The sequence below is a fragment of the Roseibium sp. genome (genome assembly GCF_039982295.1).
GTDB lineage: Bacteria > Pseudomonadota > Alphaproteobacteria > Rhizobiales > Stappiaceae > Roseibium.
In genome coordinates, this window is record NZ_JBDWYP010000051.1 from 57,672 (window position 1) to 115,046 (window position 57,375).

A 57,375-nucleotide genomic window follows, 5' to 3' on the forward strand; every position below is an offset into this window, starting at 1 on the left:
CCGGATTCCCAGCGGCCCCGCCCTTGATTGCGTGATGAGATCATGACCGAAACTTCTGCTGCAATGACCGCTGTTGAGGCCCTCTCTGAAGAGGAGGCAAAAGCCGAGCTGCATCGGCTCGCAGTCGAAATTGCCGAGAACGACAAGCGCTACCACGGCGAGGATGCACCGGTCATTTCCGATGCCGAATACGATGCGCTGCGTCGACGCAATGGCGCGATCGAAGCACGGTTTCCCGGTCTTGTGCGAGAGGACAGTCCTTCGCGCACTGTGGGCGCCGAGCCGTCTGATGGCTTTGGCAAGATCACCCACAAGGTGCCGATGCTGTCGCTGGACAACGCCTTTGACGACGATGATGTTCGCGACTTCGTTGGCCGGGTGCGGCGGTTTTTGAAATTTGATCCGTTGATGGGCGTGCTCGCGGTCACCGCAGAGCCGAAGATCGACGGCCTGTCCCTGTCATTGCGCTACGAGAAGGGAAAGCTCGTTAGCGCCGCGACGCGCGGAGACGGCACGGTGGGAGAGAATGTCACCGCCAACGCGCGCACGATCGCCGACATTCCCAAAGAGCTTTCCGGCGACGTTCCGGATGTGGTCGAGGTCCGGGGCGAGGTCTATATGGCCCATGCGGATTTCACGGCGCTCAATGCGCGCATGGAGGCCAATGGCGGCAAGACCTTTGCCAATCCGCGCAACGCGGCGGCCGGCTCACTTCGTCAGCTCAACCCGGAAATCACCGCCTCGCGGCCCCTGCGCTTTTTTGCCTATGCCTGGGGCGACATGAGCGAGATGCCGGCAGACACCCAGATGGGCATGGTCGAAGCCTTTCGGGACTGGGGCTTTGTCATCAATGACCGGATGAAGCGGTGCGAGAGCGTCGAAGAGCTGGTCAAGGTCTATCACGGCATCGAGGAAGAACGGGCGACGCTTGGCTATGACATCGATGGCGTGGTCTACAAGGTGGACCGTCTCGATTTGCAAACGCGGCTTGGCTTTATCTCCCGTTCCCCCCGCTGGGCGATTGCGCACAAGTTTCCAGCCGAACAGGCCTTCACGCTGCTCAACGATATCGAGATCCAGGTCGGACGGACAGGGGCACTGACACCCGTCGCCAAGCTGGAGCCGGTGACCGTTGGCGGTGTGGTTGTCTCCAATGCGACCCTGCACAACGAGGATTACATCAAGGGCATCGGGCCTAACGGCGAGGCGATCCGCGAAGGCAAGGACCTTCGCGTTGGCGATACCGTGAAGATCCAGCGTGCGGGCGACGTCATCCCCCAGATCGTGGATGTGGACCTTGCCAAGCGCCCGGAAGGGGCGGAGCCTTTCGAATTTCCGACGGTTTGTCCCGCGTGCGGCAGTCATGCGGTGCGCGAGGAAAATGCCAAGACCGGCCGGCGTGATGCGATCCGGCGCTGTACCGGCGGTCTGATCTGTCCGGCCCAGGCGACGGAAAAGCTGAAACACTTCGTGTCGCGCAATGCCTTTGACATCGAGGGCTTCGGTGACAAGCAGGTCGATGCTTTTTATGCCGACGGTTTTGTGACCACCCCGGCGGAGATTTTTACCCTGGAAGCGCGCGACCGCCAGGCGCTGACCAAACTGCGCAACCGGGAGGGATGGGGCGCTGTTTCGGCGCGCAATCTGTTTGCGGCCATCAATGAACGCCGCTCCATCGATCTGCACCGTTTCATCTTTGCGCTCGGCATCCGCCATGTGGGCGAGGGCAACGCCAAGCTGCTGGCGCGGGCATACGGCTCCTGGGAGGCCTTTTCGCAGGCGATGGTGAAGGCTGGAGATCAGACCGGCGAAGCCTGGCGGGACCTCAATGACATTGATGGCATCGGCGGTATTGTCGCGGAAGCGCTGACGGAGTTCTTCGCGGAGGAACACAATCTGGCGCAGCTCGCTGCACTTCTGGAGGAAGTGACCCCGAAAGAGGCGGAAGTTGTCGATACCGGTAACAGCCCGGTCGCAGGCAAGACCGTTGTCTTTACCGGGTCCCTTGAGCGCATGACGCGGGATGAAGCGAAAGCCATGGCTGAACGGTTCGGTGCCAAGGTTTCAGGTTCGGTTTCAAAGAAAACGGATCTGATTGTGGCCGGTCCTGGCGCGGGATCCAAGTTGAAGAAAGCTGAAGAACTTGGTTTAGAAGTTATTAGCGAGGATGACTGGTTCAGCCTTGTGGGTGCCTGACTCTGACTATCCATGATCGATGTAATGGCCGAATTAAGCCATTTGTCAAAGAAGCTTCTGAAATCACGTGAAAAATCAGCCTTGCGCGAACCCTTGGTTGTATTGACAGGGGCTGAAATAAGCATTTCCACGTGGTTTTGAGCAGGCTCCCATTTTTCAGGGGGTGCGCAAAATTAAATTAATTCAAATGAAATAATTCTCGACAACTCTCCTAGGGGAATAAGCTTAACCCGACATGGAGGGGCCAAATGTTCGGAAGAATTAAAGTGCAAATAGTAGCACTGGCAATATTACCTATGGTCACTGTGACTATATTTGCAGGGGTCTCCGTTTACGAGAAGTATGTGGAGCTTCGGCATCATGATTTCATGGTGCCTCTTTCGCGCATTGCCGAAGATGCCGGCAACGTGATCCACGAAGTTCAGAAAGAGCGCGGCAAGTCCGCCAGCTGGATCAAGTCGGGCTATGACAGCAAGCTTTCGGCAGACGTCATGGCGCAACGTGCCAACGTTGATGCGGCCATCAAGATCTTCGATGATCACGTTGCAAGTTCCGACTTGCACAATGAGCATGTCGAAAAAGAGCTCGAGTATGTATCCGATGCCATTCACGAAATAACCGAACTTCGCATGCAGATCGATACGAAGTCCCTGAAGGTGGGCAAAGCGGTCGCGGGCTATTCAAAAGAAATCTCCGCCATGATTCACCTGATCGGTGTCGTGGTGGAATCGAGCCCATCCTCTGCCATCACCGCCGAGTTGTTGCCCTTCCTGGCTTTGACTGAAGCCATGGAGTCGGGCGGTCTCGAGCGTGCGAACGGTGCCAATTTCCTCGCCGTGTTCAGAGACACGGGTGAGATCGACAACGAGGCGTTTCTGGGCTTTATTTCCCGGTTCGGCGCCGAGCAGGCCTTCCTGAAGGAATTCGAAGCCATCGCTCTGGCTGAACAGAAGGATCTGTTCAAGAAAACGGTTGCAGGTCCTGCAGTCGCTGAAGCTGTTGCCATGCGCGAGACCTTGCAGAAACTGCCGCAGACCATGGATGCAGGTGATCTGCAGCCGGCCGTCTGGTTCGCGAAGGCTACAGAGCGTCTGAATCTCATCAAGCAGGTGTCCGATGATCTGATCCACCGGGCAGAATATGCTGCCGATGCAGACACCGGTAACCTGCAAACGCAGATTATGATGCTGTCCATCTTTGCTGTCGTGGCCTTGCTCGGCAGTGGTCTGTTCGTGTTCTGGCAGGTTCGCTCGATTTCCGGCCTGCTGGCCAGCCAGCGTGACACGATTTCCAACCTTGCTGAAGGTCATCTAGACGGCGAAATCCGGTTCACGGACCGTCCGGATGAGATCGGGGACATTGCGCGCGCTGCGGAAGTGCTCCGTGACAACTCGATTGCCCGGATCCAGCTCGAAGAAACTGCCCGCAAGGAGCAGGCCATCGAGATCGAGCGCAAGCGCCATATGGAAGGTGTCATCGAGATCTTCCGCACATCGGTTGGCTCGATCCAGGAAGTTCTGGGCAGCGAGACGAGTGCTGTTAGTGAGACGGCGCGTCAGCTTGTTCAGATCGCGGATGATGCAAGTGGTGCGGCGGACGCAGCTCACTCTGCAACAGGTGTTGCTTCGACCAATGTTCAGACCGTGGCTTCGGCCGCGACCGAACTGTCGGCCTCGATCCAGGAAATCTCTCGCCAGTCATCGACGGCGCTGAACATTGCGTCAGAAGCCTCGGAAGTTGCCAAGGCGACGGACCGCGATGTTGCGACACTGGCTGAAACCGCTGACAAGATCGGTGAAGTTGTCGGTATGATCCGCGCGATTGCCGAGCAGACCAACCTCCTGGCCCTGAATGCCACCATCGAAGCGGCACGTGCCGGTGAAGCCGGCAAGGGTTTCGCGGTTGTTGCGGCCGAAGTGAAGGAACTGTCTGACCAGACTGCAAAGGCGACGGATGAGATCGCCACGCAGATCACGGACATTCAGTCCTCGACCAAGAATGCGGTCGGTGCGATCCAGGCGATCGTTGAGCGTATTGGCGAAGTTCAGGATGTGACGACTGCCATTGCCGCCTCTGTCGAAGAGCAGGACGTGGCAACGAGCGAGATCACCAAGAGCATCAACCTGGCAGCGGAAGGCAGCTCGACGGCCGCCTCCAACGTCGACGGTGTTGCCGGTGCGATCGGTCAGACGAAGAACCAGTCTGCCGATGTGAACCAGTCTGCGGATCGTCTGGGCGCTGTCGCCACGGAGCTTTCCACTGCGGTTGACGCCTTCCTCAGCGAAGTTGCGACGGACGAAGGACCTAGCAGCCAGGCTGCCTGATCTCCTGGATCTTCAAAATCTGAAACGGCGGCAGGCCCCTCTGCCGCCGTTTCTGTTTCTTCTACCGGCCCGGGCCGCCCAGGTCTGCGCATCTTCCCCACCGAAAACTCCGTTTCGCGCCTCGCCCTTGCCGCTTTTGTTGCTATATTGTTCTTGACTGGACACTCTAGAATCGCAGCGCGGTGCATATGGCAGACCCGAACGGGTATCACGACGATATTGGCGACACATTTGTGGATGGCTTTGATGGGGACGGGTTTCCCGGAGATCGCCCCTCCCGGATGGCGTCTGTCGAGCCTGCCCCGCAGCCTGCTGGCGGCGGCATTGCGGCGCGCGCCATGGCAGCGCGGCAGTCTAATGCGCCCGATTATCTGGAGGGCCTCAATCCCGAGCAGAGACAGGCTGTCGAGACGCTGAATGGTCCGGTGCTGGTGCTGGCGGGTGCGGGAACCGGAAAGACCCGCGTTCTGACCACGCGCATCGCTCATATCCTGGCCACCGGTTCTGCCGGGCCAGCCGAGATCCTTGCGGTGACCTTCACCAACAAGGCCGCACGGGAGATGAAAGAGCGGATTGCGCGTTTCATCGGCGGCAATGTGGAAGGGATGGCCTGGCTCGGCACGTTCCACTCCATCTGCGTCAAGATCCTGCGCCGCCACGCCGAGCTGGTCGGGCTCAAGTCCGGCTTTTCGATCCTCGACACGGATGACCAGCTGCGCCTGCTCAAGCAGATCATCCAGGCCGAAGGGCTCGACGACAAGCGCTGGACCCCAAAGGCCTTCGCAGCCATGCTTGATGGCTGGAAAAACCGTGCCCTGACGCCAAACGAAGTGCCCGAAGGCGAAGCGCGGGCCTTTGCCAATGGCTGGGGCCGCAAGCTCTATGAGGAGTATCAGGACCGCCTGTCGATCCTCAACGCTTGTGATTTCGGTGACCTGCTGTTGCATGTCATCACGCTGTTCAAGACCAACCCGGATATTCTCGCCGACTATCAGCGCCGGTTCCGCTACATGCTGGTGGACGAGTATCAGGACACCAACATCGCCCAGTACCTGTGGTTACGGCTTTTGGCGCAGGGCAATCCGAATGTCTGCTGCGTGGGCGACGACGACCAGTCGATCTATGGCTGGCGCGGCGCCGAAGTGGACAACATCCTGCGGTTCGAGCACGATTTCCGCGGCGCGGTGGTGATCCGGCTGGAGCGGAATTACCGCTCGACCAGCCATATTCTGGCGGCTGCCTCTCATCTGATCTCCCACAACCAGGGCCGGCTGGGCAAGACGCTGTTCACGGATTTTGACGATCCGGACAATGATCTCGTGTCGGTGGCTTCCTGCTGGGATTCGGAGGAAGAAGCCCGGTCGATTGGCGATGAAATCGAAGCGCTGCAAGCCGATGGCCATGCGCTCAATGACATTGCCATTCTGGTGCGTGCATCCTTCCAGATGCGCTCGTTTGAAGACCGGTTCGTAACGCTGGGATTGAACTACCGTGTCATCGGCGGGCCACGCTTTTACGAGCGCATGGAGATCCGCGATGCCATGGCCTATTTCCGCTGCGTGGTGCAGCCGGCGGACGATCTTGCCTTTGAGCGCATCGTCAACACGCCCAAGCGGGGGCTTGGTGAGGCGACGCTGAAGCTGGTGCATGAACTGGCGCGGGCCGACCGCATTCCCTTGATGCAGGCCGCAAACCAACTGTGCCAGACCGAGGAGATCCGTCCCAAGGCGCGCAATGCCCTGAAAGAGGTTCTGGCGAATTTCGAGCGCTGGCGCGGGCAGGTGGACAGCCTGTCCCATACGGAGCTTGCCGAGATCATTCTGGATGAAAGCGGCTATACGGAAATGTGGCGGCTGGATCGTTCTGCCGAAGCGCCGGGACGCCTGGACAACCTGAAAGAACTCATCCGCTCCATGGAAGACTTTGAGTCCATGGCCGGGTTCCTGGAGCATGTGTCGCTGGTGATGGACCGGGACAGTGTCGAGGGAAATGACGCGGTGTCGATCATGACGCTGCATTCGGCCAAGGGTCTCGAATTCGACACGGTGTTCCTGCCGGGTTGGGAAGAGGGGTTGTTTCCGCACCAGCGGGCGCTGGATGAAAGCGGCCGGGCCGGGCTCGAAGAAGAGCGGCGTCTTGCCTATGTCGGTGTGACCCGGGCCAAGAAACGCGCCAAGATCTGGTTTGCATCCAACCGGCGCATCCACGGCCAATGGCAATCATCGATCCCCTCGCGGTTCCTTGACGAGCTGCCCGAAGAGCATGTGGAAATCGTCGAGCAGTCCTCCAACTATGGCGATTACGGCGGCGGTGGTTATGGCCGCAGCGGTGGCGGAGGCTCGCGTTTCGACAATCGCGACCCGTTCCAGAACACCTACTCGACCCCCGGTTGGCAGCGCGCTCAAAAGGCGCGGGCGGCCCAGGATGCTGTCTTCGAGCGCGGCGACTTCCGTTCGTCCCGGAGCAAGAAGCAGGGGCCCCTGACCATCGAGGGCGAGCTGGTAGCCAAATCGGTCAGTGAAGCCCCCTCGGAGTATTCCGTGGGCGAGCGGGTGTTCCACATCAAGTTCGGCTATGGCGCAATCATCGCGATCGAGGGCAACAAGCTGACGATCGACTTCGAAAAGGCCGGCCAGAAGAAGGTGCTCGACAGCTTCGTCGAGCGGCACTGAAGTTTCCCGGTTTCTGAGTGATACACAGGCCTGCGCGCCGCGTAGAGAGGAAAAGCCAGTCTCCAATGGGGAGAGCTTACTGCCATTTCTCTTGTCGGAGCGCTTTTCGTGTCTGTTCGCAATCTCATCCTCATTCTCGGTGACCAGCTGACGCCCGCCATCAGTTCGCTGCGCGGGGCCGAGAAAGATCAGGACCGGATCCTGATGGCGGAGGTTGCCGAGGAGGCGACCTATGTGCGTCACCACAAGAAGAAGATCGCCTTTGTCTTTTCCGCCATGCGCCACTTTGCTGAGGAGCTCGCCGATGCCGGTTGGACCGTCGATTATGTCCAGCTGGAAGATGCAGACAACTGTGGCAGCCTGAAAGGCGAAGTCGAGCGTGCGACCAAGCGCTTGAAGCCCAGCAGAGTAAGTATCACCGAACCCGGTGAATATCGTTTGCTCGCGGATTTCAAGGGTTGGGAGGCAGACCTTGGCGTGCCGGTCGACATTCGACCTGACGAGCGTTTCCTCTGCTCCAGGTCCGAGTTCGAGCGTTGGGCTGACGGCCGCAAACGGTTCCTTATGGAAGACTTCTACCGGCACATGCGTGTCAAGACCGGTCTCTTGATGGACGGTGACAAACCGGCGGGTGGCAAGTGGAATTTCGACAAGGACAATCGCAAGCCAGCGCGTCAGGACCTGTTCATGCCGCGTCCGAGGTGGTTCGAGCCGGATGAAATCACGCGGAATGTCCTTTCACTGGTCGGTGCGCGGTTTGCGGAGCATTTCGGCGGGCTTGATCCGTTCTGGTTTGCAGTGACCCGGCAGCAGGCGCGCCAGGCCTTCGACGATTTCCTCGACTGCGGCCTGCCACACTTCGGCGATTTCCAGGACGCGATGCTGCGCGGCGAGCCGTTTCTCTATCACTCCGTTGTCGCTCCCTACCTCAATGCCGGGTTGCTGGATCCCATGGAATTGTGCCAGGCGGTCGATCAGGCGTACCGGGAGGGCAAGGTGCCGATCAACTCCGCTGAAGGCTTCATTCGCCAGATCATCGGATGGCGGGAGTATGTCCGCGGCATCTATTGGCTGAGAATGCCCGACATGGCCGAAGAGAACTTCCTGAAAGCTACCAGAGACTTGCCGTCTTTCTATTGGAGCGCGGAAACGGATATGACGTGCCTGAAAGAGGCCATCACGCAAACCCGCGATGAAGCCTACGCCCATCATATCCAGCGGCTGATGATCACCGGCAACTTTGCCATGCTTGCAGGCATCGAACCCCGGCAGGTGCATGAGTGGTATCTGGCTGTCTATGCGGACGCTTACGAATGGGTCGAGATGCCCAACACGCTGGGCATGAGCCAGTTCGCTGACGGAGGGGTTTTGGCGTCAAAGCCCTATGCGTCTGGCGGGAACTATATTCGGAAGATGTCCGACTACTGCGAACACTGCCGCTATGACGTCGCCCAGAAGGTCGGTGAAGGCGCTTGTCCTTTCAATGCGCTTTACTGGGACTTTCTTGATCGCAACGCGGAGCGTCTCAGAGGTAATCGGCGGCTCGCAACAGCTTACAGTGCCTGGGAGCGCATGGGAGACGTAAAGCAGGAAAGCTATCGGCAAAGCGCGCGCGCTTTCCTTCGGGGGCTTTGACAGCGGCGGGGGGCAGCAGTTTCAAGATGTCTGGTCGCCGCAAAAAAAGAGCCGGTCACCTCGCGGGTGACCGGCCAAGCCTTGCAGGCCATCAGGGGACGCACCGGCAAGGAAGTATCAGGCGATGTAGTCAACCAGCAAGGAGGAGGTTGAGGTGGACGTGCTGTCGCCGGATTCCGAATAGCTGCTGCTCGAGGCCGTGAGCTCTTCGAGAAGCAACGCGACCAGATCTTCACCGGAACTGTCGGAGCCCGATGCCTCGCCGCCGGGGGGAGGGGGTGGCGGCGGACCCATTTCTCCGCTTTCGAACATGGCGGACAGTTCATCTGCCTGTTCCTGCGTCAACGTACCGGCGTCAACCTGCTCGCTCAGCAGACCTTCCATCTTCTCCTGCATTTCTTCCTTGCTCGGAGGCGTGGACGAAGGGCCGCCTTCGGGCGCCATATCGTCATGAATGGCCTCAAGAGCCGCCTGCATGGCGTCTGAATCTTCGGAGGTGATTTCGCCAGCTTCGACCTGTGCGGCCAGCTGTGTTTGCATGGTTTGTTGCGGTGGCGGTGGCGCCGATCCGATCGACATCATGAGTACGGTCCTCGCTCAAAGTAAAAGATGCGAGATTCACACTGTTTTCTTTATGTTAACATTAAATTAACGAAACATTTCAGCTAAATTGCCAATTGTTTCTTTTCTCTCTTTAGAAATATGTAGAAACAAATTGCTACAATTTTAGAGGTGAAAAGCAAAACGAAAGCTGCATATTGGCTCCATGACCCGCGTTGAACACATCCTCGTCGTTGAAGACGATTCCGAGATTGGTGGCCTGATTGACAGGCACCTTTCATCAAATGGCTGGAAGGTTAGCCTTGCCCGTGACGCTGCCGAGATGGATCGCGTGATCGCAAATGCGCGCATCGATCTGGTGGTTCTCGACCTGATGCTGCCCGGTGAAGACGGCTTGAGTATCTGTCGGCGATTGCGCGGGCAGGGCAACATCCCGATCATCATCGTTTCGGCCAAGTCTGACGACTTTGACCGCGTGGTCGGTCTCGAGGTCGGGGCCGATGACTACCTGGCAAAACCTTTCAACCCGCGAGAGCTGATCGCGCGTATTCGTGCCATGTTCAGGCGTGTGGACATGGGCATGGCCAGCGCAGCAGTGTCTGGCAAGGTTCTGGCGTTCGAAGGCTGGCGGTTGGACTGTGCCCAGCGGGACTTGCTCAATCCGGAGCAGGCCGAGGTTTCGCTCACCCCTGCCGAATTCGACCTCCTGCAGGTCATGGCGGAACGACCGGGACGGGTATTGAGCCGCGATCAGCTGAGTGACCTTGCGCACGGAAGCAACCCGACGGGGTCCGGTCGCAACATCGATATTCTGATCAGCCGTGTGCGCAGCAAACTCGAGGCCGGCGGCGCGGCCTACCAGTTCATTCGCACCGTCCGGTCGGGCGGTTACGAATTTGTCGCTGAGGTGAAGGCTCAGTGATGCACGTGATCCGCCAGTTGGGACCTCAGCGCATCGCGACGCAAATGCTGTTGATCATGCTGATCGGCAGCGCTGCAATGACGATGTTTCTTCTGGCTCTTTTGTGGATGATGCGTCCTGAGCCTGCGGATGATGCAGGGGCAACGGTCGGGCTTAAACACGCGATTGCGGTCGCCCGCCTGAATGACGCGGACGAAGACGAGCGCGCGGACCTTCTGGAACAGATGCTGGCTGACGATGCGTCGCTTGATCTGACGCTGGTTGACCAGGCGCCCGCTGCGGATCCCGGCCAGAAAGAACGATCACCATTCTGGCCATTTCAGGAAGGTGTGCTGGCGCCAGGCATCAGCCTCGTGGCGTCATGGCCGCTTCCAAATGGCGAAGGTGGCAAGCGCATTCCGAATTTGTATTTCCAGCTCGCAGATGGAAACTATGTACTTGCCAAGATGGCTGCGCGCAAACCGCCGCCCTTTCTCGGCAATCCTCTGATCCTGCTGTTTGTCACACTCGGTGCCAGCCTGCTGCTGCTGCTCGTTTGGGCGGCGCGCACGCTTGTCCGTCCGCTGTCCAACCTGTCGGCAGATGTGGCAAAGTTCGGGAAGGACACGGCACGGCCGGTGCCGGTCGCAGAGGCCGGGCCGCAGGAGGTCCAGCAGGTGGCCCAGGCCATCAATCGGATGCAGGGACGAATCGAGGGCCTGGTTGAGCGGCGCACCCGCATGCTGACAGCCGTTGGTCATGATCTTCGCACGCCCCTGACCCGTCTGCGGCTGCGTATCGAGCTGATGAAGGACGAGGACCACAAACAGCGGAATTTGGCCGATCTGGATCTCATGGAAACCCAGCTCAATGGTGCCCTGTCCTTTCTCAAGGAGGGGCGAACCGGAGAAGCCTGGAAACGGATCAATTTGCCAAGCCTGCTGCAGGGTCTCGTCGATCAATACGAGGACATGGGCGTTGAGCTGGCTTTGTCCTGTCCGCAAGGCGTCGTGGTTGAAGGGCGTTCCAGCGAGCTGACCAGGGCCTGTTCCAACCTGATCGACAATGCCCGGCGCTATGACGATCAATTGTCGCTGCATGTCAGTGTAGCTGGACCCGAAGTGCATCTTGATGTGGTCGACCATGGGCGTGGTATTCCCGCAGGCGATCAGGAACGGTTGATGGAGCCCTTCGAGCGTGGTGATGAGGCACGCCAGATCGACAACGGCACCAGTTTCGGATTGGGCCTTGCGACAACACGCGCAATAGCAGAAGCGCACGGCGGCCGGCTTGAGCTGAGGGACACGCCGGGGGGCGGGCTGACTGCACGTATCGTGTTGAACCTGGGTTAAACCAATCGAGGTTTTGCTCTCGCTGCACGTTTGGCGGCTGCGTCTTCGCTCTTCTGCGGCGGGCCTTGGGATACTGAAAAGCTCTTCGCAGGAGGGGCGGGAAACCACAGCCCATGTCTCTTGCGCACAATGTCCTGACGGTTGCTGGCCGGGTTGCCGCTAAATGCCTTCTGTCTCAATCCATGTGATCTACTCTTGAGTTTTGGCGCGCCAGGAGCGGGCCGACAGCCAGGAAGCGAGACATTGCAGGTCTGAAACGGGCGTGAATTGCGGTTGCCGCCAAAGCGGTCTATACGCCTTGCACCTATCCCCAAGCTTGAGGACATCATGCAGACCGTCAGGGTTCGGATTACCGCAGAAGAACTGGAAGCCAAGCGCATTGCCGATGTGCTGGAGCGCGCGTTCGAGGACGACGGCAATCCGGTGACCATCTATGAGGCATCTGCCGACGGCAAGACCTGGGCTGCCGAAATCCTGCTTTTCGAAATGGAGCCTGAGGAGGCCACTGAGGCTGTTCGTGATCGGGTCGGTTCGGATGCCTTTGCAGCGCCGATCGAGGCGGAGATCCTTCCCGACATCAACTGGGTCGAAAAGAGCCTTGAGGGACTGAAGCCGGTCAGTGCCGGGCGTTTCTTTGTTCACGGGTCTCACGATCGCGACAAGGTGCCAGGCGGCGGCATCGGCCTTGAAATCGAGGCTGCTTTGGCTTTTGGCACAGGGCACCATGGCACGACCGCAGGGTGCCTGGAGGAGATCGATCGCCTCTTTTCGATGCGCGAATATTACCGCGTCCTGGACTTGGGAACGGGAACTGGTGTCCTTGCAATCGCGATTTCCCGGATGACCCGGCAACACGTTCTGGCGACCGACATTGATCCGGTTGCGACCGAGACGGCGGCGAAGAATGCCAGGCTGAATGGTGTTGCACCGCTGATCAGCACCTTTACAGCCAACGGTATGGAAGATCGCCGCTTTGGCGAGTTCGGCCCGTTCGACCTTGTGGTCGCCAATATTCTGGCAAGGCCTCTGATGAAGATGGCGAAGTCCATCGCGGCGCGAATGACACCGACGGCGACCCTGGTGCTGTCAGGCCTGAGGGTCTCGGATGGTCCGAGGATCCTCTTTGCCTATGGTTGCCAAGGCTTCCATCTTGCCCGGCGGCAAGAGAAGGAAGGCTGGTTGACGCTGACGCTCGTGCGTGGCCGGAAGGTCGCCTAGCGCGGCTCTTTCATCCGGTTCTTCATTGAAGTAGACAAAAAAAGAGCGCGGAGGAGGTTCCACCGCGCTTCTTTTCTCATGATATTCCGCAGTAATCTTCTTAGAAGATCATGCCCGCAGAACCTTCGCGTTCCAGTTCGCTGCGCTCAAGGCCGTGTGCGGCAAGAGTGGCATCGTCAAGGGAAAGAAGGTAGCCGTTGACGTAGCGACGGGCCTGCTTTTCGCGGGCTTCAACCATACGGCCGAATGCGCGACGTACGAAGCTGTCGGAAGAGTGGCTGGTGCCGCCGATGGTGGTGGTGGTTGCTGTTGCCATGGTCTTAGAACTCCAATCAAGGGGTTGTCGGGGGCGCGTCCTCGCGGGCTGCTGCCTCTTTATTTGTCACGATCAATATGAGGTCATTCGCGTTTTTTGAGTAGAGACGATCTTGCATGACAGGCCTGCATTTCTCGCATGTGCGAAATCTATGCTGCGTCGCAAAAATGTAAAACTGATGCTGCCTAAAGAGCTCTGCGGAATAGTTTTCCGTCTTGAACGATTCGCCTGATCAACCTAGCTTCGGGCCATGTTTCAGACCTTCGATGATCTCAATGATCCTTCCTGCGGGGCGCCGCATGCAGCGCTGCTCAGGGCCGAACTCAAGCAGCTTTCCCTTGATGGGTTCCTTGTGCCGCGTGCAGACGCTCACCAGGGCGAATATGTGCCGCCCCATGACTGCCGGCTTCAGTGGCTGACAGGCTTTTCCGGCTCGGCCGGGACAGCTGCCGTGTTGATGGACGACGCTGCGATTTTCGTCGATGGCCGCTACACGATCCAGGTTCGCGAACAGGTGGACATGGATGTCTTTCCGGCTCAACACCTGATCAACGAACCGGTTACCGACTGGTTGGCTGCGCGCTTAAAATCTGGCCAGCGTATTGGCTATGACGCCATGCTCCACCCCGTTCGCGAAGTGCGCCGTCTCCAGAGTGTCTGTGACAAGGCTGGAGCTGAACTGGTCGCACTTGATCAAAATCCGATCGATGCGGTCTGGAAGGATCGTCCGGAAGCACCGGTTGGCGCGGTCGCTCTGCACAGCGAAAAACTTGCGGGGCGTTCGGCCAGCGAGAAGATCTCCGAGATTCAGGCCGCGATTGCTGCGAAGGACGCGGGGGCTTGCGTGCTTACCCAGCCCGATTCCATTGCCTGGCTGTTCAATATCCGCGGGTCTGACGTGACGCATAATCCGGTCCCGCTTTCCTTTGCCGTCGTTCCCGCGACTGGCAAGCCGAGCCTTTTCATCGATGGCCGCAAGCTGTCGAATTCGGTTCGAGAAACTCTGCATGTGCTTGTTGATGTCGAGGAGCCGCAAGCCTTCAAGGCGAAACTTGCCAGTTTGGGTCAGGCTGGCGCGTCCTTGATGATCGACCCGGCTCTTGCAGGGCAGGGGATTGCCGACGCGATCGTCAATGCCGGCGGCCAACTGATCGAGGCGGCTGATCCTGTGCTTCTGCCAAAGGCGATCAAGAATGGTGCAGAAATCGATGGTGCCCGCGCAGCGCATCTGCGTGACGCGGTCGCTTATGCGAAATTCCTGTGCTGGTTCGATGATATTGCCCCATCCGGTGAGCTGGACGAGATTGGCGCGGCGGAAAAGCTGGAACAATTCCGCCTTGAGACCGGGGTTCTGAAGGATATCTCATTCGATACGATTTCAGGTGCAGGCCCCAATGGCGCCATCTGTCATTATCGTGTGAGCCGCAAGAGCAATCGGATGATTCCGGTGGGGCGTCCTTTCCTGATCGACAGTGGCGCCCAATATGAAGATGGCACCACGGACATCACCCGTACCTTGGCGGTGGGAGAGCAGAGCGCAGAAATGAGCCGGCATTTCACGCTGGTGCTGAAGGGACATATTGCCATCTCGTCTGCGCGCTTTCCGCTTGGCACCACAGGTGCCCAGCTCGATACCCTCGCGCGCATCGATCTTTGGAAGGCGGGTCTGGATTTCGACCACGGGACGGGCCATGGTGTCGGTGCTTATCTGTCGGTTCACGAAGGGCCGCAGCGTATTGCCAAAACCGGCACGGTGCCCTTGAAGCCTGGCATGATCCTGTCGAATGAACCGGGATATTATCCGGCAGGTGAGTACGGAATCCGTCTGGAGAACCTGGAACTCGTAACAGAGCCGTCAGGGATCGAAGGCGGCGAGCGGCCGATGCTGGCGTTCGAGACTCTGACGCTTGCGCCCTTTGATCTTCGCCTTGTGGACAGGGATCTCCTGAGCGATGCTGAGCGCGATTGGCTCAATGCCTATCATGCCAAGGTTCTTGCCCAGCTTTCGCCTCTTCTGGACAACAAGACATTAACCTGGCTGGAAGAGGCTACAACGGCTATTTGATTGGGGTTGTTTCCACAGGCCTATGGTTTCAAGGCGGTGTTTTATGCGTGCGATTGATATCTTGAAGACGCCCTTGTGGGCAGCGGAATTGGCCAGTGGTGCCAAATCCTTTGCCGACAATCCGATCATCGGCAGTCGCCGGTTGAATGAGAAGGGCCTTCATGTGGCGCGTATGCGCCTGGCTGAGCGCATGAGCGACTGGCGCCGGGGCCGTCTCGCCAAACTGGTGAGTGAGGATGACCGCCGACAATATGCGGAGCAGGGCTTCATTTGCCGTCACGATGTGCTTAGTTCAGATGAGCTGGCGGGTTTGCGGCAGGAGGTGGAAGAGAACACCTTTCACGCCTATGACATGCGGCAGGGCAATGCGGTAACGCGTTTCGTCCCCCTTCCGCCGGAAGTCCTGAAGGGCAAACCCCACCTCAAGCGGTTCGTGAACGGCTCCTTGTTCCAGAACACTTTGCGCTATGTGGGGTCTGTCAATGCGGATCCGATTGTCTATCTGCACGTCGTCATGACCGAGCCGACAAAGGGCAAGGTAGATCCTCAGACGAGCTTCCATTCAGATACATTTCAGCCCACTGCAAAGTCCTGGTTCTTTTTATATGACGTGGCTCTGGAAGACGGGCCGTTCAACTATATTGCCGGGTCGCACAGGTTGACGCCAGAGCGGGCAGCCTGGGAGCAGGAGCAGAGTGTTCAGGCTGCTGAGGCTCGAAACAAGCTTCATGCACGTGGCTCCTTCCGCCTCACAGCCGAAGAGGCGAAGCAGATGGGGTTCTCTGATCCCGTTGCTTTCAATGTTCCCGGCAATTCCCTGGTCGTCGCGGACACGCACGGCTTTCATGCGCGCGGCAAGAGCGAACGTCCTTCGGTGCGGGTGGGCATTTATGGTTCCCTGCGCCGCAATCCCTTCCTGCCGGTAACGGGGCTCGACCCGTTTTCGCTTCCTGGTATCAAGGGTCGCCAGGCTCAGATCCATATGAAGGAGCTGCAGCTCAAGGCAAGGTGGAGGGGCGTGAAAGGCTCGCACCGATATGCCGGCAAGATTTTGATCACCGAGCCGTCCCCGTTCTGAGCCGCACTTTCGCGTGTCAGCCTCAACGATGGGCTTCTTCGCTTTCCCTGATCAGCGCCGAGTTGAAATAGCGCAGGGCACGGACATGGCGGGCGATGCCGACAATCCTGGTAGCGTCACCACTCTCGACCACCGGCAAGCTGATCTTGCCGCTTTCGTCAAAGGTCTTCAGGGCGTTTTCAAGTGAATTGTTTGCATGCAGGTAGGCACCATCGGTGCCGGGGTTGAAGGTTCTTTCTTCTTCATTCTCCGGTGGGGCGTCCATGAAATCGCGAACTTTGACGCTTTCACTCAGATAGGTGTGGCTGCCCTCGTGCAGGCAGACCCCCCGCATGCCGAGTTGCCAGTGGAAATAGGATTTGCCGTGAATGGCTTGCGTCAGGCCAGCGGAAATGGAGACCACGATCAGGAGCGCAATGGAGAGGCCGTAGCCTCCCGTCAATTCGAAAACGATCATTGTGGTGGACACCGGAGCGCCAAGGACGGCTGCGGCAACGCCTCCCATTCCAAGGATGGCGTAGAGCCCATGGCTGGAGGCCATCTCGGGGAAGGCAGACGCTGCGATCAGGCCAAAGGCGCCTCCGGTCATGGCACCCAGATAGAGCGACGGCGAGAAGATCCCACCGCCGAAGCGTGAAGCCAACGTGATCGCGGTGGCGGCGGTTTTGGCGACCAGAAGTGCCAGCAGCATGGTGATCGGTAGCTGATGCTTCAACGCCATGTCCGTGGCTTCATAGCCAACGCCAAGGACCTGGGGGAAGACCAACGCGATTGCTCCGACCGCAAGGCCGCCGACCACGGGGCGCAACCAGAGTGGCATCGAGATGTTGCGCGCGGTCCAGTCGCTTCCGATCAGCGCAAACTGGAACAGGATCGCGACTGCTGCGCAGGTCAGACCAAGCAGAGCGAAGGCGGGAATCTCCAGATACGATGTGATGTCGTAGGTCGGAATGATGAAGGAGGCAGATTCCCCGAACCACAGGCGGGAAAGGACGGCTCCGACGGCCGATGCCAGCACGATTGGAACGAAGGCGGATACGGCATAGTGGCCAAGGACCACCTCATGAGCGAAAAGAACGCCGGCAATTGGTGCGTTGAAGGATGCGGACACGGCGCTGGCGACACCGCAGGCCAGCAACATGCGCCTGGCTGAATCGGGGAGCGAAAAGGCCCGGCAGACGGCGGTGCCCAAGGTCGCTCCCAAGTGGACCACAGGTCCTTCGCGGCCTGCGCTTGCCCCGAACCCGAGAGAAATGACCGTGATCAGCGCAGACGTCAGACCAGCACGAAGCGGCAGGCCGCGGCCACCCAGCGCACGCGCCTCGATCACATCGGCAACTCCGCCCGCGCGTTGCTTGGGTTGATAGGTCTGAAGCAGCCAGCCCACGATCAGGCCGCCAAGCGCAGGCGTCAACAGGATGACCCACCACGGTTGGCTTGCCGCGGCATTGATGATCCGCTCCGACGTAGTGCCAAGCCACGGCCATTGCAGCAGGCCTATGGCTGAGCGGAAGGCAATGGCCGCTGCAGCAACAAGTGCGCCGATGCCGAGCGCGAGCACCCAAACGACCGGAAGTCGGCTGGTACTGAACAGGCGCAGATTGGGTGTGATCCAGCTGGAAAGGATCTGAGGAAGGTGACGGACAGTGTCGAATATGACGCGCATCGGTCGATACCGCTGGAAACTGCTCAAATGAACGAGACGGCAGACCGTCCCGGATCGGGCTGTCTTGGCATGTGGCTGCCTGATTCAGCCTTGTGACTGAACTCAATATGGCAGAAAAAACATGACCTTTGCCGACAATCTTGGAGTTTTTTCCATTTTTCGCGATCGATCTGCCGTATGGCTTGCAATCAAATGGCGCGACAAGGTCGATTGCCTTTGACCTTTGCAAGACTGCCCAACATATTTGGCCCTTCAAGAGATTGCCCAATACAGTAGAAGAACAGGATCTGGACCATGTCCCTGAGTGCCCTCCAGGTGCCCGTCGCGCGCGACGAAGAGAAAGCCTCGCTGGTCGTCGACATTTTGGCCCAACGCTTTGGTGAGCGCTGCTCTCGCTCTCAAGCAGTACGGGAGCAACACGGGCATACGACGACCTGGTTGCCGAATCAGGCGCCGGACGCTGTTGTCTTTGTCGAAAGCACTGAAGAAACAGCGGAAGTTGTGCGCATCTGTGCCGAGCACAAGGTGCCAGTGATTCCTTTCGGCACAGGATCATCGCTTGAAGGACACCTCAATGCGCCTGGTGGCGGGATCTCGCTGGACATGTCCCGCATGGATGCGATTCTACAGGTCAACGCGGATGATCTTGATTGCCGGGTTCAGGCAGGTGTGACCCGCAAGCAGCTCAATAGCTATCTGCGCGATACCGGGCTGTTCTTCCCGATTGATCCGGGGGCGGATGCCAGCCTTGGTGGCATGGCGGCGACCCGTGCATCCGGCACCAATGCCGTGCGTTACGGTACGATGAAGGACGCAGTTCTGGGTCTCACCGTTGTCACGCCGACTGGCGAGGTCATTCACACGGGCGGCAGGGCGCGCAAGTCAGCGGCCGGCTATGATCTGACCCGACTTTATGTCGGCTCGGAAGGGACACTGGGCGTGATCACCGAACTGACCGTTCGGCTCTATGGCCAGCCGGAGGCAATTTCGGGCGGCGTTTGCCCGTTTCCTGATATCGATTCCGCCTGTCAGGCGGTGATCGCCACAATCCAGTGCGGGATCCCGGTGGCGCGCATAGAGTTCCTGGATACGTTGCAGGTCAAGGCATGCAATGCCTATTCGAAGCTCGAGCTGGACGAGCAGCCAACCTTGTTCCTGGAATTCCACGGGTCGGATGCGAGCGTGCGAGAGCAGGCTGAGCTTTTCGGATCAATTGCCGAAGACCTGGGTGGTGGTGATTTCAAGTGGGCGACCCAGGCCGAAGAACGCACGAAGCTCTGGTCTGCACGCCACGATGCCTATTGGGCGTCCTTTGTTCTCAGGCCAGGTGCGAAAGGTGTCGCGACCGATGTTTGTGTCCCGATTTCTCGGCTGGCAGAGTGCGTGACCGAAACGTCCAGGGATCTCGAAGACGCGGGGCTGCTCGCGCCCATCGTCGGCCATGTTGGTGACGGCAATTTCCACGTTCTGGTATTGGTCGACGAGGACAACCCGGAGGAAATCGCCAAGACTGAAGCCTTTGTCGAACGTCTGAACTGGCGTGCGATTGAGCTTGAGGGAACATGCACGGGAGAACACGGTGTCGGGCAGGGCAAGATGAAATACCTTGAGCGCGAACATGGCGGCGGACTGGATGTCATGCGGTCGATCAAACAGGCGCTTGATCCTGACAACATCATGAACCCGGGCAAGATTGTTACCGTCTCCTGACTTTTGCCATGAGACTTTTGAGGCGGACCTGTTGTATCGGTAACGGGTCCGGTTTTCTTCGTGTCATGATATCGTTTCGAATCGTGATGACACCCACATGAACGTTGGTCCGGTGGCATAATGTCGACCGGACACATTTGGAGAATTGATCTGAATTCGGTCTACATAACAGTTGGGGTTGCGATTATTCTGGTGCTGATTACGGCACTGGTCGGGCCTTTCTTTGTCGACTGGACTGTCTATCGCTCGACCTTCGAGACCTACGCGGAACGTGCTCTTGGCCACAAGGTCACGGTGTTGGGCGAAGCCGACATGACGCTGCTGCCCTCGCCAACGGTGACTTTTTCCGATGTGCGGGTAGGTGAGGCGGAAGATCCGCTGCTGGTTGTCTCACGGTTTCAGATGCGTGTTGAACTGCCGCCCTTGCTCAAGGGTGAGGTCCGGGTGCTCGAGATGGAGCTTGAACGCCCGCATCTCAGCCTGTCCCTGGACGAGGACGGTCGCCTTGACTGGCTGACCGGAATGAAGGGCGGAGGCGCCCTTGCAGAGCTTGCTGATGACGACATCGCCTTTGACAGCATCACTGTTGTTGATGGGGCCGTGTCGCTTGTCGATGCGCGTTCCGGCGAAACCCATGTGGTCGACCACGGGAACCTTCAGGTTAGCGCCAGAACGCTTGCCGGCCCGTTCAAGGTGGACGGAAGCCTCGATTACGGCGGGGAGGCCTATTCGCTGCGCGTTGCCACGGGCAAGCAACAGGAAGATGGTTCGATCCGTCTCAAGGGATCGATCACGCCGACAATGGCTCCGGTCGAGCTGTCGGTCGATGGAACGCTGAACCACATCGAAGAGTCGCCGGTTTACGACGGCAAATTCGATCTCGTCGCGATCGTTCCGGAGGAGGAGGCTGATCGAAGCTGGCGGGCGACCGGCGAATTCAATGCAGCTGTGAGCGGGGTGGACATCCCGGCCTTTCAGTATCGTTTCGGCCCGGAAGACCGACTGCTTGGCCTCGATGGTCAAGGCAAAGTGGTGTTTAATGGCGCGCGCAGGTTTGAAGTGCGCGCAAGAGCCAAACAGCTGGACCTTGACCGGCTCTACGGCGGCGGGCCTCAGGCTCCTGTTGGCCTGACGGAGGCCGGCAGCGCCTTGATCGGGGCCCTGAAATCCTTGCCCGTGCCGGATATGGACGGTGTGATCGCGCTCGACGTGCCGGCGGTGGTGGTTGGCGGTGGTCTGGCCCAGGACGTGCGCCTCGATCTTGAGACCATGACCGGTGGCTGGCGCATTGCACGCTTGTCGGGGCGTGCTCCGGGCCGCACCACGATAACGACCCAGGGCGATCTCGTCGTTTCCGAAACGCCGACCTATCGTGGAAATCTCTCCATCAACTCGGATCAGCCCGGCGCCTTTGCGGCCTGGTGGCAGCAGAATGACAGCGGCAGCAGCTCAATCCAGCCGGTCGCGATCGAAGGGCATCTGAATGTGGTTCCAGATGGTGCAGCGCTCGATAACCTGCGGCTGACGCTTGCCGGATCAGAAGCGACGGGCGGTTTGTCCTATCGCAAGCCACGCCAGGGCAACGCCATCTTCTCGCTCAGCCTTGATGCGGACACGCTTGACCTTGATGAGCTTGAGAAACTGGCCGGCCTGTTCGACCGGTCAGAGGCCGGTCTGTCGGATCTGGATGTCACGCTTCGCATGCGCGCCAAGCAGGTCAGCGTGCGCGATGTTGCGGGCAAGGGACTGTCGCTGGAAGCTGAGTATTCCGGCTCCGGACTGCGGGTCGACCGGCTGTATGCGGAAGATCTTGCAGGTGCCGAGATCGACGTTTCCGGACGGATCGACGACCTTCTCACTGCGCCTGTCGGTGACCTGTCTGGAACAATGGATGCGCGGGATCTGACCGGAGTCGTCGCCCTGCTGCGCGGTGCGTTCCCGGACAACCCGGTTATCGAACGCTTGGAAGAGGCGTCCGACTATCTGGTGCCTGCGAGGTTTGAGGCGGACCTTAAAGCGGCAGCTGCCGGTGACAGCAGCGATCTGACGTTTGTTCTGGACGGCATTGCGGGCGGGGTGGATGCGAGGCTGAGCAGCAGTTTCAAGGGCCGGATGGACGATTGGCACAGCGCAGATGTTGATGTTGGTCTGGAGCTGGCTGGCCCTGACGGCGGTCAGATTCTTCGGCAACTGGGCTTCGAAATACTGCCTGTCGACGATCTCGGTCTTGGTTACATCAAGCTTTCGGCGAAAGGCCATCCTGAAGACGGGCTTGAGGTTGATGTCGAGGCGACTGCGGGCGCTGCAACTCTGACGGCAGACGGCGAGTTGCGTCTGGAAGCTGATGAGGCGCCGAGCTATCGTCTGGATGTGGCGACAAGTGTACCTGATCTTGCCCCGTTCGCCTTGCTTGGTGGCCGGATCATGCCGGTCATGGCAGGCGATATCGAGGTCGATCTTCGCTTCAATCTCTCCGGTACAGGCAGTGAAATTACGGTTTCCGATCTTGGTGGGACCGTTGCTGGTGTGCCGATCGATGGCACGCTCCAGGGTGATCTGACGCCAACAACGGGTGAAAGCAATCGGCGCCTGAAAGGCTCGCTCTATGTGGGTAGTCTTGATCTCAGGTTCCTGTCCGAGGCTGTTCTTGGTCCCGATCAGTGGTTTTCTGCCGGTGACGGGTCCAGCATCTGGCCAACCGTGTCCTTTGGCCGTCCGTTGTTCACAGACACGGATCTGACGCTTGATCTGCGCACGGATACGCTTGCGATCGGCGGTGAGCAGGTGATTGAGGGCGCGCGCAGCGAATTGCGCATGACGCCCACGATGCTGCGTCTTGACGGACTGTCCGGCAGCTATGGCGGCGGCTCACTCTCGGGCGCTCTGGCGTTTCGAAGGTCGGGAGCCGAAGGCTCGGTCTCCGGACGTCTCAAACTCGACGATGCGGTGCTTCAATCTCTCGTCTGGGAACGCGAGGGACGCGCGGTCGCGACCGGCGATCTCGATCTCGTTCTCGATTTCGAAGGCGCGGGCCGGTCTATCGCGGCGATGGTTTCCGGTCTGACCGGCGGCGGAACATTCTCCGTTGCCAAGGGCGAGTTGCGCGGGATCAATCCCCAGGCGTTCGGTCTGGTGATCCGTGCGGCGGATGCCGGTCTCGATCTGCGCGACGAGAAAATCCGTGAGGTCTTTCTCAGTCACATGGCAGCTGGCAGCCTCGATTTTGACGAGATGGAGGGAGCGATCACGCTGGTCGGCGGGCGGGCGACTGCACGCAATGTTGTGGTCGACAGTTCTGCAGCGGAGGTCTTCGGGTCTGCGGAAGTCGATTTCAACACCTGGGAACTCGACAGCGACTTTTCACTGACCGTGGATGCGGGCGAAAATGCCGTGACCGGAGCAGAGCCACAGGTTGGAATGCTCTTCTCCGGACCTTTGGAGGCTCCCGAGCGTAGCGTCGATATTACGCCTTTCACCGCCTATCTGACGCTGCGGGCTTTCGAGCAGGAGGTTGAGCGGGTCGAAAAGCTGCAGGCTGAAATTCTGGAGCGCGACCGGCTTCTGCGCGAGTTGAAGCGCCAGAAGGAGCAAGCTGCGCGGCGTCAGCGCGAAGCCGAGGAAGAGGCAGCTCGCGCTGCTGCAGAAGCGGAAGAGGCAGCCCTGCGCGAGGCTGAGCGCCTGAAACAGGAAGCTGAGGCAGCTGCTGCCGAAGCCGAAGCCTCTCGCGTGGAGACGGCGCCCGTACCTGCTGCCCCCGGGCCAGCTGCCAACGACCTGCCTGCCAATGACAATTCAGCTGCAGATGGTCCTGCCAACGACAATGCGGCGGCGGCGCCCGATGGTGACCGGAGCTCGGTTGCCCCGTTGAACCCTGCCGATTTTGCCGACCAGATCCGTTCCGTCATCAACGCGCCGGGCTCCGATGGCGGCGTGTCACAGGACCAGAGTTCGGAAAGCACCGGCTCCCTGCCACCTCTCGAAGCGCCTCAGTCGGTTGAAGACCTTCTGGCGCGTGAGATCGGGCTGCCGCCAAGCGTGCTTGAGGACGGGCCGCTGGAGCTTGCGCCAGAGCCGGCGCCGCCCTCCACAAGCCGTGTTCAGCCGCAGCGACAGCAGCCGGCGGCACCGGCACAGCCGCGGTATCGCACCTTGCCGAACGGGCTGGTGGTCGAAATTCCGGCGAACTAATGGTTTTCGGACGGCTTTAGTGGTTTTGGACGTAGGCCAAGGCGTAAATGCGAACGGATGACGAGAGCGCATCGTCCGTATCCCGGTTGTCATCGATCTCAGCAATGAGGGCTGCCAGGGAGAGATTGCGATCTCGGACCGCCTGATCGATCACCGCCCAGAATTCCGGTTCAAGCGCGAGGCTCGTGCGGTGGCCATGAAGGGCGAGTGAGCGCTTGGTCAACGCCATGCTCAGTCGCCGTCTTTCGGGTCTTTGGTGCTGCCCGAAGGTGCCTCTCTGCCGCGCTGGTGTCCGTCAAGCCGGGCAGAGGTCAGGGCTTCGCTCTTCCGGGAAAGCTGCTTGTCCGCCTTTGAACGACCAAAGGTCGTCCGGTTTTCGGCAGCTTGTTTCTCCCGTTCGGATCTGGCTTTTTTCTTGCGCGCCTGCCGCAGATTGACGATGTCGGCGCTCATGACCGGCGTCCCTGACTGGTGCTCAGGTCTTCTTGCGGAAGGCGTCGAGGGAAACAACTTCTCCGCCGCCGTCTGCTGCAGGAGCCTTGTCGCCGCTGTCGTCCTTGTCAGCAGAGGCAGCTTCCGCGCCGTCCTGCACGGGCGATACACCCTCTGACGTCACATCCTCGGCAAGCTTTTCAGCCTTCGCCAGTTCCTCGACTGCCTCGAGAAGCTCTTCCGGCAGTTCTTCAGCGGTCTTGCCCGGATCGAACTCGAGCGCAAACTGGACTGACGGATCGAAGAAGCCCTTGATGGCGCTGTAGGGCACCAACAGTTTTTCTGCGACGCCGCCGAAGGACAGGCCAACCTCAAACGCATGCTCGCCGATCGCCAGATCCCAGAACTGGTGCTGCATGACGATGGTCATTTCCTGCGGATAGCGCTCCTTAAGGCGGCTGGAAATGCGCACACCAGGTGCTGTCGTGTCGAAGGCGATGTAGAAATGATGCTCTCCGGGAAGACCCGTGCGGCCGACTTCGGCGAGGATCTTTTTGACCGCGCCACGCAGCGCGTCCTGGATGAGGATATCGTATCGGAGGAGGTCTTCGGCCATCTTCTCTTCGTCAAAACTTGTCGGAATCGCGGATTTGCTGCCAAGCACCTTGACGGCTGGAGCGGCAAAAGGAAAGTACCCAAATGGCCGAGCCGGAAAGATTTCCCGAGTTTGTCCTTGTATGGACAACAGAAATCCGGTGCAGAACTGACGTTTGTGAGCGGTTCCTGTGCTGGGCAAGTGGGAGAATGAAGTGGAGGCTTCTGTTGCCAGGTGCCTCCGAACCCCGCCTTACGGTGCTAACCACAAGGACTTAAATGGACTACCGGTACTGCGTTACGCAGCAACAGCCATGTCCGAAGCAGTGTTGTCATTTGCAACTACTGATATGGTCCGATATCGGTGGTACCATGCCGAGCAAAAGCGCAGTCTTTACACCCTCGTCGATCCTATTTCGCCCCCGCCGAAGCGCACCAGATGGCTCACTTGCCGTGGTGCGCTTGGGTGGAGGCGCCGGGTACCGCCCCCGGGTCCGATAGGCTTATTGCACTGACCATTTATCGCCATAGCTGGAAAACCAGCACTCCTGATATAGTCTTATGTCGCGGAAATTAAAAGGGGTATGGCCTTAAAAGCGGGGTGTCATGGCGTTTTTCCGGGGATCTCGTGCGCAGGTCAGATGCCGGGAAGAGCAGGGGACAGAGGCGCTGAAACCGACCCATGGGCCTTGCAAATCGTCGTGCTTGGCTGCGACATAGACCCAGGATCAAAAGGCTGCAGACCTGCGGCAGGAAAACCTCGGGACGGACGACGTGGATCAATATCTCACCCTCATGCGGACCATTTTGGACACCGGCGTTGATCGGGGGGATCGCACCGGAACCGGGACGCGGTCTGTCTTTGGTCACCAGATGCGGTTTGACCTGTCTGAAGGGTTTCCACTGGTCACGACCAAGAAGCTGCATCTGCGATCGATCATTCACGAACTGCTCTGGTTTCTCGCCGGCGACACCAACATCGGCTATCTGAAGAACAATGGCGTCAAGATCTGGGACGATTGGGCCGACGAAAATGGCGAACTTGGTCCGGTCTACGGCTATCAGTGGCGCTCATGGCCCGCGGGGGATGGTCAGTCGATTGATCAGATCAGCAATCTGCTTCGGATGATCCGGGAAACGCCGGAAAGCCGCCGTCTGATCGTATCAGCCTGGAATCCGGCTCTGGTGGATGAGATGGCGCTGCCGCCCTGTCATGCGCTGTTCCAGTTCTATGTGGCTGACGGGAAACTTTCCTGTCAGCTCTATCAGCGCTCGGCCGATGTCTTTCTTGGTGTGCCCTTCAACATTGCGTCCTATGCGCTCCTGACCATGATGGTGGCGCAAGTGACCGGTCTGAAGCCGGGTGACTTCGTGCATACGCTTGGAGATGCGCATCTGTACGCCAATCACTTCGATCAGGCCCGCGAACAGCTAACGCGCGAACCGCGCGCCTTGCCGACCATGACACTCAACCCGGACGTGAGTGATCTCTTCTCGTTCAAATATGACGACTTCACACTCTCGGGTTACGACCCGCATCCGCATATTTCTGCGCCAATTGCTGTTTGACGGCGGTCTGTGAAACCTTCGACTGGACATTCGGTGAGCCTTCCCGAAAACATACAAACTGACCGGGGCGGAAACCTTTTGGGAAGCCTGTGGATGATTGGCGCCATGGCGGCGTTCGCGCTGGAGGATGCTTTCCTGAAGGGGGCTGCCGCCGAGCTGCCCGTCGCCGAAATCCTGCTCCTGATGGGAGGCTGTGGAGCGTTTGTATTTGCTGTGCTCGCACGTTTTAGAGGCGAGCGTTTGGCCAATCGCGATGTGACTTCGCCGCCAATGCTGATCCGCTTCGTGTTCGAGTTCGTCGGCCGGCTTTTCTATGTCCTCGCATTGGCTCTGGCACCGCTGTCCACGGCCACCGCGATCTTGCAGGCAACGCCGATAGTTGTTGTCCTCGGTGCTGCCCTGATTTTCGGCGAGACTGTCGGTTGGCGCCGCTGGACAGCCATTCTGGTCGGCCTGATCGGGGTGATGATTGTCCTGCGTCCGGGCGCCGAGGCGTTCTCGACCTTGTCGATCCTGGCCGTTGTGGGAATGCTGGGCTTTGCCGGACGCGATCTTGCCAGCCGGGCGGCTCCAGCCTCCATCAGCACCAATGTTCTGGGGTTCTACGGCTTCGTGACCATTGCGGCGGCGGGAGGTGTTTTTCATCTGTGGGAGGGGCGAGCGCTTTTGATGCCAAGCCCTGCTGCCGGTCTGTCGCTGCTGGCGGTCGTGACCGCCGGTGTTATGGCCTATAGTGCCTTGATGAAGGCGATGCGCACCGGGCAGGTTTCGGCTGTCACACCCTTCCGCTATTCCCGCCTCCTGTTTGGCGTCGGATTGGGTGTTTTCATCTTTGAGGAAAAGCTTGATGTCTGGATGGTGGCGGGCTGCACCCTGATCGTTGCATCGGGTTTGTTTATTCTTTGGCGCGGTGCCCGCAAGGCTGCGTAGCCTGGACAAGACTGGAGGCTGAATGCCTGACATCATGATGATCGCCGCCGTGGCGCGCAACGGGATCATCGGGGCTGACAATGACATGCCCTGGAAGATCTCCTCGGATCTCAAGCACTTCAAGGCACTGACGCTTGGCAAGCCGATGATCATGGGGCGCAGGACCTTCCAGTCCCTGCCGGGCTTGCTGCCAGGCCGTCCGCACATCGTCATCACGCGAGACGCGGGCTTTGACGCCGAGGGCGCGGACGTTGTGCCATCGCTGGAGGCTGCTGTTGAGTTGGCCGAGATGAAGGCGGGTGAACTGGGCGTGGATCAGATCGCCATCATTGGTGGCGGGCAGATTTACAAGCTGGCGATGGATATGGCCGAGCAACTCGAGATCACGGAAGTTCAGGCCGAGCCAGGTGGCGACACGCATTTCCCGCCGATCGATCTCTCAATCTGGGAAGAGGTGTCACGGGCTGCGGGCGACAGAACCGAACGGGACAGTGCCGATTTCGATTTCGTCTCCTACCGTCGCAGGGCTTCCTAGGCATTGGCCCTTGGGCAAGGAAGTATGCGTCGTTGCTTGAGGCGATTTGAGATAGAACAAGCATCTGCTTTTCCCGCGATGCTAGGGTCTGCGTCCTGGCGTGTGTATGCCAGCTGCTGACATTTTTGTTGAACGGGAGTTTCACATGTCCTTCAAAACGATATTGGCGGTTGCCGAGTTCACCGAGGATGTGAAAAGCCGGCTCCAAAGCGCTGTCGACCTCGCCAGGACTCAAGACGCGCATCTTGCCGTGCTGCTCGTTGGCGAAGTGCCGAGCCTTCCCTTTTATGGTTATGGCGGCGCGGGCTACACCAAGGTCTGGATGGAAGAAGGCGAGGAGCGCGTTGCGGCGTTGAAGGCGCTGCAGGAAGACGTCGATGCTGCGTTGGCAAAGGAAGGGATTTCCTTCGACGTTCGGGCTCATCAGGCCATTGTTGCGCGGGAAGACAATCTGGTCGCGCGCCACGCGATCTATTCGGATCTGGCGGTGATCCTCCGCTCGGGTGACGGTGAATTGAACACTGTGGAGCGCCAGGCCATCGATGGCGCCCTTTTCGACAGCGGCCGCCCCCTGCTTTTTCTGCCGAAACCTGACGTGCCGCAAACGGTCGGGCAGAACATTCTTGTGGCCTGGAATTCCAGAGCGGAAGCCGCCGAGGCGTTGTCAGATGCCATGCCGTTTCTGCTCGGCGCTGACAAGGTAACGCTTTTGCTGGTGGACCCGGTGTCAGGGCCTGATGATCACGGTAAAAGCCCGGGCGCGGACATGGCGCTTGTTCTCGCCCGTCATGATGTCGAGGTCGAAGTCAGGCAGGTCTCTACCAATGGCAGTACAATTGCCGAGGTTCTGAACCGGGAAGCAAAGACGCTGGGCGCCGATCTGATCGTCATGGGGGCCCGTGGTCATTCGCGCATGCGCCAGACAATACTTGGCGGCACAACACGGGAAATGCTTGAAGAGACTGCGTGCCCGCTGTTTCTTGCGCATTGACGAGAACGACCATCAAACAAGCTGATTCAGGACCTTTCATGACCATCACAAACGCTACCGCCAAGGATCCGGAGGACCTTGAAGGGGTCTGGTTTGCATTCGATGACCTGAGCGGCCGTGACGTCCATGACCTTATGAAATTGCGTCAGGATGTCTTTGTGGTTGAGCAGGAGTGCGCTTTTCCGGAAATCGACGGTCAGGATCCGGATGCTCTGCACTATGTTCTGAGGGACCGGGCAACTGGAGACCTGGCCGGTGCGCTTCGGGTGTTTCTGGCCGATGCCGACAACGCTGGCGACGATGAGGCAAGCCGGATCGGCCGTGTCGTGATCGCGCCCTCACACAGGGGGCTGGGTCTTGGGCGAAACCTTATGCAGGTTGCTCTTGATAAATGCCGTTCCGCGGTGCCTGGGGCACCCGTGAACCTGTCTGCTCAGGCGCATCTTGAGGACTTTTACACCAGCTTTGGTTTTGCACGTATTTCGGAGAATTACCTTGAGGATGGTATCTGGCATCTGGATATGAGGTGTGAGGCAGGCTCATAGAGCAAAACAGCTGTGTAAATGCGCCATTTCAGCCCTTGAAAGCTTGGTTTGCCCGTCCCACCTGCAAAGTGAGAAATTCTGCAGTTTTTCGGGAGGTTGATTGCAGGCTCGGCGTTGAAAGCCATCGGTAACCTCCCTATAACCTGCGGTGAGTCAGAACAGGCAAACTGTAACCCCGGCGGATTGTGGGCGGCGATCACTCGTATGCGCAAGAGAACCGGGACCTTGGAAAAAGGAAGTCTTGATGCCTTGGAACAATCAGTCAGGCGGCGGCGGTCCCTGGAAGGGTGGCGGCAATAACGGCGGCCCATGGGGCGGCGGTGGCGGCGGAAACAACGGCGGTCCGTGGGGCGGTGGTGGTCCCAACAGGGGTGGTGGCAATCAGCCGCCGGACCTGGAAGAGCTGCTGAAGCGTACGCAGGACCGCATGAAAAACGTCCTTCCGGGCGGTGGTAGTGGCGGCGGCCTTGGTATCCTTGGCGTTCTGCTGGTGATTGCCGTGGTTGGCGTTGTCTGGATGTTCACCGGTCTTTACCGCGTGGATCAGGGCGAAGTCGGCGTCGAGCTGGTGCTCGGCAAGGTCACGGACCAGACCGCTCCGGGTCTGAACTACAACTGGCCTTATCCGATCGGCGAAGTTTACAAGCCGCAGGTCGAACGTCAGCGCGAGCTTACCGTTGGTGTGGAAGAAATCATCCGCGGCAGCTCGGTCTCGACGCGTGATGTGCCTCAGGAAAGCCTGATGCTGACCGGTGATGAAAACATCGTCGATGTCGGCTTCAAGGTTCAGTGGCGTATCAAGAACACCCGCGAAGGCATCGCAAATTATCTGTTCAACATCCAGAACCCTGAAGGGACGGTGAAAGCCGTTGCCGAGAGCGCCATGCGCGAGGTTGTCGGGGAATCGAACATCGATGCGATCCTGACCGAAAACCGGGTATCGATTCAGAACAGTGTTGATGAATTGATGCAGACCACTCTGGACACCTACAAGGCCGGTATCGAGATTACCGAAGTTCAGATGCAGAAGGTGGATCCTCCCCAGCAGGTGATCGACTCCTTCCGTGACGTTCAGGCGGCCCGTGCCGACCAGGAGCGTATTCAGAACGAAGCGCAGTCCTATGCCAACCGGGTTGTTCCTGAAGCACGCGGTGAAGCTGCACGTGTCACAGAAGCGGCGAACGCCTATCGCGACCAGACCGTTGCCGAGGCAACCGGTCAGTCCCAGCGCTTCACGCAGGTCTATGAGCAGTACAAGAATGCACCTGATGTGACGCGTGAGCGTCTCTATCTGGAAACGCTTGAGCGGGTTCTTGGATCGAACAACAAGATCATCATCGACAGCAAGTCATCCGGTCAGGGCGTTCTGCCTTACCTGCCGCTCAATGAGCTGACCTCGCGCGGTGCCGCGCAGTCCGGCCGTACCGGAGGGAGCCAGTAATGCGTAGTGGTATTCTTGCCGTATTCCTCGCGATCGTGGCCATCGGCCTCTATGCGTGTGTGTTCATTGTCAATCCGACCCAGCAGGCTCTCGTCCTGACATTCGGTAAGATCGACAAGGTCGTGACCGAGCCAGGCCTGAACTTCAAGCTGCCGGCTCCGTTCCAGAATGTCGTTTATCTCGACAAGCGCATTCTTGACCTGAACATGCCTCCGGTCGAAGCAATTGCTTCTGACAAGAAGCGTCTGGTGGTTGATGCATTCGCCCGCTACCGCATTTCTGATCCGGTGCTGTTCTTCCAGCGTGTGAACAACATTCGTGAAGCTAACCAGCGTTTGTCGACGTTCCTGCAGTCTTCTCTGCGCTCGGAACTCGCCAAGGCGTCCTTTACGGCTGTCGTGCGTGACAATCGTTCGGGCCTGATGGAAAACATCCGTCGTGATGTCAGCAACAGTGCATCGGAACTCGGTATCGAGGTTGTTGACGTGAAGATCCGCCGTGCGGATCTGCCGGAAGCCAACTCCCAGGCGATTTTCTCGCGTATGCAGACAGAACGTCAGCGTGAAGCCACAGAGCTACGCGCTCAGGGTGAGGAACAGGCTCGCCGCATTCGCTCGCGTGCTGATCGTGATGCAACGGTTCTTGTCGCTGAAGCCAAGCGTGATGCGGAAATCACGCGCGGTATCGGTGATGCGGAGCGGAACAAGATCTTCGCTGACGCCTATAGCGTTGATCCTGACTTCTTTGCTTTCTACCGGTCGATGCAGGCCTATGAAACCGGTCTGCGCCAGGGTGATACCAGCCTGGTTCTGTCTCCCGATTCCAGCTTCTTCCGTTATTTCAACGATCCGTTGGGTGTCGGTGGAAACGCGGATTCCGATGCTGGTGTGCGCTCGCAGGCTCCTGCCGCGCAATGAACGACCTGATCGTGGCCCTTGGCCTGGTGCTGGCACTGGAGGGAACCCTCTACGCGCTGGCACCGGGCGGAATGAAGTCCATGATGCAGTCCGCTCTGCAAACGCCTGACCAGACTCTCAGAATTGCCGGACTTGTCGCTCTGGCACTTGGTGTGGTTCTGGTGTGGGTCGTGCGGGGATAAGCTCTGCTGGTAACGCAAATGTGGCGCAGAGGGGCCTTCCAGGGCTCGTCTGCGCCATTAAAATGTATAAGCTCTGTTTTGAGATTAGGGGCAGCTCCCGCTCCCCATACCAATCCGTCAGGGATGGAGGATAAAGGCCAATGGCTTTCCAGTTCTTTCGCCGCAATGTGAGATCCATGGCCATTGCGGTCATGCTCGGCAGTGCCGCTTCCTTGCAACCGGCTGCGGTTGCAAACGCACAAGGTCCGGTTTCCGTCGCCGATCTGGCGGAGAGCCTTGGCGACGCCGTGGTGAACATTTCCACCTCGCAGACCGTGCAGGCGCAGCGCTCCGTGCCGATGCCGCAGGTTCCGGATGGGTCGCCATTCCAGGAATTCTTCGAGGAATTCTTCAACAAGCAGAACAAGGGTGAAGACCGCGCCCGGCGCGTTCAGTCGCTCGGTTCCGGCTTTGTGATTGACGGTACGGCCGGCATCATCATCACCAACAATCACGTCATTGAAGGCGCGGACGAGATCACCGCCAACTTCAACGACGGCACGAAGCTCAAGGCCGAGCTGATCGGAACCGACGAGAAAACCGATATTGCGGTTCTCAAGGTGACACCTGAGACCCCGCTCAAGGATGTCAGCTTTGGCGACAGCGACGCCATTCGCGTCGGTGACTGGGTCATGGCCATCGGTAACCCATTCGGTCTGGGCGGCACCGTGACTGTCGGGATCGTGTCGGCGCAGAACCGGGACATCAACTCCGGTCCTTATGACAATTTCATCCAGACGGATGCCTCCATCAACCGGGGTAACTCGGGTGGTCCGCTGTTCGATATGGACGGCAACGTGATCGGTATCAACACGGCCATCATTTCTCCCTCGGGCGGGTCCATCGGCATTGGCTTTGCCATTCCGGCCAAGACGGCAACGCGCGTGATCGCTCAGCTGCGCGAGTTCGGCGAGACACGCCGCGGCTGGCTGGGTGTGCGTATTCAGGAAGTTACCGACGAGATTGCCGAAAGCCTCGGCATGGATGAAGCCTATGGGGCGCTGGTCGCAGGTGTGTCCGACGATGGTCCGGCCGCTGCTGCGGAAATCGAGCCGGGTGACGTAATCCTCGAGTTCGACGGACAGGAAGTCGAAACCATGCGCGAGTTGCCGCGCATGGTCGCGGAAACCGCAATCGGCAAAGCCGTCGATGTGTTGGTTTTACGCAAGGGTGAGGAAGTCACGCTGCAGGTTACTCTTGGACGTCTGGAAGAGGTCGCTTCTGCCGAAACGGACGAGGAAGAGGGTGAAGCCGGTGAGACGGATGCGCCTGAACAGAAAGAAGTTCTGGGCATGATCCTGGCCGAAATCGACGATGCGGCGCGTGAGGAATTCGGCATCGAGGAAGACGTCACCGGTGTTGTCGTCAAGCAGGTCGCGCCGGGCAGCTCCGCTGAAGAAAAGCGCGTTCAGGCTGGCGATGTGATCAAGGAAGTGGCGCAGGAGCCGGTGGCAACACCGGAGGACGTCATTGAACAGGTCGAGAAACTGAAGGAAGACGGACGCCGCTCCGCTCTGCTGCTGCTGTCCAACCAGACAGGCGAACTTCGCTTCGTACCGGTGCGCATCGAAGAGTGATTTTCGCAAACGCTTGAACAAATAGAAAAGGGCGGTCCGATCTGGCCGCCCTTTTGCGTTTAGATGAAGGGCCTGGCTCAGCTGAGCGAGAAATCAGACTGGGAATAGCCTTGCAGGTAGAGCAGGGCGGTCAGATCGCCATGATCGACGCGGGCATCGGCAGCAGCTGCGATGGCAGGTTTGGCGCGATAAGCGATGCCAAGTCCGGCCCTTTCGATCATTGCCAGATCGTTGGCCCCATCACCGACAGCAAGGGTCTGGCCAAAGTCCAGGTTCTTCTCGGCGACAAGCTCCTCCAGCCTTTGACGCTTGGCGTCACGGCCCAGAATCGGCTCCTGCACAAGGCCGCTCAGCATGCCGTTTTCTTCCAGAAGCAGATTGGCCTGGTTTTCGTCAAAACCGATCAGCGCGGCGATTGCGCGGGTGAAATGGGTGAATCCGCCGGAAACCAGCGCGCAATAGGAGCCGTTGGCTTTCATGGTCTGAATCAGTGTGCGTCCGCCGGGCATCAGCTGAATGCGCTCACGCAGGACTTTTTCGATGGCATCAACGGGCAGACCCTTGAGCAGGGCGACCCGTTCACGCAAGGCCGGCTCGAACTCGATCTCGCCGCGCATGGCCCGTTCCGTAATCTCGGAGATCTTGTCTTTCAGGCCAAGTTCAGCCGCCAGTTCATCAATGCATTCCTGTCGGATCATGGTGGAATCCATGTCTGCGATCAGGAGATGCTTGCGCCTGCCTTCGATGGGTTGCACAAAGACGTCAACGGGAGCCTCGCCAAGGGCCTGTCGCAGGCTTGTCTCGGCTGCGAGGGGATCTGGCCCGGCAAAGGCGATTTCGGCTGCGACGCCGGCGCTGAGCGTTGAAGGGCTGCTCGCACCTTCGAGGCAGGCGGCGACGTGCGCCATCAATGCGTCATCGACAGCAGGGCGTGTCGGATTGGAAACGAATGTGGCGACAAAGGACATGAGCGCGACCTTGAGTGAGAAGGATGTGTCGCCCGCAAACGGGCACCGCGCGGTTCTGATAGCCGGAGCGACCGCCAGCGGCAAGTCGGCATTAGCCATTGAATTGGCCCGCAGATGGAACGGCGTCGTGATCAATGCCGATTCCATGCAGCTTTATCGCGAGTTGTCGATCATCACGGCCCGCCCGCCTGCAGAAGACCTTGCCCTTGCTCCGCACCGGCTTTACGGGGTTCTTGGCGCCGAAACCGCCTTTTCAACGGGCGAATGGCTGCGCATGATGGCCGTGGAACTGGATGCCGTGCGTGCGGAAGGCAAGTTGCCCATTCTCGTCGGCGGCACCGGGCTCTATTTCAAGGCCTTGACCGAGGGCTTTGCGGAAATTCCCGAAATTGATCCGGAGATTCGCGTCAGCTGTCGTCAGCTGTCGGAAGATGGCGGCATCGAAGCCGTGAGCGCAGCGCTGGCGCCGCTCGATCCGGTCGCAGCCTCGACACTTCAGGATCAGCAGAGGCTGACAAGGGCGCTGGAGGTTGTGCGCTCGACCGGCAAGAGCCTTTCGGATTGGCAGGCAGAGGCACAAGGCGCGCCCCTGGTCCGGCCGGAAGAGGCCCTTCGCGTTGTTCTGGCCCCGCCCCGCCCCTGGCTTCATGCCCGGATTGAAACGCGGGCAGGGATGATGCTGTCGGAAGCGGGCATTGCTGAAGTTCAGGCGCTGCTGGCGCTTGGCCTGCCGGACAGCCTGCCTGCCATGCGGGCGATTGGCGTCAAGGAGGTGGCGGAGTTCTTGTCGGGCGCTTGTGACCTTGAAGACGCGCGGCAGCGGGTGACCATCGCGACCCGCCAGTATGCCAAGCGGCAGGAGACCTGGTTTCGGAACCAGATGGCAGACTGGATCCGGCTGGATCCGGCCGCTTCACATGCCCCGGATCTGGCCGCGCAACTTCAGGTTATGTGACAGGGCTTGTCATGATGCGGTGCCAATCAAGGATTGTGCGCTGCACTGTGGATTTCTCTCGCTAAATGTCCGTAGAAGCACGGATTTTCCAAGTTCAGGGGTGGAATTGGACTTCGGTGCCTTGGTCCCTTCACAATCTTGGGTTAGGACTTCGCGCAATTGATCCAGACTGGATCAACGCTTCAGGGAGGCTCATTTGCAGCACATCGTCATTGATACGGAAGGGGTCAGGCTCACGCCTTTGTCCGCCACCGATCTGTCGTTGCTGGCGGATCTTCACGCCGACCCCGCGGTTCACCGCTATCTTTCCTCCACCCACGGTGCCTGGTCGCTCGACAAGGTCTCGACCTTTCTTGATGACACTTTGGCAGATCAGGAACGCCACGGTCTCAGCGCGTTCAAGGTGACGGACGAAAACAATACATTCCTGGGTTGGGCAGGCTTTTCGCCTCTGGAGGAAACCTCGGAAATCGCCTTGCGCTGGTGTTTTTCCAAGGACGCCCGTGCCAGGCACAGCGATCTGACGCTTAAGGTGAGCCGGGAGCTGATCGACTGGTTCTTCGAGAACACCTATTTTTCCCATATCGTCGTGCCTGTTCGCACAGACGACCGCAGTGCACGCAGCACGGTTCAGGATCTCGGTTTCGTCTACCGCGAAAGCCGGCGGATCGAAGACATGCCCTGCGATCTCTTCCAGCTTCTCAGCCCGTCCCTGCGCTCCTATCTGGTGAGTGCCTGAGCGGCAAAGCCAGTTTTCAGGCGTTTGGTCTCACGATTGTGGACACAGGAAGCTGTGCGCGCCGAAAAAACCGGACAGGCTTATGTCGATGAGGGGAATCTTGTTTCAGGTTCGGAATCCTGGCGACGGACGGCCATGAGCGAGACCGATCAGTCACCCCCGATTACGGGCTGCTGTTACTGCGGAGCTTCGACGATCTTTGTGAATGCTTAGTCCGGCGTGGTGGCCTGTTGCCATTGCGCGGGGTGCGGCCGTGTGATCGGTCTGTCCCGGTGTTTGCACCCGTAAATGCATGCTGATGACGAGACATGGTCCGCCCTGACGAGCGAAGCCAGATCCTTGCGGTGCGGTCATGAGGCGGTGGCCGTATAAGCCACCGCCTGCCGGATCAGCTGGCCTTCAGTGCGCCCGGGTTTCCTGCCTGCTGGCGCATCGCGAGTTTGTTCATGGCAGAGACATAGGCTCTTGCGGATGCGACCAGCGTGTCCGTATCGGCGCCCTTGCCGGTTGCGATCCGGCCATCGGCTTCCAGACGTACGGAGACTTCTGCCTGTGCGTCAGTGCCTTCTGTAACGGCATGCACCTGATAGAGTTGCAGGGTCGCCTCGTGGGGCACAATCGCCTTGATCGCGTTGAAGGTTGCATCGACCGGGCCATCACCCGTGGCTTCGCGGGTTTCGTGCTTGCCGTCGACGTCCATGGTCAGGATCGCCTTCTGCGGACCACCTGTTCCGGCAATGACCGTCAGCGCAATGACCTTGGTGTTCTCGCCGGCGATGGAGATCTCGTCCTCGACCAGCGCGTCGATGTCCTCGTCGTAGACATGCTTCTTGCGGTCAGCGAGGTCCTTGAAGCGGCGGAACGCATCCTGCAGGGCGTTGTCGCCCAGCTCGTAGCCCAATTCCTTCAGCTTGTCCTTGAAGGCGTGGCGGCCGGAGTGCTTGCCCATGACCAGAGACGTGGCCTTTACGCCTACATCTTCGGGACGCATGATCTCGTAGGTCTCGGCATTCTTCAGCATGCCGTCCTGGTGAATGCCGCTCTCATGAGCGAAGGCATTCTTCCCGACGATGGCCTTGTTGTGCTGTACGGCAAAGCCTGAAGCTCCGGCGACCAGCTTGGATGCGCGGGTCAGAAACTTCGGATCGACATTGGAGGCATAGGGCAGAACATCGGACCGGGTGCGGATGGCCATGACGATGGCTTCCAGCGCCGCGTTGCCGGCCCGCTCACCCAGGCCGTTGATGGTGCACTCGATCTGGCGCGCACCACCGGCCACACCGGCCAGGGAGTTTGCGACGGCCAGGCCCAGGTCATCATGGCAATGGACCGAGAAGATCGCCTTGTCGGAATTCGGCACCCGCTCGATGATGTCGGCGAACATCTTCCTGTACTCATCCGGTGTCGCATAGCCGACCGTGTCAGGCAGGTTGATCGTGGTCGCACCGCATTTGATCGCGGCTTCCACACAGCGGCAGAGGTAGTCGATCGGTGTGCGGGTTGCGTCCATGGCCGACCATTCCACATCGCCGATCAGATTGCGCGCGCGGGTCACCGTGTCGGTGATGATGTCGAGGACCTGTTCTTCAGTCTTGTTCATCTGGAACTGCAGATGGATCGGCGAGGTGGAGACGAAGGTGTGAATGCGGCCCTTTTCGGCGTGTTTCACGGCTTCGGCGCAGCGGTCGATGTCGGCGTGAATGGCGCGGGCGAGACCCGCGATCACCGAGGTCTTGGTCTGTTTCGCGATTTCGCTGACGGCCTCGAAGTCACCGTTTGAGGCAATCGGGAAACCGGCTTCGATGATGTCCACGCCCATCTCGTCGAGGATATCGGCGATCTGCAGCTTTTCCTCGAGGGTCATGGAGGCGCCGGGCGACTGCTCGCCGTCGCGCAAGGTGGTGTCGAAAATGAAGACCTGGTCTTTGTCTGCGGTCTGAGAGGCGGTCATCGGTCTGGTCCTTCCTTGAAGATCCGCTGCCTGTGAGGGGCTTGTTCAGCTCTGTCCCCGGGCACGGCGCGCGATCATGAGTTCTTGATCTGGTAAATGCGCTTCATCCCCCAAGTGCCCGTTCCGCCAAATACGGATCAGCCGACGCTCAGGGGCATCTAAGTAGAAGGAGATCGCCAATTAGGATAAGGCCGCCGCGCGTGGAGGGCGCGTCGCTGGAGAAGCCGGTCATGTCGCGCGATGCGATCATCGGAGGTCTCGGGCCTTGTCTGTTGCCACAGTGTCTTTGGCAATATCTGGTCAGTGCCGAATCGTGCCGCAGAAACGTGACTTGAGCGTTAATGACAAGGTTTTAGGGGATCGGCGGCGACGATGCAAGAGGGGTGAGGCAAGTTGGTTCTGCTCGGCCACATCATCTTCGTTGCTGATCCGGGAAGGGCTGAGAGGTGGCAAGGGATAAAGGCGTGATTGGAGACACCCTTGTGCAGGATGGCCTCGTTTTCCATCCTGAACTGCTTACCGATAGGTCCCCAGCACCACGCCCGCCGCAGGATGTCTCCCCGGCGTTCTGGCTGTTCGGTTTCCCGTCAGAGACGGGATGGCAGGCGCTCCGGACTTGCCGGGAGCGGTTGGGAAAGTGGGATGTGCAAGGCCTTTGCGCCTGCCCAAGTTCCGTGTCCCAAATGACCGAGCGCGCGCCTTTCTCTTTTCTGCGCGCCGGAAGTAGAGCGTCCTCCGGTTTGCCAGATACGAGACGCACCTGAGAGAAGCGACGCCACTCCCCGCCGCAGGTTCAGGCTGCCAGTCACCGGATAGGGGCTGGTCCGTTACACCAGCCCTCATCCTCGAAACCCGGTCCCCACCACCGCGAACGGACGGTCCGCACTCGGCCCCGTGATGGCAGGAACACCATGGATGATACGACAGGTTCCGAGGACGAGGATAAATTTCGGCTCTTCATAGGCTGTGGATGTGTTTTCAATGCCTTGGACGCCGCCTGTCCCCACCGAAATGAGGGATAAGCTCTGTTCAACGCTCAGCCGTCATTGCAGGACCTGATCCTGCAATCCATGCCGTTTCGTGTCTTCAGATCAACGTGGTTCTGCGTGGCAAGGTCACGGCATGGATGCCATGGTCAAGCCATGGCATGACGGAGTGGATGAGAGGGGCGATGCCTTCGGCTGTTGTGTCATTCGGGAAGAGCTTGTCCTGGAAGACGCGTTTAAAGCGACCCCGTCACGCCAAACTCTCGACCGTCATCCTCGGGCGTGTCCCGAGGATCCACTCTTTCTGTATCCGTGGCGAGCCTCTTTGGATTGCCGGGACAAGCCCGACAATGACGAACGCGAGAGGGGCAGCCGCAAGGTTGCTCCATCCCCTCGGCCGTCATCCCCGCCTTGTGCGGGGATCCATTGGTGCCCGAAGCGTCTCGAGCAAAGAAGAGAACGCGCGGCAGTTTCCGGCCTGCTCGCAAACGTCCGGCTGGCAGCTATGTGGATTGGATCCTGAAGCGCTGAGATCAAAGCAGAGAACGCGCGGCAGTTTCCAGCTCACTCACAAGCACTTAACTGATTGCCAAGTGGAATGGATCCCCGCACAGGGCGGGGATGACCGTCGGTGGTTCGGGGGGACATGCGGGCATCTGAAACTTCACAACTGTCCACCATCCCCACTGCCGTCATTGCAGGACCTGATCCTGCAATCCATGCCGTTTCAGCTCTCCAGATCGAAGTGGTTCTGCGTGGCAAGGTCACGGCATGAATGCCATGGTCGAGCCACGGCATGACGGAGTGGATGAGAGGCTTTGCCTTCAGGAAAACGTCAGAACCGCAAGGGCGATGGTGGTGAGGCCTGTGAGGGAGGCTGAGAGCGCGAGCCTTGGCATATGGGGCGCAAGCGGCGCGGGTTTTCCGGCCTTGATCTTGCGAATGGTCATGCGGCTGGCAATGACGATGAGCGTCAAAAGCACGACACCGAGCATCTTGGCGTGAAACAGCGGGCCAAGGCTCTTGCCCCCGTCATAGACGAGCCAAAGCAGGAGCGGTCCGGTGACCCAAAGCAGGCCAAGGGAGTGAACGCTAAGCATGCCGATGCGAGGGGTGATGCCGCGCAGGACCTTTGCAGCTTCCGGATCTGCGGAGCCAGCGGCGCGGATAACCACCAGATTGGCCAGGCTTCCTCCAATTCCCGCGGTGAAGGCAAAGACATGCAGGATTTTCAAAAGCTCGATCATGATGGGGTCCGCGTTGGCTGTTGGCTATGGCTACGGGTTTTTACGTGGCGCGACTGTATGGGCGGGGATGCTGCAGCGCAATCCGGGCGTTTGATAATCTGCAGATTCGTCAAGGAAAACCGGGGGAGGTGAAGCTCATCGGCCGTTCCATAGGCAACGACTGGCACTGCTTCGAAAAATACACCCGAAATTAGGTCTGAAAGCGGCTTGCATCACGACGGAAGGAGCAATCGATGCGCCTTCCGCCGCATGCTGTGCTCAATTCCCCAGAGCGATGCCTTCGCGGCGTGGGTCTGCCCCGCCTTCAAGGCCGTCTGAGGTGATCGCGATGGCGTGGAGGCCGGAGGTGAGGGCGCGTGGATTGACCTTGTAGCCCAGAGCCTCGAGCGGCGCGGCAAGCTCCGTGGCTGCGGTGCCCTCCTCGACATCATAGGTGCCGAAACGGTTGACCAGATGCGGGTAAGCGAGGGCGGCCTGGATGTTCATGTCCCAGTCGAGATGGGCGATGATGGCGCTTGCCACATAACCGATGATGCGGCTGCCACCGGGGCTGCCGACCACGAGCTCAGGCTTGCCGTCTTTCATGACAATGGTCGGTGCCATGGACGAACGGGGACGCTTGCCAGGCTCCAGCCGGTTGGCGATGGGCAGGCCGTCCTTCTGGGTCCGGAAGGAAAAGTCGGTCAGCTCGTTGTTGAGCAGGAAGCCGCGCACGAAGAGGCGCGAGCCGAAGCCGTTCTCGATGGTGGTGGTCATGGACAGGGCGTTGCCATCGGCGTCGACGATGGAAATGTGCGAGGTCGACGGCAGTTCAATGCTCTCATCGTCTGCCATCAGGAGGGCGTGGTCCCAGGGTGGCGTGCCGGGTGCAACTTCGGGCAGGGCATCGTCGCCTTTCAGAAGGTCGGACCGGGTCTTGAGGTAGGCCGGGTCAACCAACCCCTTGGTGGGCATGGGGACGAAATCGCTGTCGGCCATGTAGCGCCCGCGATCGGCAAAGGCGAGACGCGACGCATCGCCGATCAGGCGCCAGGCGTCGGCACTCTTCGGTCCCAGCTTGGCGAGGTCGTAGCCGTCCAGGGTTCCCAGGATCTGACCGACGGTGAGTGCGCCGGACGAGGGAGGGCCCATGCCACAGACCTTGCGGTCACGATAGTCCGCACAGACGGCCTTGCGCTCCTTGACGTCGTAGATCTTCAAGTCGGTGGTGGACAGAAGGCCAGGATTGCCAGGCGCACCGCGGACGGTGTCGACGATGTCGGTTGCGATCAGTCCTTCATAGAAGTCCTTGGTGCCATTGTCGGCGAGTGAGTTGAGTGTCGCCGCATAGTCCTGGTTCCTCAGGGTGTCGCCGGCCTTGATGGGTTCGCCGCCGGGGAGGAAATAGGCCTTCGTGGCGTCGAACCGACCAAGCCGCTCCGCGTCGCCGGCGACCAGGGAAGCAAGGCGCGGCGAGACGGTAAAGCCACCGTCAGCGAGTGCGATCGCATCCTTGAAGAGCGGTGCCCATTCGAGCTTGCCCCAGCGCTGGTGGGCCGCTTCCATGAGCTTCGGCGTGCCTGGTGTGCCGACAGACCGGCCGCCGACGACTGCGTCCCAGAATTTCAGCGGCTCGCCTGCTGCGTCCTGGAAGTAGGTCGGGTCGGCTTCCTGTGGCGCGGTCTCGCGGCCGTCCAGGGTGGTCAGCTCGCCGGTCTGCGCATCATACCAGACCAGAAACGCACCGCCTCCGAGCCCCGAGGACTGAGGCTCGACAAGGCCGAGGACTGCCTGAACGGCGACCATGGCGTCAGCAGCGCTACCGCCCGCCTTGAGGATTTTCGCGCCGGCTTCAACTGCGAGCGGATTGGCCGCGGCAATCATCCAGTCTTTTGCCTTGACCGGTTCGCCAGCGGATTTGGCCGCGAGTGCGGCTGTTGCTTCAGGCGAGAGGTTCTCGAAGGCGGCGGGCACAGTGCTGGCGCTTTCCGGCGAGACCGCATCGGCGGCCTGCTGCGCCATCGCGGACGACGTCATGAGACCTGCCAGGAGCGCGCCGGCGACACGCACCGGAAGGCGGTGTGGCATCTTGAGGCTGAAAACCGATGATCTGGACATGGTGATGACTTTCCCTTGGGACCGGATGCCTTGAGAGGCATGCTCTTGGTAAAATCTGCAGTTGGAAGGTGAGCGTAGCGTGCTTCGGCGGCGTGAGAAAGCTGCTTTGCAGGCGCCTGGATCAACTATTTCTGATATGCTCCGGTCATTCTTGCAAACGAAGGTGGTGGTTACTTGCAGACTTGATCAGGGGAGGCGGGGTCATGCGGATTGCAGCATTCAACGTGGAAAACCTTTTTGACCGGGCGCGGGTGTTCAACGGGCCGGAAAAAGACGCGCACAAGGACGTGCTTGATGCGCATGCCGAGCTGAACAAACTTTTCGAGCATGAGGTCTATTCGGACGCGGACAAGGCGCGCATGCTGGAGCTGATCGATCAGCTCGGCATGCTCAAGCGTGACGAGGGACGCTACACCCGTATCCGCAAGATCCGAGGCTTGCTGATTTCGCGGCCGAGAGCGCCGAAAGTGCCTTACATCAAGGCGAAGGGACGTTCCGACTGGGTGGGCTGGTGTGAGCTCCGGACTGAAGCGGTGGACGAGGTGGCCATCGCCAATACGGCGCGCATGATCCGTGATCTCAAGGCCGATATCCTCGCAGTGGTCGAGGCGGAAAGCCGGCCTGTGCTGCTGTCGTTTCAGGACCTGATGGTGGACCGGTTGGGGCTCGATGAAGCCTATCGGCATGTCATGCTGATTGACGGCAATGACGGCCGCGGCATCGACGTCGGCCTTGCGACCCGCAACGGCTATCCGATTGGCAACATGCGCAGCCACGTAGATGATCTCAAGCCGGACGGTCATCGGATCTTCAGCCGCGATTGTCCCGAATTCGAGGTGACGACGCCGGGTGGCGAGACGATTGTGGTTCTACCCAATCACTTCAAGAGCAAATACGGCGGCAACGACCCCGTGAGCAAAGCCAAGCGGCTGGCGCAGGCAAGTGCTGTCGCGAGCTACTACAATCGCCTGATCGCGGATGGTTTTGAGAATGTTGTCGTGTTGGGTGATTTGAACGACACGCCAGACAGCCCGGAACTTGCACCGCTCCTGGCGGATACAGACCTGAAGGATGTCTGCGAGCATCCGAATTTTACCGAGTTCGAGTTCAACGTCGACAACGGCAACAAGGGGATCGGCACCCATGGGCTGGGCAATGACGACGACAAGATCGACTATCTGCTCCTGTCGCCGGCGCTGTTCGACAAGGTGACCCTCGGCGGGCTGGAGCGGAGGGGCGTTTGGCCCGGGTCGCGGCCGCCGCGCTGGGAAATCTATCCTGAGCTTGAGAAAAAGCATCACGCGGCTTCGGATCATCACGCGATCTGGGCCGAGATCGATATCTGATTTCGTCAGGCATTCTTCAGTTGAGAGGCTGCCCCTTTACGGGCAGCCTGCTCCAGGGGGCTGTTTCGACGCCGATCAGCCGTCCTTGTAGTAGTAGCTGTAGCCGTTGAGGGCCGGTGCGCCGCCAAGGTGGGCGTAAAGGACCTTGGAGCCTTTGGGGAAGAAGCCCTTCTTGATGAGATCAACCATGCCCTGCATGGATTTTCCCTCATAAACCGGGTCGGTCATCATGGCTTCGGTGCGAGCTGCGAGGCGGATTGCGTCATTGGTTTCATCGCTGGGAACGCCATAGGCCGGGTAGGCGTAATCCGGGTTGATGACGATCTCGTCGTCGCTGACCTTGCGGCCGAGTTTCACCAACTCGGCGGTGTTGTCGACGATGCGGCGAACCTGTGCCCTGGTCTGGTCTGGCGTGCCCGAGGCATCGATGCCGATGACCTTGTCGGCGCGGCCGTCCTTTGCAAAGCCGACGATCATGCCGCCCTGGGTCGAACCGGTGACGACGCAAACAACGATATAGTCGAACTTGAAGCCGAGTTCAGCTTCCTGCTCGCGCACTTCTTCGGCGAAAGCGACATAGCCCAGGCCGCCGAACTTGTGCTCCGAGGCGCCAGCGGGAATGCCGTAAGGCTTGCCGCCTTCGTCCCGCACAGACTGCATGGCGTCTTCCCAGCTGCTGCGGATGCCGATGTCAAAGCCGTCTTCAACCAGCCGGCTATCGGCGCCCATCAGGCGGGTCAGAAGGATGTTGCCGACCCGGTCGTAGACGGCATCGTAGTGAGGCACCCACTTCTCCTGAACGAGACGGCACTTCATGCCCAGCTTGGCGGCGGTGGCTGCGACCATACGTGTGTGGTTGGACTGAACGCCGCCGATTGACACAAGCGTGTCTGCACCCGAGGCAATAGCGTCCGGCACGATGTATTCCAGCTTGCGCAGCTTGTTGCCGCCAAAAGCAAGGCCGGAGTTGCAGTCCTCTCTCTTGGCATAGATCTCGACCGAACCGCCCAGTTCTGCAGTCAGACGGGGCAGGTGTTCAATCGGGGTGGGGCCAAAGGTGAGGGGGTAGCGTTCAAAGTCGTCGAGCATAGGTTTCTCCGGTGTCTGTCTGCCGAAATGCTAACAAGACGTGCGCCGAAGGTGCTTTCAAAGATGGATGAAATTTCGTGTTATTTGATATAAATTTCGTCTAATAGATTTTATTGATCTCGTAATGGATCCAGAAAATGGAAGAATCTTTCACGTCGGAATTGGATCGCACGGACCGCAAGATCCTGCGTCTGCTGCAGGATGACGGCCGATTGACCAATGCGGAATTGGCAACGCGGGTGAATGTCAGTGCTGCGACTTGCCACCGGCGAACCCAGCGTCTGTTTCAGGAAGGCTTTATCAAGTCAGTGAGGGCGCAGGTCGAGCCGCAAAGCGTTGGCCTTGGCGCTCTGGTGATGGTGGGGGTGGTTCTCGACCGCTCCACGCCCGAGAGCTTTGCCGCCTTTGAAGCTGCCGTTGTGAAGATGCCATCGCTGCTCGACTGCAATCTGGTCGCTGGCGACTTCGATTATCTTTTGAAAATCCGCGTGAAAGACATGCCGGATTTCAACCGGCTTCACGCCCGGGAGTTGATCACGCTGCCCGGTGTGCGCCAGACGCGTACCTTCTTCGTGATGAAGGAAGTGACGGATAATGCGCCGCTGGTCTTTTGACCGCGCGGCGCATTGAGATCACGGGTTTTGATCAAATGAACAGTTCGCCGCGGGCGACGATGGTTGCCTGACCGCCAACGCGCACTGCATGGAGCTGCTTTTCCTCGACGTCGATTTCAAGATCGATTAGGGACGGACGCCCCATGACGAAGCCCTGTTCGATGCGGAACACGTGGCTGCCGCCGGGCAGGCGGTCGAAGTAGTGAATGGCGCCTGCGAAAGCCGAGGCAGCTGATCCTGTTGCCGGGTCTTCCGGAATGCCCATCTCCGGTGCGAACAGCCTTGCCTGGAAGGCGCTGTCATGGGAGCGGGTTTCGCGGCAATAAACGTAGGCGTCGTTGTGCTCGTCCTGATCAAAGGCCGCGCTCCAGCGCTGCAGATTGGGCTTTGCGCGGGCGAGGGCATCAAGATCCCGGACCGGGATGAAGTTGAAGGCAGGGCCGACCTTGAAGCGGGAGGGCTTGTGGTTTTCAAAGCCGATGTCGGTCGGGTCGAGGCCAAGGGCTTCCGCGATCAGCTCGTTGTCCTGGGTCGGGCCGGCATGTTCCGGCAGCTTGGGAACATCGAATTCGGCGAAACCGGCTGCGTTTTCGCGCAGGATCACGGCGCAGCGCACGGCGCCGATTTTTTCCTTCAGGACGACCACGGCGTCCTGTTCACCTGAAATTTCGCCGAAGCGCTCGGTCGCCAACAAGATCGCGGTGCCGACAGTGGGGTGGCCGGCGAAGGGAAGCTCGGTGCCTGGCGTAAAAATCCGGAGCGTCGCAGAATGCCCGGGGTTCTCCGGCGGGAGAACAAAGACGGTTTCCGACAGGTTGAATTCACCTGCAATCGACTGCATCTGGGCGTCGCTCAGGCCTTCGCTATCGAGCACAACCGCAAGGGGATTTCCGGCAAGTGCTGTGTTGGTGAAGACGTCGAGGATGGCGTAGCGGCGTCCCATATTGGCAGTCTCCCGAGAGATGTCAGTGTTCAATGCAAAAATGATCGGCGGACTGTTGCACGGAAAGCCCGTTGTCCGCCAGCCCGGTAGTGGTGTGCTTGGTTAAGGGAGCGTAAGCAACGGTTAATTCAGTCAAATCGACAGGAGGTGCCGAGCGAGTGCCCGGGCATAGGACACAAGGTCGGGACTGCAGAGATCGCCTTGGTTTCTCAGGATCCGCATGTCCGCCAGTTCCTGCTCCTCACTGGCAAGAGAGAAGGCGACAATATCCCGGGCCAGATCTTCGGCAGGTTTGTCCACGTCGATGACCTGGGCAATGGAGATGCGCGGGCCATCGAAAACGGCGAACCGCTCGCCGGGTGACACATCGGATCGGCTGAGGCCGGTTTCTTCTACCAGCTCACGGAAGATGGCGCCGTCCACATCGACCGTGCCGTCGGCAAGGACATCCGACGGATCCAGGTTTCCGCCCGGTGGATAGACCTTGCCGGCGTTGGCGGTCTTGTCCGACATGACGCCAAAAAGAAGTGCGCCGTCGCTCGACCTCAGGATAGCCGAGCCGAAGAGGTTGAAGGCGGTCAGGTCGGGGGCGCCCCAGTCCCTCCAGGTGAGAAAGGCGGCGAATGAGCATTCCAGGCATGTGCCCTCAAAGACACCGTCCTTGAAGGAATGCCCGGACAGCTTCAGTGTCCGGCCATTCCAAAGATGGGGATTGTGCCGCAGGGCATCCTGCCAGTGGCTTTCAATGGCTGCGTGGTGTTCGTTTTCAAAGCTCCAGGACCTGCCGTGGTCCAGTTTCAGCTTGATGTCCCTGAGCGGCAAGATGCCGGCGGGAATGGCTTTCTCCAGCACCGGGATTTTTCCGGTTGGTGCCATTTTGCTGGGGCGCGTGCCGACGGCTTTAAAACCGTTTTGTTCGTAAAAGCCGACAGCATAGTGGTCGCTCTCCAGTCGAAGCAGGGTGGCACCCTCCGCGCGGGCCAGATCGCTCAAACGCGTGAGCAGCAGAAGGCCCAGACCCTGTTTCACGCTTTCGGGCGCAATGAATAGGTACTCAATCAGGTAGACTTGAGGATCTTCGGGAGTACCCAGGCGACCGCCGGCAAAGCCAACCGGTTTGCCGTTCCGTTCGGCAATGAGCATGTCACAGGCGGAAATCTCCTGCTGACAGATGCGGAAGGCACTTTGGAAACCGCTCATCTTGTCATCGTCATAGCCCCAGGAGGCCTTGCTGCGATGCATGATGTCGGTCAACGCGGTTGTATCGCCCGGATGGGCCTTGCGGATCTTGAGTGTCATGAGGCCTCGGGAAATGGCAGGCGAGACTCAACGGTTAGCTTGGATGTATGACGAGAACAAGTCCGACCGGCCGCTCGTCCGGGTAGAGGCTCCGCGCGGGTCGATGGCGTGGGAACCAGAGCCTCGGGTGCGTCAGCGGATGAATGTGCCAGCACGCAATTCTGTCTGCGTAAACAAGGGCTCAGGTTGTCGAAGGTGTTGGGAGAGGGGCGTTGCCCTCTTTTCAAGCAATGCCTGCTCTGGCAGTGTGCGGGCAACTTTTGGTGCGTTGGCGCGTTGCCTTCGTCCGGATGCAGTGTTTTTTGTGCATCGCTCTCCTTTTCTAGTCTCATTTGCGGGATCCCATGGCTCCGATCATTTCCGTTCGTGACCTTCAAAAAACCTATTCAGGAGGTTTTGAGGCACTGAAGTCCGTGTCGCTGGAGATCGAGGAGGGCGAGGTGTTTGCTCTTCTTGGCCCCAATGGTGCTGGCAAGACAACACTGATCAGCACGATCTGCGGCCTGATCATGCCGACATCCGGCTCCATCTCCATCGGCGGTTTCGACACCCAGGCAGACTTCCGGGCTGCGCGCCGTCTCGTGGGGCTGGTGCCCCAGGAAATGCCGACTGCGCCGTTCGAGATCGTCAAGGATCAGCTGAAGTTCAGCCGGGGCCTTTTCGGCTTGCCGCGCAACGATGACCTTGTCGAACAAATCCTCAAGGACCTGACGCTTTGGGACAAGAAGGACAATCCGATCATGGCGCTGTCAGGCGGCATGAAACGAAGGCTTCTGGTGGCCAAGGCGCTGGCTCATGAACCGAAGGTGCTGTTTCTCGATGAGCCGACAGCAGGTGTCGATGTGGAATTGCGCCATGACATGTGGCGTGTGGTCGAAGGGCTGAAGGAAAAGGGCGTCACCATCATCCTGACCACCCACTACATCGAAGAAGCCGAGGAAATGGCCGACCGGGTTGGCGTGATCAACAAGGGCGAGATCATCCTTGTCGAGAACAAGGACGCGTTGATGCGCAAGCTTGGCCGCAAGCAGCTGACGCTTGAGCTTCTTGAACCGCTCGAGGTCATCCCCGATGTCTTGCAGTCGCACGGGCTGAAGCTGGAGGGGGAGGGCCGAAAGCTCGTCTACGTCTATGACACACAGAGCGAACGGACAGGTATCACCGCGTTGATCAGCGCTCTTTCGGACGCAGGCATTCGGTTCCAGGACCTGCACACGACCCAAAGCTCGCTCGAAGACATCTTTGTTGATCTGGTGAAAGTGAAATCATGAATTATCACGCGATCAAGGCCATTTACTATTTCGAAATGGCGCGGACCGTGCGCACGATCATGCAGTCTATCGTTTCGCCGGTCATCTCGACGGTGCTGTACTTCGTGGTCTTTGGTGCCGCCATAGGCTCGCGCATTTCCGAAGTTGATGGCATCTCCTACGGGGCGTTTATCGTGCCGGGTCTGATCATGCTGTCACTGATGACCCAGAGCCTGTCCAATGCCTCCTTCGGCATCTATTTTCCGCAATTCACCGGCACGATCTTCGAGATCCTCTCCGCGCCCGTGTCGTTTCTGGAAATCACCATCGCCTTTGTCGGGGCGGCGGCCACCAAGGCGGTTCTGGTGGGGGTGATCATTTTCATCACCGCCTCGTTCTTCGTGCCGCTGGAAGTGCAGCATCCCGTCTGGATGGTGACCTTCTTCCTGCTCACGGCGATTACCTTTGCGCTGCTCGGCTTCATCATCGGGATCTGGGCGGACAACTTCGAGAAGCTGCAATTCGTGCCGCTTCTGGTGGTGACGCCGTTGGCCTTCCTTGGTGGCAGTTTCTACTCCATCAACATGCTGCCGCCCTTCTGGCAGAACGTGACGCTGCTCAATCCGGTGGTCTATCTGATCTCCGGTTTCCGCTGGAGTTTCTACGGTCAGGCGGATGTGAGCCTTGGGCTCTCGCTGACGATGACACTGGTGTTTCTAACCGCCTGTCTTGCGATCATCTGGTGGATCTTCAAGACCGGCTACAAGCTGAAAGCGTAAGTCGATGCGGATGACACATCTGATGCGGAACGGAGCCGCCTTGCTTCTGGCTGTCTCGCTGGCGGCCTGTCAGACGGCGCCATCCACGCCGACCACCGCGAATGCCGTTGCTCCCCAACCCGTGCCGACGGTTGCCGCAGTTGCCTATGCGCCGGCAGCCACGGCCGTGCCGCGGGGCTATTCCGAGCTGGTGATCGACATGGTGAGCGGGGCCGAGCTTTCCTCGATCAACCCGGACGAGCCGCGCTATCCTGCATCTCTGACGAAGATGATGACGCTTTATCTCCTGATCGAGGAAGTGGCGTCAGGGCGATATTCTCTCTCCACGCCTTTGAACGTTTCGGCCAAAGCAGCGCGTCAACCGCCCGCGAAGTTGGGTCTCAAGGCCGGGTCGACCATCACGGTTGAGCAGGCCGCACGGGCGCTCGCGGTGAAGTCGGCCAATGATGTGGCCATCGTGATTGCGGAGAATATCTCGGGGAGCGAGAGCGCCTTTGCGTCGAAAATGACATCGAAGGCCCGGGCGCTGGGCCTTTCGCGCACACGATTTGTCAATGCCAGTGGCCTGCCGGATCCCGCGCAGGTCACAACTGCGCGGGACATGGCAAGCCTTGGGCGGGCCCTGAAAAACCGGTTTCCCCAGTACGGGTCGTACTTTCGTGCGACATCCTTCAGCTTCAATGGCCGGTCCTATCGCGCGACCAACAATTTGCTGGGCAAGGTTGCAGGCGTCGACGGTCTGAAGACCGGCTACATCAGCATGGCGGGCTACAATCTGGTCGCCACGGCGCGGCGCGGTAACGCACAGCGAATGGTGGTTGTCATGGGCGGAAAGAGCGAGGGCGCCCGTGACCGTCAGGTCACGAAGCTTTTGGAGCAGAGCTTTTGATCAGAGCAGGGGACGCGTTGCTCCATTGGTCATCTTCAACGATGGTGAGCGCGTCGGACCGTGTCAACGAGACGCGGTTGCGGCCCGCGTGCTTGCTTTCATAGAGACCATCGTCGGCAAGCTTCAGAAGCTGTTTGTGGTCCATGCCGTCGCCCTTGCCGTGATAGATGCCGGCCGAGAGCGTCAGGCGAACGTCCTCAGGTGCAAAGTGCAAGGGTGTGTCAGCAATCGTCGCGCGGATGCGTTCGGCGATCTCAAGGGCTTCCGAATGAGAAATTTCCGGCATGAGGGCGGCGAATTCCTCGCCTCCGACCCGGGCCAGGCAGTCTTCCTCGCGTAGATGCCACTGCATGATGTCGGTGCAGATCTGGAGGGCTTCATCGCCTGCGCCGTGACCAAAACGGTCGTTGACGGATTTGAAGTGATCCAGATCGAATTGCACGACGGCGAAGTTGCCACGCTCGGGCTGTTGCAGCAGCTCTTTCAGCCTCAACGTGAACTCGCGGCGATTGAATGTGCCTGTCAGCGGGTCCCTGTGGGCGGCGTCCTGCTGTTCTGCAGATTTGCGCTCGAATGCCAGGGACAGGGAAAACGCGCCGCTTGTGGTTACGAAGACGAGGGCGATCATGAGGTGCACGGGCAACAGAAACTCATTCGTCAAACCGAAAATCTGGTTGCTTTCCGTCCCGATGCCCTGAGCTACGCGCAGCGCGAAGGATGCGGCGATGAGCATGAAGCTGAACGCGAGGCCGTATCTTGAAGAAAGGCCGTCAGCGCGGCGGGACCAATACTCTGCTGCAGTGGCGGTCGCCAGAAAAGCGAGCATCAGATTGGTGACCGTATAGGTCAGCGCATAGTTCTGGCTGATATGTGCGGGCAGGCTGGTTGCCAGCATGATCCCCATTGGTATCAGAAGGCGCAAGTAGCAGACCTTTTGGTCATTGAACTGCATTGCGCCCTGATTATAGCGGGCGAAGGCCGCGATCATCAGGCCATTTGGAACGATGAACGCGAGCATTTCCGGCAAGCCGGTGTCAAGAATGTAGAAAAACAGTGCCGCTGCGAGAAACAGGTTTCCAGACACCCAGGTGCGCCAGAACCGCTCGCGCTTCATGTCGTGGAAGGCGGTTAAAAACGAAACCGAGAATACGGTTAATATCAGACAATTTGCGGCAAGGAGTGAGAACTTGTCCATGACGGAACGCTCTTTCTCGATAATATTTCTTGGTAAATTCAACAATGCGATTTGCGGGAGACTAGGTAGCGCAACTTTCCGGCTACTTACCTGTTTCCTTAAAATTTTAGTGATTTTCTAAAATACCGCATGGGGAGTTGCGGGGCAGTTGCAAAAGCTATTTTGAATCAGAGCGGTGCCGGAAATTGTAACAATGCACAGGCACTTTCTTTTTTTGTGGAGTTTGTTTTTGCGAAAATCAGGCGGCTTTGAAAAGGGCGCTGGCGGGCGCGCTGCGTCAGGCGTGACTTGATACAGAAAGGGCCGGGATTGCGCCCAGCCCTTAAGGTTCCTGCGACCAGGTGATCGCTAGTTCTTCGTCTTGTCGACCAGTGCGCCGGACTTGATCCCCTGCGCCCTGCCTCTGGCAGGCGCAAGGTTTAGCTGTCTTGGCCAAGTCCGGCGCCCGGGTCTTAGTTCTTGGTTTTGTCGACCAGTGCGCCGGACTTGATCCACGGCATCATGCCGCGGAGCTTTTCGCCGACTTCCTCGATCTGGTGCGCGTCGTTCAGGCGGCGGGTTGCCTTGAATTTGGCGGCACCAGCGCGGTACTCCTGCATCCAGTCGGAGGTGAACTTGCCGTTCTGGATGTCGGTCAGAACGCGCTTCATCTCGGCCTTGGTCTCGGACGTCACGATGCGCGGACCGGTGACATACTCGCCCCACTCAGCGGTGTTGGAGATGGAGTAGTTCATGTTGGCGATGCCGCCTTCGTAGATCAGGTCCACGATCAGCTTCACTTCGTGCAGGCACTCGAAGTAGGCCATTTCCGGGGCGTAACCGGCTTCGACCAGGGTTTCGAAACCAGCGCGGATCAGCTCGACGAGACCGCCACACAGAACAGCCTGTTCACCGAAGAGATCGGTTTCGCACTCTTCCTTGAAGGTGGTTTCGATGATGCCGGAACGGCCGCCGCCGACGCCACAAGCGTAGGACAGGCCGAGATCGTGGGCGTTGCCGGATGCGTCCTGATGAACGGCGATCAGGCACGGTACCCCGCCGCCTTTCTCAAATTCACCGCGTACGGTGTGACCCGGGCCCTTCGGTGCGACCATGAGAACGTCGATGGTGTCCTTCGGCTCGATCAGGCCGAAATGAACGTTCAGGCCGTGAGCGAAGGCAATTGCAGCGCCGTCGCGAATGTTGGAGGCGATGTGGTCCTTGTAGATGTCAGCCTGTAGTTCGTCAGGCGTTGCCATCATCATCAGGTCCGCCCAGGCAGCGCCTTCAGCAACGGTCATGACCTTGAAGCCGTCGGCCTCAGCCTTCAGAGCAGTGGTCGAGCCTTCGCGAAGGGCAATGGCGATGTCCTTCTGGCCGCTGTCCCTCAGGTTCATGGCATGGGCACGGCCCTGTGAGCCATAACCGATGACGAGAACCTTCTTGGACTTGATCAGGTTCAGATCGGCATCGCGATCGTAATAAACACGCATTGGTATTCCTTTCTCCCGTTGTGCCCGGGGCCTGCTTTTGTAAGGCCGGTGCCCGGAAATATGCTGAACTTGTGTTGGCTGGCCGGCGTCAGGCGCCGAACAGCGAGTAGAACCGTTGAACCGCGTCCCTGGCCTGTCCTTCCAGGTCGCGTTCTGCTGCGCTGGCGGTTTCGCCCAGCAGCAGGCGGATATGAACGTCGCGCACAGCCAGGCCGTAAAGGACCTGATAGGCCTCCTCCGCGTCGTCGAACTTCAGATAATTGCGGTGGCGGCCGGCCTCCAGCAGTGCACGCGCCTTGGCGCTGATCATGTGCTTGCCGCGCACCAGAAGCAGCCGGCCAAGCCGGTTGTCGTCGCGGTTTGACTGGCCGATGGACAGACGATTGAGAGCCACGGAGGTTTCGCCGAAAAGAACCGCAAGCAGCTCTGTCGCGAAGGCAATCAGATGGGTGCGAAAGGTTTCCGCGTCCGCAGTGGCGCCGCTCTCGGGCGGAAAGTGAACCTTGCTTGCCTGATAGGCCACGACCGCAGCCAGAAGCCCGTCGCGGTCACCAAACCACTTGTAGAGGCTTTCCTTGGAGCAATTGGCCGTGCGCGCCAATCCCGCTGTCGTCAGGGCCTTTTCGCCGCCCTCGACCAACAATCCAAGAGCGCACTCCAGCACCGCTTCCTGGCGCGGGGTGAAGACGATATCTTCGAATTCCGTGTCTATGGAGGGGGCGAGGGACATGACTGCTGTCTCGGGTTCTTCTGCGCGTTTCCAAGGTGGCAACCTGTCCAGAAAGATAGGTGTGTGCCGTTTGGTTCGAGTTTGTACCGTACGGTACGGTTCGTATTCATAATTCCCTTCTGTGTTTGCCGTCAAGCGGGATCTTTCATGCTCCCAGCAGTTTCTTTTCAAACCGGCTTTGAAAAATGAGAAAAGAGAAACTAAATATGATTTTTAAATTCATGTATAGGATATCAAATGGCCCTCCCAACCCGCAGGAAACCCCGAATTCTCACCGTGAAGTCAGCGTCTTACATCACGCCGAATATGGTTCGGGTGACGCTGACGGGTGATGATCTGGCTGACTTTCCCGATCACATGGAAGGTGCGCATTGCAAGCTGGTGTTTCCGCGCGAAGGCGAAGACCTGGCCAGTTTTACCGCTTTTCACCAAGCCATTTTGCCGAAAAAGAAGGTGCATGCGGTCAGGACCTATACGGTTCGTTCCTTCCGCCGTGAGGGGTTTGAGCTGGACATAGACTTTGTTGCGCATGGCGACAGCGGCCCTGCGACACTCTGGGCCCAGGCTGCTAAGCCGGGTGATTTTCTAGCGTTCATGGGGCCCGGCCCGGTGAAGGTGACGGACTTCTATGCCGACTGGTATCTGGTCGCAGCAGACATGTCCGCGCTTCCTTTGGCTGCAGCCACCCTGGAGACGATGCCGCGCTCGGCAAAAGGCGTCGCCGTCCTTGAAGTGCATTCCCTGGAGGACCGCCAGGACATCAATCTGCCCGAAGGTATCGATGTGCACTGGCTCGTACAGGACGATCCTCACAAATTCTCTACGGCTCAGCTGGACTTCATTCAGCAGCTGGACTGGCCGGAAGGACGTGTTCAGACCTGCATTGCCGGCGAAAGCGGTCTCATTCGCCAACTGCGTCAACTGGTGCTGGTGGATCGCGGCGTTGACCGGAAGGATGCCTATATTTCGGGTTACTGGAAGGTCGGCCTGGTTGAGGACGAACATCAGGAGGCAAAGCGAGCCGGTGTCGCCGGGTAAGGCGGCGCAGCAGATTCATTATTGTCAATAATAATGAGGTTTGTGACTGCTAAAGTCGGAGGCTTTCTTTGTCAGACTCAAGGGAAATCGATTCACTGCTTGGAAGGGGAGTGAAAAGCCCTTGAATTTGATCTGAGAATTTATCAAAAAATTAGAGCATTTTTTCGAATACTGCCCCTCAAGTCTATTTTGAGGTTCAGACATGTTCAGAGGCGCTCTGGTCTTTGCTTTGCTCATCCTGTTTGGCGGGTCGATGTTTTGGCTCGCCCAAACGGGGTTGAATGACACGGTCGATACGGTCATTGAGCAGAATGCGGAACGCAAGGCGCGCAGCTGGGCGATGCACCTCGCCACCACCATGCCTGACCTTGAGGCGTTGATCGAAAGTGGCGTGCCGTCAGAAGAGCAGCGCAAGGTTATCGATACCGCTGTTCATGTTGGCGATGTCTTCCGCTTCAAGCTGTTTGACCGCAATGCCAACCTGGTGCTGATTTCCGATGAGCTGGGCGCGCCGCTCGAGCCCGGGGCAATGGCGGATCACAATGGCCACGCTCAGATGGTCATCGATAAGGGCTCGGCCGTCATCGATCTGAACGACGGGCGTGCCAAGGCCAATCGGCCGGACCTCTATGTCGAGGCTTATGTGCCCGTGGAAGCGGCGGACGGTTCCGTTCTTGGAGTCGTCGAGGTCTATGTTGACCAGACGATGGTCGCATCACTGTTCCGGCGGAATTTCCTGCACCTGGCGACCACCCTCGGCGCCTTGGTGCTTCTGACGTTCGGTGTGCCCTTCGCGGCCTATATCGCCAAGATGCGGCAGCAAGTGAAGACTGGTGAGAAGGTGCGTCTCCTTTCATCGGTCGATCAGATCACCGGCTTGCACAACCGGACCACCTTCTATCAGAAGGTGGAGGACTATCGGGTGTCGGGCCATCTGGACCTTCATAAGACCGCGGTGATTTTCGTCGACGTCGACAAGTTCAAAACCATCAATGACACGTTTGGTCACAAGGTCGGCGATGCCTTCCTGCGGCATGTGGGCAATGCAATTTCCGGCCAGCTGTCGCGAGGTGATCTCGCAGCGCGCTTTGGCGGTGACGAGTTTGTCATTCTCGCCGCCAATCGTTCGCCTGAGCAGGTTGAGCAGATGATCGAAAACCTGCGCGAGACGGTCAGCGAGCCGGTCTGGGTGGACGGAATGGCGGTCACGGGGCATCTCAGCCTGGGTGTTCATATCGATGGGGATCAGGAACTGGACCTGCACGAGCGCATGAACAAGGCGGATGTGGCTCTCTATCAGGCCAAGCTGATGGGCCGGAACACCTGTGTGACCTTTACGCCGGATCTGGAAGTCAAGGTGGCCCGCCGCAAGCATGTGGAAGAGAGTGTGGTCCTTGGACTGGCGGCAGACCGGTTTGAGGTCCATTTCCAACCGCTCATTGATCCTGCGAGTGATCAGGTTGCCGGTTTCGAGGCGTTGCTGCGCCTCCAGGATGCTGACGGTTCTGCAATTTCACCGGCGGAGTTTATTTCGATCGCCGAAGAGAACGGCGAGATCATGCGTATCGGCGCCTGGGTGCTCGAGCGAGCCATGAAAGCCGCGTCCAACTGGCCGCAACATCTCTTTGTTTCAGTCAACCTTTCGACCCGGCAGTTTGAGGATGGCAAACTTGTTGCCCAGATCACTGAACTTCTGAAGCAGACGGGACTTGCGCCGACGCGGCTGGAGCTTGAAGTGACTGAAAGCCTGTTGATCGAACAGGCCGACAATGTTTCAGGCCAGCTGGATGCGCTGCGCGATCTGGGCGTACAGTTGTCGATGGATGACTTTGGCACGGGCTACTCAAGCCTGGGGTACCTCTGGAAATACAACTTCAACAAACTGAAGATCGACCGGTCCTTCGTCATGTCACTTGGCGAGAGCGATGAGCGCACCCAGCATATTCTCGACACGATCATCATGCTCGGCCACAAGCTGAATATGCAGGTGACTGCGGAGGGGATCGAGACAAAGGAACAGGCCACCTACCTTCGCGCCCTGTCATGCGATCATTTCCAGGGTTTCTACTATGGCAAGCCCATGCCGGAAACCGAGCTGGCGCCTTACCTCATGGACAACACGGTGCTGCCGTTACTTGAAGGCGAAAGTGCTGA

At 59.1% G+C, this 57,375-nt stretch carries 46 protein-coding genes and 1 other RNA gene (1 of these 47 cut by a window edge); 30 read left to right on the plus strand and 17 right to left on the minus strand.

Annotation, left to right across the window (positions count from 1 at the left end):
- Nucleotides 1-42 precede the first annotated feature (42 nt).
- The 4 genes from ligA (at nt 43) to ABJZ52_RS10585 (ending at nt 8,827) form a co-directional block, all read left to right on the plus strand.
- The gene (gene ligA, locus ABJZ52_RS10570) at nt 43-2,196 is read left to right on the plus strand and encodes an NAD-dependent DNA ligase LigA (RefSeq protein ID WP_348188035.1); all 2,154 of its coding nucleotides are present in this window, start codon (nt 43-45) and stop codon (nt 2,194-2,196) included.
- Nucleotides 2,197-2,492: 296 nt separating this feature from the next.
- A complete protein-coding gene (locus tag ABJZ52_RS10575; RefSeq protein WP_348188037.1) occupies nt 2,493-4,520 on the plus strand; it encodes a nitrate- and nitrite sensing domain-containing protein in 2,028 nt (675 codons plus the stop codon).
- Nucleotides 4,521-4,801: 281 nt separating this feature from the next.
- Nucleotides 4,802-7,192 (plus strand): UvrD-helicase domain-containing protein, encoded by a 2,391-nt coding sequence (locus ABJZ52_RS10580; protein ID WP_348188151.1) that lies wholly within the window; start codon nt 4,802-4,804, stop codon nt 7,190-7,192.
- A gap of 108 nt (nt 7,193-7,300) precedes the next feature.
- On the plus strand, nt 7,301-8,827 hold the full coding sequence (locus ABJZ52_RS10585; RefSeq protein WP_348188040.1) for a cryptochrome/photolyase family protein: 1,527 nt from the start codon (nt 7,301-7,303) through the stop codon (nt 8,825-8,827).
- A 117-nt stretch (nt 8,828-8,944) separates the two neighbouring features.
- Here ABJZ52_RS10585 and ABJZ52_RS10590 read toward each other — a convergent pair whose 3' ends face one another.
- The gene (locus tag ABJZ52_RS10590) at nt 8,945-9,409 is read right to left on the minus strand and encodes a hypothetical protein (RefSeq protein ID WP_348188042.1); all 465 of its coding nucleotides are present in this window, start codon (nt 9,407-9,409) and stop codon (nt 8,945-8,947) included.
- A gap of 184 nt (nt 9,410-9,593) precedes the next feature.
- Between ABJZ52_RS10590 and ABJZ52_RS10595 the strand changes: the two genes are divergently transcribed.
- From ABJZ52_RS10595 to ABJZ52_RS10605, 3 genes are all read left to right on the plus strand, one after another.
- A complete protein-coding gene (locus ABJZ52_RS10595; RefSeq protein ID WP_348188045.1) occupies nt 9,594-10,310 on the plus strand; it encodes a response regulator in 717 nt (238 codons plus the stop codon).
- Complete coding sequence (locus ABJZ52_RS10600; protein WP_348188154.1) at nt 10,310-11,641, plus strand: HAMP domain-containing sensor histidine kinase; 1,332 nt, start codon at nt 10,310-10,312, stop codon at nt 11,639-11,641. The genes ABJZ52_RS10595 and ABJZ52_RS10600 overlap by 1 nt, the downstream gene beginning before the upstream one ends.
- A 327-nt stretch (nt 11,642-11,968) precedes the next feature.
- Nucleotides 11,969-12,859, plus strand: coding sequence for a 50S ribosomal protein L11 methyltransferase (locus ABJZ52_RS10605; protein WP_348188048.1), 891 nt, complete (start codon nt 11,969-11,971; stop codon nt 12,857-12,859).
- A gap of 100 nt (nt 12,860-12,959) precedes the next feature.
- Here the strand turns inward: ABJZ52_RS10605 and ABJZ52_RS10610 are convergent, their stop codons facing one another.
- The gene (locus ABJZ52_RS10610) at nt 12,960-13,175 is read right to left on the minus strand and encodes a hypothetical protein (RefSeq protein ID WP_348188051.1); all 216 of its coding nucleotides are present in this window, start codon (nt 13,173-13,175) and stop codon (nt 12,960-12,962) included.
- A gap of 250 nt (nt 13,176-13,425) precedes the next feature.
- Between ABJZ52_RS10610 and ABJZ52_RS10615 the strand changes: the two genes are divergently transcribed.
- Both ABJZ52_RS10615 and ABJZ52_RS10620 read left to right on the plus strand, forming a co-directional pair.
- Nucleotides 13,426-15,240 carry an aminopeptidase P family protein gene (locus tag ABJZ52_RS10615; RefSeq protein WP_348188054.1) on the plus strand — a complete coding sequence of 605 codons (1,815 nt, stop codon included), beginning with the start codon at nt 13,426-13,428 and terminating at the stop codon, nt 15,238-15,240.
- Nucleotides 15,241-15,283: 43 nt separating this feature from the next.
- Nucleotides 15,284-16,318, plus strand: a complete 1,035-nt coding sequence (locus ABJZ52_RS10620; protein ID WP_348188056.1) for a phytanoyl-CoA dioxygenase family protein — start codon at nt 15,284-15,286, stop codon at nt 16,316-16,318.
- A 22-nt stretch (nt 16,319-16,340) separates the two neighbouring features.
- Here ABJZ52_RS10620 and ABJZ52_RS10625 read toward each other — a convergent pair whose 3' ends face one another.
- Entirely contained in the window at nt 16,341-17,984 is a 1,644-nt protein-coding gene (locus ABJZ52_RS10625; protein ID WP_348188059.1) for a chloride channel protein, read from the minus strand.
- A 294-nt stretch (nt 17,985-18,278) separates the two neighbouring features.
- Here ABJZ52_RS10625 and ABJZ52_RS10630 point away from each other — a divergent pair, with 294 nt between their 5' ends.
- The gene (locus ABJZ52_RS10630; RefSeq protein ID WP_348188061.1) at nt 18,279-19,694 is read left to right on the plus strand and encodes an FAD-linked oxidase C-terminal domain-containing protein; all 1,416 of its coding nucleotides are present in this window, start codon (nt 18,279-18,281) and stop codon (nt 19,692-19,694) included.
- A gap of 120 nt (nt 19,695-19,814) precedes the next feature.
- Nucleotides 19,815-23,882: an AsmA-like C-terminal region-containing protein gene (locus tag ABJZ52_RS10635; RefSeq protein ID WP_348188063.1), complete on the plus strand. Its 4,068-nt coding sequence runs from the start codon at nt 19,815-19,817 to the stop codon at nt 23,880-23,882.
- 16 nt (nt 23,883-23,898) lie between these two features.
- Here ABJZ52_RS10635 and ABJZ52_RS10640 read toward each other — a convergent pair whose 3' ends face one another.
- From ABJZ52_RS10640 to ssrA, 4 genes are all read right to left on the minus strand, one after another.
- A complete protein-coding gene (locus ABJZ52_RS10640) occupies nt 23,899-24,111 on the minus strand; it encodes a ribbon-helix-helix domain-containing protein (RefSeq protein ID WP_348188065.1) in 213 nt (70 codons plus the stop codon).
- 2 nt (nt 24,112-24,113) lie between these two features.
- Nucleotides 24,114-24,335, minus strand: a complete 222-nt coding sequence (locus ABJZ52_RS10645; RefSeq protein ID WP_348188068.1) for a DUF4169 family protein — start codon at nt 24,333-24,335, stop codon at nt 24,114-24,116.
- 22 nt (nt 24,336-24,357) lie between these two features.
- Nucleotides 24,358-24,930: an SspB family protein gene (locus tag ABJZ52_RS10650; RefSeq protein WP_348188071.1), complete on the minus strand. Its 573-nt coding sequence runs from the start codon at nt 24,928-24,930 to the stop codon at nt 24,358-24,360.
- 192 nt (nt 24,931-25,122) lie between these two features.
- Nucleotides 25,123-25,491: a transfer-messenger RNA gene (gene ssrA, locus ABJZ52_RS10655) on the minus strand.
- Between the two features lie 191 nt (nt 25,492-25,682).
- Here ssrA and ABJZ52_RS10660 point away from each other — a divergent pair.
- The 9 genes from ABJZ52_RS10660 to ABJZ52_RS10700 all read left to right on the plus strand — a co-directional run bounded on the left by ABJZ52_RS10660 (nt 25,683) and on the right by ABJZ52_RS10700 (nt 33,634).
- Nucleotides 25,683-26,477, plus strand: a complete 795-nt coding sequence (locus ABJZ52_RS10660) for a thymidylate synthase (RefSeq protein ID WP_348188074.1) — start codon at nt 25,683-25,685, stop codon at nt 26,475-26,477.
- 33 nt (nt 26,478-26,510) lie between these two features.
- Complete coding sequence (locus ABJZ52_RS10665) at nt 26,511-27,407, plus strand: DMT family transporter (protein ID WP_348188076.1); 897 nt, start codon at nt 26,511-26,513, stop codon at nt 27,405-27,407.
- 22 nt (nt 27,408-27,429) lie between these two features.
- On the plus strand, nt 27,430-27,942 hold the full coding sequence (locus ABJZ52_RS10670; protein ID WP_348188079.1) for a dihydrofolate reductase: 513 nt from the start codon (nt 27,430-27,432) through the stop codon (nt 27,940-27,942).
- Nucleotides 27,943-28,087: 145 nt separating this feature from the next.
- Entirely contained in the window at nt 28,088-28,933 is an 846-nt protein-coding gene (locus ABJZ52_RS10675; RefSeq protein WP_348188081.1) for a universal stress protein, read from the plus strand.
- 38 nt (nt 28,934-28,971) lie between these two features.
- A complete protein-coding gene (locus ABJZ52_RS10680) occupies nt 28,972-29,478 on the plus strand; it encodes a GNAT family N-acetyltransferase (protein ID WP_348188084.1) in 507 nt (168 codons plus the stop codon).
- Between the two features lie 244 nt (nt 29,479-29,722).
- Entirely contained in the window at nt 29,723-30,919 is a 1,197-nt protein-coding gene (hflK, locus tag ABJZ52_RS10685) for an FtsH protease activity modulator HflK (protein WP_348188086.1), read from the plus strand.
- Nucleotides 30,919-31,836, plus strand: coding sequence for a protease modulator HflC (hflC, locus tag ABJZ52_RS10690; RefSeq protein WP_348188089.1), 918 nt, complete (start codon nt 30,919-30,921; stop codon nt 31,834-31,836). The genes hflK and hflC overlap by 1 nt, the downstream gene beginning before the upstream one ends.
- Complete coding sequence (locus ABJZ52_RS10695) at nt 31,833-32,018, plus strand: DUF2065 domain-containing protein (protein ID WP_348188092.1); 186 nt, start codon at nt 31,833-31,835, stop codon at nt 32,016-32,018. Before hflC ends, ABJZ52_RS10695 begins: the two co-directional genes overlap by 4 nt.
- A gap of 140 nt (nt 32,019-32,158) precedes the next feature.
- On the plus strand, nt 32,159-33,634 hold the full coding sequence (locus ABJZ52_RS10700; protein ID WP_348188094.1) for a Do family serine endopeptidase: 1,476 nt from the start codon (nt 32,159-32,161) through the stop codon (nt 33,632-33,634).
- 77 nt (nt 33,635-33,711) lie between these two features.
- Here the strand turns inward: ABJZ52_RS10700 and serB are convergent, their stop codons facing one another.
- On the minus strand, nt 33,712-34,602 hold the full coding sequence (serB, locus tag ABJZ52_RS10705; protein WP_348188096.1) for a phosphoserine phosphatase SerB: 891 nt from the start codon (nt 34,600-34,602) through the stop codon (nt 33,712-33,714).
- Between serB and miaA the strand changes: the two genes are divergently transcribed.
- A complete protein-coding gene (miaA, locus tag ABJZ52_RS10710; RefSeq protein ID WP_348188098.1) occupies nt 34,586-35,557 on the plus strand; it encodes a tRNA (adenosine(37)-N6)-dimethylallyltransferase MiaA in 972 nt (323 codons plus the stop codon). The two genes, serB and miaA, sit on opposite strands and share 17 nt — an antisense overlap.
- Before the next feature lie 196 nt (nt 35,558-35,753).
- Nucleotides 35,754-36,296: a GNAT family N-acetyltransferase gene (locus ABJZ52_RS10715; RefSeq protein ID WP_348188101.1), complete on the plus strand. Its 543-nt coding sequence runs from the start codon at nt 35,754-35,756 to the stop codon at nt 36,294-36,296.
- A 388-nt stretch (nt 36,297-36,684) separates the two neighbouring features.
- Here ABJZ52_RS10715 and ABJZ52_RS10720 read toward each other — a convergent pair whose 3' ends face one another.
- A complete protein-coding gene (locus tag ABJZ52_RS10720) occupies nt 36,685-38,247 on the minus strand; it encodes a 2-isopropylmalate synthase (RefSeq protein WP_348188103.1) in 1,563 nt (520 codons plus the stop codon).
- Between the two features lie 1,632 nt (nt 38,248-39,879).
- Between ABJZ52_RS10720 and ABJZ52_RS10725 the strand changes: the two genes are divergently transcribed.
- Nucleotides 39,880-40,008 carry a hypothetical protein gene (locus ABJZ52_RS10725; protein ID WP_348188105.1) on the plus strand — a complete coding sequence of 43 codons (129 nt, stop codon included), beginning with the start codon at nt 39,880-39,882 and terminating at the stop codon, nt 40,006-40,008.
- Between the two features lie 49 nt (nt 40,009-40,057).
- Here ABJZ52_RS10725 and ABJZ52_RS10730 read toward each other — a convergent pair whose 3' ends face one another.
- Nucleotides 40,058-40,480 carry a hypothetical protein gene (locus ABJZ52_RS10730; RefSeq protein ID WP_348188107.1) on the minus strand — a complete coding sequence of 141 codons (423 nt, stop codon included), beginning with the start codon at nt 40,478-40,480 and terminating at the stop codon, nt 40,058-40,060.
- Nucleotides 40,481-40,738: 258 nt separating this feature from the next.
- Nucleotides 40,739-42,547, minus strand: a complete 1,809-nt coding sequence (gene ggt, locus ABJZ52_RS10735) for a gamma-glutamyltransferase (RefSeq protein ID WP_348188155.1) — start codon at nt 42,545-42,547, stop codon at nt 40,739-40,741.
- A 233-nt stretch (nt 42,548-42,780) separates the two neighbouring features.
- On the opposite strand from ggt, the gene ABJZ52_RS10740 reads away from it, so the two are divergent.
- A complete protein-coding gene (locus tag ABJZ52_RS10740; protein ID WP_348188110.1) occupies nt 42,781-43,923 on the plus strand; it encodes an endonuclease/exonuclease/phosphatase family protein in 1,143 nt (380 codons plus the stop codon).
- 75 nt (nt 43,924-43,998) lie between these two features.
- Here the strand turns inward: ABJZ52_RS10740 and ABJZ52_RS10745 are convergent, their stop codons facing one another.
- Complete coding sequence (locus ABJZ52_RS10745; RefSeq protein WP_348188112.1) at nt 43,999-45,012, minus strand: 1-aminocyclopropane-1-carboxylate deaminase; 1,014 nt, start codon at nt 45,010-45,012, stop codon at nt 43,999-44,001.
- 137 nt (nt 45,013-45,149) lie between these two features.
- On the opposite strand from ABJZ52_RS10745, the gene ABJZ52_RS10750 reads away from it, so the two are divergent.
- On the plus strand, nt 45,150-45,626 hold the full coding sequence (locus tag ABJZ52_RS10750; protein WP_348188115.1) for an Lrp/AsnC ligand binding domain-containing protein: 477 nt from the start codon (nt 45,150-45,152) through the stop codon (nt 45,624-45,626).
- 31 nt (nt 45,627-45,657) lie between these two features.
- Here ABJZ52_RS10750 and ABJZ52_RS10755 read toward each other — a convergent pair whose 3' ends face one another.
- The gene (locus tag ABJZ52_RS10755) at nt 45,658-46,569 is read right to left on the minus strand and encodes a PhzF family phenazine biosynthesis protein (RefSeq protein WP_348188118.1); all 912 of its coding nucleotides are present in this window, start codon (nt 46,567-46,569) and stop codon (nt 45,658-45,660) included.
- Between the two features lie 132 nt (nt 46,570-46,701).
- On the minus strand, nt 46,702-47,868 hold the full coding sequence (locus tag ABJZ52_RS10760) for a GNAT family N-acetyltransferase (RefSeq protein ID WP_348188120.1): 1,167 nt from the start codon (nt 47,866-47,868) through the stop codon (nt 46,702-46,704).
- A gap of 344 nt (nt 47,869-48,212) precedes the next feature.
- Between ABJZ52_RS10760 and ABJZ52_RS10765 the strand changes: the two genes are divergently transcribed.
- Genes ABJZ52_RS10765 through ABJZ52_RS10775 form a run of 3 tightly spaced genes read left to right on the plus strand, consistent with a single transcriptional unit; the run spans nt 48,213 to nt 50,786 of the window.
- Complete coding sequence (locus ABJZ52_RS10765; RefSeq protein ID WP_348188122.1) at nt 48,213-49,139, plus strand: ABC transporter ATP-binding protein; 927 nt, start codon at nt 48,213-48,215, stop codon at nt 49,137-49,139.
- Nucleotides 49,136-49,897, plus strand: a complete 762-nt coding sequence (locus ABJZ52_RS10770; protein WP_192108801.1) for an ABC transporter permease — start codon at nt 49,136-49,138, stop codon at nt 49,895-49,897. Before ABJZ52_RS10765 ends, ABJZ52_RS10770 begins: the two co-directional genes overlap by 4 nt.
- 22 nt (nt 49,898-49,919) lie before the next feature.
- Entirely contained in the window at nt 49,920-50,786 is an 867-nt protein-coding gene (locus ABJZ52_RS10775; protein ID WP_348188124.1) for a D-alanyl-D-alanine carboxypeptidase family protein, read from the plus strand.
- Here the strand turns inward: ABJZ52_RS10775 and ABJZ52_RS10780 are convergent.
- From ABJZ52_RS10780 to ABJZ52_RS10790, 3 genes are all read right to left on the minus strand, one after another.
- On the minus strand, nt 50,758-51,981 hold the full coding sequence (locus tag ABJZ52_RS10780) for a GGDEF domain-containing protein (RefSeq protein ID WP_348188127.1): 1,224 nt from the start codon (nt 51,979-51,981) through the stop codon (nt 50,758-50,760). The genes ABJZ52_RS10775 and ABJZ52_RS10780 overlap by 29 nt on opposite strands.
- Nucleotides 51,982-52,433: 452 nt before the next feature.
- Complete coding sequence (ilvC, locus tag ABJZ52_RS10785) at nt 52,434-53,453, minus strand: ketol-acid reductoisomerase (RefSeq protein ID WP_348188130.1); 1,020 nt, start codon at nt 53,451-53,453, stop codon at nt 52,434-52,436.
- Nucleotides 53,454-53,541: 88 nt separating this feature from the next.
- Nucleotides 53,542-54,183: a TetR/AcrR family transcriptional regulator gene (locus tag ABJZ52_RS10790; protein ID WP_348188132.1), complete on the minus strand. Its 642-nt coding sequence runs from the start codon at nt 54,181-54,183 to the stop codon at nt 53,542-53,544.
- Nucleotides 54,184-54,420: 237 nt separating this feature from the next.
- On the opposite strand from ABJZ52_RS10790, the gene ABJZ52_RS10795 reads away from it, so the two are divergent.
- Both ABJZ52_RS10795 and ABJZ52_RS10800 read left to right on the plus strand, forming a co-directional pair.
- Nucleotides 54,421-55,221 carry a siderophore-interacting protein gene (locus ABJZ52_RS10795; RefSeq protein ID WP_348188135.1) on the plus strand — a complete coding sequence of 267 codons (801 nt, stop codon included), beginning with the start codon at nt 54,421-54,423 and terminating at the stop codon, nt 55,219-55,221.
- A 202-nt stretch (nt 55,222-55,423) separates the two neighbouring features.
- Nucleotides 55,424-57,375, plus strand: the 5' portion of a protein-coding gene (locus tag ABJZ52_RS10800) for an EAL domain-containing protein (RefSeq protein ID WP_348200165.1). It continues 31 nt past the right edge of the window; only the first 1,952 of its 1,983 coding nucleotides appear in the window; the start codon lies at nt 55,424-55,426; its stop codon lies beyond the right edge, outside the window.

Excerpts from the sequence above, each read along its gene's own strand:
- ligA (WP_348188035.1), top strand. The coding sequence starts at position 43 with ATGACCGAAACTTCTGCTGCAATGACCGCTGTTGAGGCCCTCTCTGAA.
- ABJZ52_RS10575 (WP_348188037.1), top strand. The coding sequence starts at position 2,493 with ATGGTCACTGTGACTATATTTGCAGGGGTCTCCGTTTACGAGAAGTAT.
- ABJZ52_RS10580 (WP_348188151.1), top strand. The coding sequence starts at position 4,802 with ATGGCGTCTGTCGAGCCTGCCCCGCAGCCTGCTGGCGGCGGCATTGCG.
- ABJZ52_RS10590 (WP_348188042.1), bottom strand. The coding sequence starts at position 9,409 with ATGATGTCGATCGGATCGGCGCCACCGCCACCGCAACAAACCATGCAA.
- ABJZ52_RS10595 (WP_348188045.1), top strand. The coding sequence starts at position 9,594 with ATGACCCGCGTTGAACACATCCTCGTCGTTGAAGACGATTCCGAGATT.
- ABJZ52_RS10600 (WP_348188154.1), top strand. The coding sequence starts at position 10,310 with ATGCACGTGATCCGCCAGTTGGGACCTCAGCGCATCGCGACGCAAATG.
- ABJZ52_RS10605 (WP_348188048.1), top strand. The coding sequence starts at position 11,969 with ATGCAGACCGTCAGGGTTCGGATTACCGCAGAAGAACTGGAAGCCAAG.
- ABJZ52_RS10610 (WP_348188051.1), bottom strand. The coding sequence starts at position 13,175 with ATGGCAACAGCAACCACCACCACCATCGGCGGCACCAGCCACTCTTCC.
- ABJZ52_RS10615 (WP_348188054.1), top strand. The coding sequence starts at position 13,426 with ATGTTTCAGACCTTCGATGATCTCAATGATCCTTCCTGCGGGGCGCCG.
- ABJZ52_RS10620 (WP_348188056.1), top strand. The coding sequence starts at position 15,284 with ATGCGTGCGATTGATATCTTGAAGACGCCCTTGTGGGCAGCGGAATTG.
- ABJZ52_RS10625 (WP_348188059.1), bottom strand. The coding sequence starts at position 17,984 with ATGCGCGTCATATTCGACACTGTCCGTCACCTTCCTCAGATCCTTTCC.
- ABJZ52_RS10630 (WP_348188061.1), top strand. The coding sequence starts at position 18,279 with ATGTCCCTGAGTGCCCTCCAGGTGCCCGTCGCGCGCGACGAAGAGAAA.
- ABJZ52_RS10635 (WP_348188063.1), top strand. The coding sequence starts at position 19,815 with ATGTCGACCGGACACATTTGGAGAATTGATCTGAATTCGGTCTACATA.
- ABJZ52_RS10640 (WP_348188065.1), bottom strand. The coding sequence starts at position 24,111 with ATGGCGTTGACCAAGCGCTCACTCGCCCTTCATGGCCACCGCACGAGC.
- ABJZ52_RS10645 (WP_348188068.1), bottom strand. The coding sequence starts at position 24,335 with ATGAGCGCCGACATCGTCAATCTGCGGCAGGCGCGCAAGAAAAAAGCC.
- ABJZ52_RS10650 (WP_348188071.1), bottom strand. The coding sequence starts at position 24,930 with ATGGCCGAAGACCTCCTCCGATACGATATCCTCATCCAGGACGCGCTG.
- ABJZ52_RS10670 (WP_348188079.1), top strand. The coding sequence starts at position 27,430 with ATGCCTGACATCATGATGATCGCCGCCGTGGCGCGCAACGGGATCATC.
- ABJZ52_RS10675 (WP_348188081.1), top strand. The coding sequence starts at position 28,088 with ATGTCCTTCAAAACGATATTGGCGGTTGCCGAGTTCACCGAGGATGTG.
- ABJZ52_RS10680 (WP_348188084.1), top strand. The coding sequence starts at position 28,972 with ATGACCATCACAAACGCTACCGCCAAGGATCCGGAGGACCTTGAAGGG.
- hflK (WP_348188086.1), top strand. The coding sequence starts at position 29,723 with ATGCCTTGGAACAATCAGTCAGGCGGCGGCGGTCCCTGGAAGGGTGGC.
- hflC (WP_348188089.1), top strand. The coding sequence starts at position 30,919 with ATGCGTAGTGGTATTCTTGCCGTATTCCTCGCGATCGTGGCCATCGGC.
- ABJZ52_RS10695 (WP_348188092.1), top strand. The coding sequence starts at position 31,833 with ATGAACGACCTGATCGTGGCCCTTGGCCTGGTGCTGGCACTGGAGGGA.
- ABJZ52_RS10700 (WP_348188094.1), top strand. The coding sequence starts at position 32,159 with ATGGCTTTCCAGTTCTTTCGCCGCAATGTGAGATCCATGGCCATTGCG.
- serB (WP_348188096.1), bottom strand. The coding sequence starts at position 34,602 with ATGTCCTTTGTCGCCACATTCGTTTCCAATCCGACACGCCCTGCTGTC.
- ABJZ52_RS10720 (WP_348188103.1), bottom strand. The coding sequence starts at position 38,247 with ATGACCGCCTCTCAGACCGCAGACAAAGACCAGGTCTTCATTTTCGAC.
- ABJZ52_RS10725 (WP_348188105.1), top strand. The coding sequence starts at position 39,880 with ATGCGGGCATCTGAAACTTCACAACTGTCCACCATCCCCACTGCCGTC.
- ABJZ52_RS10730 (WP_348188107.1), bottom strand. The coding sequence starts at position 40,480 with ATGATCGAGCTTTTGAAAATCCTGCATGTCTTTGCCTTCACCGCGGGA.
- ggt (WP_348188155.1), bottom strand. The coding sequence starts at position 42,547 with ATGCCACACCGCCTTCCGGTGCGTGTCGCCGGCGCGCTCCTGGCAGGT.
- ABJZ52_RS10740 (WP_348188110.1), top strand. The coding sequence starts at position 42,781 with ATGCGGATTGCAGCATTCAACGTGGAAAACCTTTTTGACCGGGCGCGG.
- ABJZ52_RS10745 (WP_348188112.1), bottom strand. The coding sequence starts at position 45,012 with ATGCTCGACGACTTTGAACGCTACCCCCTCACCTTTGGCCCCACCCCG.
- ABJZ52_RS10750 (WP_348188115.1), top strand. The coding sequence starts at position 45,150 with ATGGAAGAATCTTTCACGTCGGAATTGGATCGCACGGACCGCAAGATC.
- ABJZ52_RS10755 (WP_348188118.1), bottom strand. The coding sequence starts at position 46,569 with ATGGGACGCCGCTACGCCATCCTCGACGTCTTCACCAACACAGCACTT.
- ABJZ52_RS10760 (WP_348188120.1), bottom strand. The coding sequence starts at position 47,868 with ATGACACTCAAGATCCGCAAGGCCCATCCGGGCGATACAACCGCGTTG.
- ABJZ52_RS10765 (WP_348188122.1), top strand. The coding sequence starts at position 48,213 with ATGGCTCCGATCATTTCCGTTCGTGACCTTCAAAAAACCTATTCAGGA.
- ABJZ52_RS10770 (WP_192108801.1), top strand. The coding sequence starts at position 49,136 with ATGAATTATCACGCGATCAAGGCCATTTACTATTTCGAAATGGCGCGG.
- ABJZ52_RS10775 (WP_348188124.1), top strand. The coding sequence starts at position 49,920 with ATGCGGAACGGAGCCGCCTTGCTTCTGGCTGTCTCGCTGGCGGCCTGT.
- ABJZ52_RS10780 (WP_348188127.1), bottom strand. The coding sequence starts at position 51,981 with ATGGACAAGTTCTCACTCCTTGCCGCAAATTGTCTGATATTAACCGTA.
- ilvC (WP_348188130.1), bottom strand. The coding sequence starts at position 53,453 with ATGCGTGTTTATTACGATCGCGATGCCGATCTGAACCTGATCAAGTCC.
- ABJZ52_RS10790 (WP_348188132.1), bottom strand. The coding sequence starts at position 54,183 with ATGTCCCTCGCCCCCTCCATAGACACGGAATTCGAAGATATCGTCTTC.
- ABJZ52_RS10795 (WP_348188135.1), top strand. The coding sequence starts at position 54,421 with ATGGCCCTCCCAACCCGCAGGAAACCCCGAATTCTCACCGTGAAGTCA.